At 32.6% G+C, this 57671-nt stretch carries 55 protein-coding genes and 1 riboswitch (2 of these 56 cut by a window edge); of the genes, 36 read left to right on the top strand and 19 right to left on the bottom strand.

Annotated features, from left to right (window positions below; all coding sequences use genetic code 11):
- Nucleotides 1–229, top strand: the final stretch of a protein-coding gene (locus SBL15_RS02455) for a DASS family sodium-coupled anion symporter (RefSeq protein WP_317955052.1). The gene continues 1337 nt to the left of window position 1, outside the view; only the last 229 of its 1566 coding nucleotides appear in the window; its start codon lies off the left edge, out of view; the stop codon is at nucleotides 227–229.
- 98 nt (nucleotides 230–327) lie between these two features.
- A complete protein-coding gene (locus tag SBL15_RS02450; protein WP_037536456.1) occupies nucleotides 328–1701 on the top strand; it encodes a cryptochrome/photolyase family protein in 1374 nt (457 codons plus the stop codon).
- A 479-nt stretch (nucleotides 1702–2180) separates the two neighbouring features.
- Here the strand turns inward: SBL15_RS02450 and SBL15_RS02445 are convergent, their stop codons facing one another.
- From SBL15_RS02445 to SBL15_RS02435, 3 genes are all read right to left on the bottom strand, one after another.
- Nucleotides 2181–2459 carry a hypothetical protein gene (locus SBL15_RS02445; RefSeq protein ID WP_011276462.1) on the bottom strand — a complete coding sequence of 93 codons (279 nt, stop codon included), beginning with the start codon at nucleotides 2457–2459 and terminating at the stop codon, nucleotides 2181–2183.
- Complete coding sequence (locus tag SBL15_RS02440) at nucleotides 2456–3073, bottom strand: DUF1361 domain-containing protein (protein ID WP_107613692.1); 618 nt, start codon at nucleotides 3071–3073, stop codon at nucleotides 2456–2458. Before SBL15_RS02440 ends, SBL15_RS02445 begins: the two co-directional genes overlap by 4 nt.
- Nucleotides 3074–3304: 231 nt before the next feature.
- Nucleotides 3305–3724, bottom strand: a complete 420-nt coding sequence (locus tag SBL15_RS02435) for a PPC domain-containing DNA-binding protein (RefSeq protein ID WP_317955050.1) — start codon at nucleotides 3722–3724, stop codon at nucleotides 3305–3307.
- A gap of 239 nt (nucleotides 3725–3963) precedes the next feature.
- Here SBL15_RS02435 and norA point away from each other — a divergent pair, with 239 nt between their 5' ends.
- The 9 genes from norA (at nucleotide 3964) to SBL15_RS02390 (ending at nucleotide 14436) form a co-directional block, all read left to right on the top strand.
- Nucleotides 3964–5136 (top strand): multidrug efflux MFS transporter NorA, encoded by a 1173-nt coding sequence (gene norA / locus SBL15_RS02430; RefSeq protein ID WP_037536448.1) that lies wholly within the window; start codon nucleotides 3964–3966, stop codon nucleotides 5134–5136.
- 260 nt (nucleotides 5137–5396) lie between these two features.
- A complete protein-coding gene (locus SBL15_RS02425) occupies nucleotides 5397–5882 on the top strand; it encodes a hypothetical protein (RefSeq protein WP_107612029.1) in 486 nt (161 codons plus the stop codon).
- 96 nt (nucleotides 5883–5978) lie between these two features.
- A complete protein-coding gene (gene ybaK, locus SBL15_RS02420) occupies nucleotides 5979–6458 on the top strand; it encodes a Cys-tRNA(Pro) deacylase (protein ID WP_053041153.1) in 480 nt (159 codons plus the stop codon).
- 153 nt (nucleotides 6459–6611) lie between these two features.
- A complete protein-coding gene (locus SBL15_RS02415) occupies nucleotides 6612–7367 on the top strand; it encodes a DeoR/GlpR family DNA-binding transcription regulator (protein WP_233663966.1) in 756 nt (251 codons plus the stop codon).
- A gap of 2 nt (nucleotides 7368–7369) precedes the next feature.
- Complete coding sequence (gene pfkB, locus SBL15_RS02410; protein WP_317955047.1) at nucleotides 7370–8290, top strand: 1-phosphofructokinase; 921 nt, start codon at nucleotides 7370–7372, stop codon at nucleotides 8288–8290.
- Nucleotides 8291–8295: 5 nt separating this feature from the next.
- Nucleotides 8296–10269: a fructose-specific PTS transporter subunit EIIC gene (locus tag SBL15_RS02405; RefSeq protein WP_037536438.1), complete on the top strand. Its 1974-nt coding sequence runs from the start codon at nucleotides 8296–8298 to the stop codon at nucleotides 10267–10269.
- 555 nt (nucleotides 10270–10824) lie between these two features.
- Entirely contained in the window at nucleotides 10825–12201 is a 1377-nt protein-coding gene (locus SBL15_RS02400) for a hemolysin family protein (protein ID WP_037536437.1), read from the top strand.
- A gap of 239 nt (nucleotides 12202–12440) precedes the next feature.
- Nucleotides 12441–13280, top strand: coding sequence for an aldo/keto reductase (locus SBL15_RS02395; RefSeq protein ID WP_011276452.1), 840 nt, complete (start codon nucleotides 12441–12443; stop codon nucleotides 13278–13280).
- Between the two features lie 163 nt (nucleotides 13281–13443).
- The gene (locus tag SBL15_RS02390) at nucleotides 13444–14436 is read left to right on the top strand and encodes a glycosyltransferase family 2 protein (RefSeq protein WP_107612031.1); all 993 of its coding nucleotides are present in this window, start codon (nucleotides 13444–13446) and stop codon (nucleotides 14434–14436) included.
- Nucleotides 14437–14483: 47 nt separating this feature from the next.
- Here SBL15_RS02390 and SBL15_RS02385 read toward each other — a convergent pair whose 3' ends face one another.
- The 4 genes from SBL15_RS02385 to queC all read right to left on the bottom strand — a co-directional run bounded on the left by SBL15_RS02385 (nucleotide 14484) and on the right by queC (nucleotide 17008).
- Nucleotides 14484–15095, bottom strand: a complete 612-nt coding sequence (locus SBL15_RS02385) for a DUF2273 domain-containing protein (protein ID WP_107612032.1) — start codon at nucleotides 15093–15095, stop codon at nucleotides 14484–14486.
- A 104-nt stretch (nucleotides 15096–15199) separates the two neighbouring features.
- Nucleotides 15200–15916 carry a 7-carboxy-7-deazaguanine synthase QueE gene (queE, locus tag SBL15_RS02380; RefSeq protein ID WP_317955044.1) on the bottom strand — a complete coding sequence of 239 codons (717 nt, stop codon included), beginning with the start codon at nucleotides 15914–15916 and terminating at the stop codon, nucleotides 15200–15202.
- Nucleotides 15916–16335 carry a 6-carboxytetrahydropterin synthase QueD gene (gene queD / locus SBL15_RS02375; protein ID WP_053017232.1) on the bottom strand — a complete coding sequence of 140 codons (420 nt, stop codon included), beginning with the start codon at nucleotides 16333–16335 and terminating at the stop codon, nucleotides 15916–15918. The genes queE and queD overlap by 1 nt, the downstream gene beginning before the upstream one ends.
- Nucleotide 16336: 1 nt before the next feature.
- Nucleotides 16337–17008, bottom strand: a complete 672-nt coding sequence (gene queC, locus SBL15_RS02370) for a 7-cyano-7-deazaguanine synthase QueC (protein WP_107612034.1) — start codon at nucleotides 17006–17008, stop codon at nucleotides 16337–16339.
- 160 nt (nucleotides 17009–17168) lie between these two features.
- A riboswitch (PreQ1 riboswitch) is annotated at nucleotides 17169–17215 on the bottom strand.
- Nucleotides 17216–17370: 155 nt separating this feature from the next.
- On the opposite strand from queC, the gene SBL15_RS02365 reads away from it, so the two are divergent.
- The 7 genes from SBL15_RS02365 (at nucleotide 17371) to ltaS (ending at nucleotide 24173) form a co-directional block, all read left to right on the top strand.
- Nucleotides 17371–17943 carry an anthranilate synthase component II gene (locus SBL15_RS02365; protein WP_107612035.1) on the top strand — a complete coding sequence of 191 codons (573 nt, stop codon included), beginning with the start codon at nucleotides 17371–17373 and terminating at the stop codon, nucleotides 17941–17943.
- Between the two features lie 3 nt (nucleotides 17944–17946).
- A complete protein-coding gene (locus tag SBL15_RS02360; protein WP_107612036.1) occupies nucleotides 17947–19092 on the top strand; it encodes a chorismate-binding protein in 1146 nt (381 codons plus the stop codon).
- Nucleotides 19093–19701 carry an aminotransferase class IV gene (locus SBL15_RS02355; RefSeq protein WP_107612037.1) on the top strand — a complete coding sequence of 203 codons (609 nt, stop codon included), beginning with the start codon at nucleotides 19093–19095 and terminating at the stop codon, nucleotides 19699–19701.
- Nucleotides 19702–19758: 57 nt separating this feature from the next.
- Complete coding sequence (locus SBL15_RS02350; RefSeq protein ID WP_107612038.1) at nucleotides 19759–19965, top strand: hypothetical protein; 207 nt, start codon at nucleotides 19759–19761, stop codon at nucleotides 19963–19965.
- A 24-nt stretch (nucleotides 19966–19989) separates the two neighbouring features.
- Nucleotides 19990–20706 carry an allophanate hydrolase subunit 1 gene (locus SBL15_RS02345; protein WP_053018718.1) on the top strand — a complete coding sequence of 239 codons (717 nt, stop codon included), beginning with the start codon at nucleotides 19990–19992 and terminating at the stop codon, nucleotides 20704–20706.
- Entirely contained in the window at nucleotides 20694–21698 is a 1005-nt protein-coding gene (locus SBL15_RS02340) for a biotin-dependent carboxyltransferase family protein (RefSeq protein ID WP_107612039.1), read from the top strand. The genes SBL15_RS02345 and SBL15_RS02340 overlap by 13 nt, the downstream gene beginning before the upstream one ends.
- A gap of 537 nt (nucleotides 21699–22235) precedes the next feature.
- A complete protein-coding gene (gene ltaS / locus SBL15_RS02335; RefSeq protein ID WP_107611493.1) occupies nucleotides 22236–24173 on the top strand; it encodes a polyglycerol-phosphate lipoteichoic acid synthase LtaS in 1938 nt (645 codons plus the stop codon).
- A gap of 218 nt (nucleotides 24174–24391) precedes the next feature.
- On the opposite strand, the gene SBL15_RS02330 is transcribed toward ltaS, so the two are convergent.
- Nucleotides 24392–25210: a ZIP family metal transporter gene (locus SBL15_RS02330; protein ID WP_317955042.1), complete on the bottom strand. Its 819-nt coding sequence runs from the start codon at nucleotides 25208–25210 to the stop codon at nucleotides 24392–24394.
- A gap of 119 nt (nucleotides 25211–25329) precedes the next feature.
- Here SBL15_RS02330 and SBL15_RS02325 point away from each other — a divergent pair, with 119 nt between their 5' ends.
- The 7 genes from SBL15_RS02325 (at nucleotide 25330) to SBL15_RS02295 (ending at nucleotide 35223) form a co-directional block, all read left to right on the top strand.
- Nucleotides 25330–27210: an ABC-F family ATP-binding cassette domain-containing protein gene (locus SBL15_RS02325; RefSeq protein ID WP_107611491.1), complete on the top strand. Its 1881-nt coding sequence runs from the start codon at nucleotides 25330–25332 to the stop codon at nucleotides 27208–27210.
- Nucleotides 27211–27224: 14 nt separating this feature from the next.
- Nucleotides 27225–29003 (top strand): DNA helicase RecQ, encoded by a 1779-nt coding sequence (recQ, locus tag SBL15_RS02320; protein WP_107611490.1) that lies wholly within the window; start codon nucleotides 27225–27227, stop codon nucleotides 29001–29003.
- Between the two features lie 184 nt (nucleotides 29004–29187).
- Nucleotides 29188–30156: an ABC transporter ATP-binding protein gene (locus SBL15_RS02315; protein ID WP_107613362.1), complete on the top strand. Its 969-nt coding sequence runs from the start codon at nucleotides 29188–29190 to the stop codon at nucleotides 30154–30156.
- On the top strand, nucleotides 30153–31667 hold the full coding sequence (locus SBL15_RS02310; protein ID WP_317955040.1) for an ABC transporter permease/substrate-binding protein: 1515 nt from the start codon (nucleotides 30153–30155) through the stop codon (nucleotides 31665–31667). Before SBL15_RS02315 ends, SBL15_RS02310 begins: the two co-directional genes overlap by 4 nt.
- A 169-nt stretch (nucleotides 31668–31836) precedes the next feature.
- Nucleotides 31837–33351, top strand: coding sequence for a peptide MFS transporter (locus tag SBL15_RS02305; RefSeq protein WP_107611488.1), 1515 nt, complete (start codon nucleotides 31837–31839; stop codon nucleotides 33349–33351).
- Between the two features lie 108 nt (nucleotides 33352–33459).
- The gene (gene hisC / locus SBL15_RS02300) at nucleotides 33460–34515 is read left to right on the top strand and encodes a histidinol-phosphate transaminase (RefSeq protein WP_107611487.1); all 1056 of its coding nucleotides are present in this window, start codon (nucleotides 33460–33462) and stop codon (nucleotides 34513–34515) included.
- A gap of 174 nt (nucleotides 34516–34689) precedes the next feature.
- A complete protein-coding gene (locus SBL15_RS02295; RefSeq protein WP_107611486.1) occupies nucleotides 34690–35223 on the top strand; it encodes a 5' nucleotidase, NT5C type in 534 nt (177 codons plus the stop codon).
- A 72-nt stretch (nucleotides 35224–35295) separates the two neighbouring features.
- Here SBL15_RS02295 and SBL15_RS02290 read toward each other — a convergent pair whose 3' ends face one another.
- The 4 genes from SBL15_RS02290 to SBL15_RS02275 all read right to left on the bottom strand — a co-directional run bounded on the left by SBL15_RS02290 (nucleotide 35296) and on the right by SBL15_RS02275 (nucleotide 39862).
- A complete protein-coding gene (locus tag SBL15_RS02290; RefSeq protein WP_107611495.1) occupies nucleotides 35296–36222 on the bottom strand; it encodes a diacylglycerol/lipid kinase family protein in 927 nt (308 codons plus the stop codon).
- A 443-nt stretch (nucleotides 36223–36665) separates the two neighbouring features.
- Nucleotides 36666–38171 carry an S-Cys-Gly-3M3SH uptake peptide MFS transporter gene (locus tag SBL15_RS02285; RefSeq protein WP_053017742.1) on the bottom strand — a complete coding sequence of 502 codons (1506 nt, stop codon included), beginning with the start codon at nucleotides 38169–38171 and terminating at the stop codon, nucleotides 36666–36668.
- Nucleotides 38172–38471: 300 nt separating this feature from the next.
- On the bottom strand, nucleotides 38472–38972 hold the full coding sequence (gene queF / locus SBL15_RS02280) for a preQ(1) synthase (protein ID WP_011276427.1): 501 nt from the start codon (nucleotides 38970–38972) through the stop codon (nucleotides 38472–38474).
- Between the two features lie 5 nt (nucleotides 38973–38977).
- Nucleotides 38978–39862, bottom strand: coding sequence for a DMT family transporter (locus tag SBL15_RS02275; RefSeq protein WP_160380477.1), 885 nt, complete (start codon nucleotides 39860–39862; stop codon nucleotides 38978–38980).
- A gap of 788 nt (nucleotides 39863–40650) precedes the next feature.
- Between SBL15_RS02275 and nrdI the strand changes: the two genes are divergently transcribed.
- The 8 genes from nrdI (at nucleotide 40651) to SBL15_RS02235 (ending at nucleotide 49504) form a co-directional block, all read left to right on the top strand.
- Entirely contained in the window at nucleotides 40651–41049 is a 399-nt protein-coding gene (gene nrdI / locus SBL15_RS02270) for a class Ib ribonucleoside-diphosphate reductase assembly flavoprotein NrdI (protein WP_037536384.1), read from the top strand.
- On the top strand, nucleotides 41012–43117 hold the full coding sequence (gene nrdE, locus SBL15_RS02265) for a class 1b ribonucleoside-diphosphate reductase subunit alpha (RefSeq protein WP_011276424.1): 2106 nt from the start codon (nucleotides 41012–41014) through the stop codon (nucleotides 43115–43117). Before nrdI ends, nrdE begins: the two co-directional genes overlap by 38 nt.
- A 127-nt stretch (nucleotides 43118–43244) precedes the next feature.
- The gene (nrdF, locus tag SBL15_RS02260) at nucleotides 43245–44213 is read left to right on the top strand and encodes a class 1b ribonucleoside-diphosphate reductase subunit beta (RefSeq protein WP_011276423.1); all 969 of its coding nucleotides are present in this window, start codon (nucleotides 43245–43247) and stop codon (nucleotides 44211–44213) included.
- A gap of 249 nt (nucleotides 44214–44462) precedes the next feature.
- A complete protein-coding gene (locus SBL15_RS02255; RefSeq protein ID WP_011276422.1) occupies nucleotides 44463–45431 on the top strand; it encodes an ABC transporter permease in 969 nt (322 codons plus the stop codon).
- On the top strand, nucleotides 45421–46380 hold the full coding sequence (locus tag SBL15_RS02250) for an iron chelate uptake ABC transporter family permease subunit (RefSeq protein ID WP_317955037.1): 960 nt from the start codon (nucleotides 45421–45423) through the stop codon (nucleotides 46378–46380). Before SBL15_RS02255 ends, SBL15_RS02250 begins: the two co-directional genes overlap by 11 nt.
- The gene (locus SBL15_RS02245; RefSeq protein WP_011276420.1) at nucleotides 46377–47159 is read left to right on the top strand and encodes an ABC transporter ATP-binding protein; all 783 of its coding nucleotides are present in this window, start codon (nucleotides 46377–46379) and stop codon (nucleotides 47157–47159) included. Before SBL15_RS02250 ends, SBL15_RS02245 begins: the two co-directional genes overlap by 4 nt.
- 115 nt (nucleotides 47160–47274) lie before the next feature.
- Nucleotides 47275–48312 (top strand): ferrated catecholamine ABC transporter substrate-binding lipoprotein SstD, encoded by a 1038-nt coding sequence (locus SBL15_RS02240; RefSeq protein ID WP_016930968.1) that lies wholly within the window; start codon nucleotides 47275–47277, stop codon nucleotides 48310–48312.
- Between the two features lie 154 nt (nucleotides 48313–48466).
- Nucleotides 48467–49504 (top strand): ferrated catecholamine ABC transporter substrate-binding lipoprotein SstD, encoded by a 1038-nt coding sequence (locus SBL15_RS02235; protein ID WP_107613353.1) that lies wholly within the window; start codon nucleotides 48467–48469, stop codon nucleotides 49502–49504.
- A 57-nt stretch (nucleotides 49505–49561) separates the two neighbouring features.
- On the opposite strand, the gene SBL15_RS02230 is transcribed toward SBL15_RS02235, so the two are convergent.
- From SBL15_RS02230 to SBL15_RS02220, 3 genes are all read right to left on the bottom strand, one after another.
- Nucleotides 49562–49876: a CHY zinc finger protein gene (locus tag SBL15_RS02230; protein ID WP_029376644.1), complete on the bottom strand. Its 315-nt coding sequence runs from the start codon at nucleotides 49874–49876 to the stop codon at nucleotides 49562–49564.
- A 32-nt stretch (nucleotides 49877–49908) separates the two neighbouring features.
- A complete protein-coding gene (murB, locus tag SBL15_RS02225; protein ID WP_107611479.1) occupies nucleotides 49909–50832 on the bottom strand; it encodes a UDP-N-acetylmuramate dehydrogenase in 924 nt (307 codons plus the stop codon).
- An 89-nt stretch (nucleotides 50833–50921) separates the two neighbouring features.
- Nucleotides 50922–51437: a GrpB family protein gene (locus SBL15_RS02220; protein ID WP_107611494.1), complete on the bottom strand. Its 516-nt coding sequence runs from the start codon at nucleotides 51435–51437 to the stop codon at nucleotides 50922–50924.
- Nucleotides 51438–51546: 109 nt separating this feature from the next.
- Between SBL15_RS02220 and SBL15_RS02215 the strand changes: the two genes are divergently transcribed.
- The 3 genes from SBL15_RS02215 (at nucleotide 51547) to SBL15_RS02205 (ending at nucleotide 54307) form a co-directional block, all read left to right on the top strand.
- Entirely contained in the window at nucleotides 51547–52422 is an 876-nt protein-coding gene (locus tag SBL15_RS02215; protein ID WP_107611478.1) for an EMYY motif lipoprotein, read from the top strand.
- Nucleotides 52423–52554: 132 nt separating this feature from the next.
- The gene (gene ytxJ / locus SBL15_RS02210; RefSeq protein ID WP_011276412.1) at nucleotides 52555–52875 is read left to right on the top strand and encodes a bacillithiol system redox-active protein YtxJ; all 321 of its coding nucleotides are present in this window, start codon (nucleotides 52555–52557) and stop codon (nucleotides 52873–52875) included.
- A 310-nt stretch (nucleotides 52876–53185) separates the two neighbouring features.
- The gene (locus tag SBL15_RS02205; protein ID WP_053017754.1) at nucleotides 53186–54307 is read left to right on the top strand and encodes a glycerate kinase; all 1122 of its coding nucleotides are present in this window, start codon (nucleotides 53186–53188) and stop codon (nucleotides 54305–54307) included.
- A gap of 75 nt (nucleotides 54308–54382) precedes the next feature.
- Here the strand turns inward: SBL15_RS02205 and pepT are convergent, their stop codons facing one another.
- From pepT to gdpS, 4 genes are all read right to left on the bottom strand, one after another.
- On the bottom strand, nucleotides 54383–55612 hold the full coding sequence (pepT, locus tag SBL15_RS02200) for a peptidase T (protein WP_107611477.1): 1230 nt from the start codon (nucleotides 55610–55612) through the stop codon (nucleotides 54383–54385).
- Between the two features lie 14 nt (nucleotides 55613–55626).
- On the bottom strand, nucleotides 55627–56121 hold the full coding sequence (locus SBL15_RS02195; RefSeq protein WP_011276409.1) for a threonine/serine exporter family protein: 495 nt from the start codon (nucleotides 56119–56121) through the stop codon (nucleotides 55627–55629).
- 16 nt (nucleotides 56122–56137) lie between these two features.
- Nucleotides 56138–56899 carry a threonine/serine exporter family protein gene (locus SBL15_RS02190; protein WP_037536365.1) on the bottom strand — a complete coding sequence of 254 codons (762 nt, stop codon included), beginning with the start codon at nucleotides 56897–56899 and terminating at the stop codon, nucleotides 56138–56140.
- 224 nt (nucleotides 56900–57123) lie between these two features.
- Nucleotides 57124–57671 carry the 3' portion of a GGDEF domain-containing protein GdpS gene (gdpS, locus tag SBL15_RS02185; RefSeq protein WP_037536363.1) on the bottom strand. 523 nt of this gene lie beyond the right edge of the window, so only the last 548 of its 1071 coding nucleotides appear in the window; the start codon falls outside the window, past its right edge — the gene reads right to left on this strand; its stop codon occupies nucleotides 57124–57126.

Here is a 57671-nt window from a genome sequence, read left to right as displayed (position 1 = left end):
TACATTACATTTAGGTGATCAATCGATTGGATTTGTGCTAATTCAACAATTTGTAATTAGCTTTGGTTTCTTATTACCCGTTAGCGCACCACAAAATATGCTTGCTTATGGTACGGGTACATTCACAGTTAAAGACTTCCTAAAGACAGGAGTACCACTAACTATTATTGCCTATATCTTAGTAATTATATTTAGTTTGACATATTGGAAATGGTTAGGATTGGTTTAAAGGCTTTGGTATTCCATTAAGTCGAAACATAAAGTTTCTGATTTTAATTATTGGAAAAAGGGTAAAGTTAATGAACCTTTAATAACAGGAGTGAAATGATGACTATAGGTGTAATACTAAATCGCGTTTTCCGAATTAATAATAATCCATTATTTGAATATATTCATCAGAATAAAGAGGATATTGAGAAATGCTATCTCATTATTCCACAGGAAATATTTGAAGAAGATGGCACAGACATGAAAGCAAATTATTATTATGGTGTAATGCAATCATTTCTAAATGACTTAAGACAGTATGATATTGAACCCTACTTGTTAGACTATAGTGATTTAGGAGATTTTTGTGAGGATAAATCTATCAGTGAAGTTATTGTTGCTGGCGATATTATGAGTTATCACCAAGAAAGTTATGATATTCGTCATTTAAAGAAGGCTTTCAACAAGCACAATATTACAGTTACCACAGTGCGTGCCAATCACTATTTCAAACCAAGCGCTACGATGAACAAACAAGGGGAACCATACAAAGTGTTTACCAGCTTTTATAAGGCACATCGTTCTAAACTAAGAAAGCATGACTCTTATGCCTATAAATTAAAGGACTTGTCCGATTTATTCGTGAAATCTCAGCAAAAGTTAATCCAAGATTATTCGAAGTTTGGCCTTTCAGAAACAAAAGCAATTAAAAAATGGAATGATTACATAGATCAAGACATACAAAATTATGAAACCAATCGTGAATATTTGCCTGAAGTCTTAACGAGTCAGTTAAGTATCATTTTAGCTTATGGCATAATAGACATTAAACAAATTGTTACTCAATTGTTAGAGCGTTATGAAGAGGACGAACATAATATTGAACAGTTTATACGAGAATTGATGTTCAGAGAGTTCTATTATGTGTTAATGACACAATATCCAAACACAGCTCATGAGGCATTTAATGAAAAATATCGTGACATTAAATGGGAGTATAATAAGGATGAATTTAAAAGTTGGTGTGAAGGGCGTACTGGTTTTCCAATAGTTGACGCAGCAATGACTGAACTAAATCAAACTGGATTTATGCATAATCGTATGAGAATGGTTGTTTCACAGTTTTTAACGAAAGATTTGTTCATTGATTGGACATGGGGTGAGGATTATTTTAGAAGAAAATTAATCGATTTTGATTCCGCATCTAATGTACATGGTTGGCAATGGTCTGCATCTACAGGAACAGATGCTGTTCCTTACTTTAGAATGTTTAATCCAAGTCGTCAGAGTGAACGATTTGATAAAGATGCTTTGTACATTAAAACGTTTATACCACAGTTAAATGATGTTACTCCTAAATTATTACATGAACCTTTTAAACATGAAGCGGAGTTAGAACAAGAAGGTATTAAACTAGGTCAGGATTATCCAAAACCACTAGTCGATCATAAAGAAGCAAGAGACCATGTTATGTCAGTATTTAAACAAATATAAAAAATAATTGGAGTGAGATAGCAATCAAATTAAATGCTGTCTCACTCCAAATTACTTTTGTTAGAAGGGGGTGGGGCAGAAATAATATTTTACAAAAATTATTTTACCCCAGCCTGCTTTGCTTGTAGATTTTCTTGTTGAAAATTTCTTTGCTGGGGCCCCGCACCCCAGCTTGCTTAGCGTGTAGAATTTCTTGTTAAAAATCTCTTTGCTGGGGCCCCGTACCCCAGCTTGCTTAGCATGTAGAATTTCTTGTTAAAAATCTCTTTGCTGGGGCCCCGTACCCCAGCTTGCATTGCTTGTAGATTTTCTTGTTGAAAATCTCTTTGCTGGGGCCCCGCACCCCAGCTTGCTTAGCATGTAGATTTTCTTGTTGAAAATCTCTTTGCTGGGGCCTCGCACTCAACTACGTTTCATTATCTATATTCGAACTACTTACGTAAGTGTGTGAACACTTATCTTCACCAAGGTTTTAAGTGTTATTTTAAGGCAAATAAGCATATATAAACGGCTACGTATTCTAAGAAAGTAACCAAATACATATATTTTAATCGTAGTTTGACATTTAATGGCACTTCCCATTTAGGATAACGGCGTTCATAATAAAAAATTTGAACGAGATACAAACCAATGCCAAGTGGTAATAACATAAGGATAATACTATGTGTCATACTAAAACCATTTTTATGAAAGAAATGTCCAATAATGAGTTGTAAAGCAATAATAATAATTAGAAGAATCATAATGTGCCAAATCATTTTGCCACTCTCACTCCTTTCACGAATATAACGATTACGGTTTGTAGTAATGCCATAAGTAAAATAAATGTTATGGATTGTGTATTTAAAGATGCAATCACCTGACGAATAATAGTGAAAGGTTCAGTAATCAAATGAACAGTATGGAATCTTAAAAAACGTCCCATATAAATACCTAAACCATTTAAGAACATAAGTACTACAATTAGAGTACGATTTAGCCATAATTTTGAAGTAAAATGCATCAAATTTATAAATATAAGAATCATACAATACATTGCTAAAAAGACACCTAATAATAGGTAAGTAAAATATAGCCATTCCATAATATTTAATTGAACATAAAAATCAAATGTAAATTGATTTAAATGAATTAAATCCGTTAGCATATAAAAAGTATTAGGCACTAGCAATACAAAAATTAAACCAAATATTATAAATAGTGGCCATTCATATTTTTTTCTTGGCTTAAATAATCTTAATAGTAAACATAACTCAAATGGTATATAAGCTAAAAAGAGGTTTAAACTCATAAAATTAAATACACGTGTTTCAAATAGTGAGAATGTGAAAAGTATTATGAAATATATTCTGGCAATATAACGCGAAGTCATGTTATACACTACTTTCTTTAAAAAAATAAGAGTTTATTTTAGTTAGTCAATGATTAATAATAAAGGTTACCTAAATGGTAATCAAATATTTAAGCATTATGTTTATCTAGTCAAAAGAAATTTAAAGATATAAAACGCTATTTTAATGTAATAAATGAGGAATACATATAATAACCCATAGATGCATATCTAAATATGTCATCTATGGGCTAATTTAATTTATACATTGCATTAAGGTCTTAATAAGTTCAATTTAGTTTCTTCATCATGTGTACGATTAACATCTAAGTTAGTCATTTGAATTACTATTTCAGCCGTAGCTGATACAACAGCTTTCGTTAAATGACCACTCAATGTTTGGAAATCACGTGTTCCGAATGTTCCATGTAAATGCGCAAATGGTTTATCATCAATATGTGAAATATTGCCAAGTAAACTTGTTAGTTCTAAAGCTTCATTAACTTCACGTGCTTCATATTTTTGAGTGTCTAAATTATAAAAATTCAACGTTACATTGTCACATGCGCCTATACCACTAACTGAACCGAATTTCATTTCTTGTTCCACAGCAAATTGTGTTAGGACTTCTACAATATCTTCGCCTTTGTCTAGCACTAAAAGAAACGTTTGAACATCTTTATTATATTTCATCATCGTCACCTCAATTTGATAAGTTACCTACATTATACTAGCCAGTAAGTTTTATTGCTTAGAATTTAAATCTTACTATTGTAATATAGAAGTTAAATAGTATACAATGTCCTAATATTATGTAATTTTCAACTATGTTATTAGATGTAGCTCATTTATATTTAATCAGAAGCGTGATTAAAATTGATCTTCAATGAAATGATGAAATTTACCAAATAAAAATGAAATGAGGTGTCATCATGAAAAAACAATTATTTACATTGTACTTCAATATTTTCTTAATCTTTGTAGGTATCGGATTGGTAATACCTGTACTCCCCGTTTACTTGAAAGATTTAGGTCTAAAAGGTAGCGACTTAGGCATATTGGTAGCAGTGTTTGCCTTATCTCAAATGATTATTTCACCATTCGGTGGTACGATGGCTGATAAACTTGGAAAAAAATTAATTATCTGCATTGGTCTAGTTCTATTTGCCATATCGGAGTTTCTATTCGCTATCGGTCATCATTTTCCTGTATTAATCGCTTCGCGAATATTAGGTGGTTTTAGTGCAGGGATGGTAATGCCTGGTGTAACTGGTATGATTGCAGATATTTCACCAGCTAAAGATAAAGCCAAGAACTTTGGGTACATGTCAGCTATTATCAATTCAGGCTTTATTTTAGGTCCAGGGATTGGCGGATTTTTAGCGGAATTCTCTCATCGAGCTCCATTTTACTTTGCGGGAACTTTAGGTGTATTAGCATTTATCATGTCTTTATTATTAATTCATAACCCACGCAAAGAAACAACTGAAGGATTCCATTCAATTGAACCGGAAGTATTTACAAAAATTAACTGGAAAGTCTTTATTACGCCAATTATTTTGACATTAGTACTGGCATTTGGTCTATCAGCATTTGAAACATTATTCTCGCTTTATACAGCTGAGAAAGCCAATTATACACCACGTGATATTTCAATCGCAATTGTTGGTGGTGGCGTAGCAGGAGCGGTATTCCAAGTCTTCTTCTTCGACAAATTTATGAAATACATGACTGAATTAACCTTTATTATCTGGTCATTACTCTATTCAGCGATTGTACTTGGTTTATTAATCTTGTCACATAGCTATTGGACGATCATGTTTATTAGTTTTATCGTGTTCATTGGATTCGATTTGATTCGTCCAGCACTTACGAACTACTACTCTAACATTGCAGGTAATCGTCAAGGTTTTGCGGGTGGATTAAACTCCACATTTACTAGTATGGGGAACTTTGTAGGTCCATTAGTAGCAGGCGCTTTATTTGATGTTAACGTGGAATTTCCTTTATATATGGCAATCATAGTTATGTTGTTCGGTATCGTGATTATTTTTGTTGAAAAAGCACTGCAAGCAACGAGACGTCGAAAACACACAACGAAGTAAAGATCATAGAATGGATAAGTAAGAGACAATATGAATATTAAATGAAATAGGCAATGATATCATTCGTTTTTAATTGAAAAATTGACGATGTCATTGCTTGTTTTTACATTTATGTTGTTAAATTGTAACAATATAGCGTCGATTATTAATAGAAGTATTACAAAGATTACAGTTATTTTAAATTGCAGTCTACATAATTATTTTTACTCTCTATATATGTTAAGATAAATAAAAATTTAGAGAGAAATGTGGGTAAGGAGATGAATTTAAAAAACATACTTTTAGGTATGGTGGCTGTAATTTTATCGTTATGTCTAGCTTTCTTATTATTTATAGCTACAAACCAAAATGCCTTAGCTAAAGTGCATCAGACTATTTCTACATTTTCAAAGATGAGTAGTGTCTCTGCAACTGAGAAAATGTTAGATATTACTACAAGTCACACAGCTAAAGCATCAGAAAAAAATGCTGATGAACGCAAAATGGAAACACACTATAATAAAATAGATTCCACTTCCCATGACAACGCAAATAGTAATAAGCATGAATATTCTTCTGAAGAATATAGAATAATTGCTCAAAATTATACGAATCATCAATATGGTAAAGTGGTCAATTTAGAACGTAGTGGTGAAACGAATCAAGATATTACGTATCAATTGAATCCAAACCATCAATCACAAAGTAGTAATATTGCAGTAAATAAAACTGGTAAAATAGAAGCCTTATCTAATAACGCACAATGAGCGCGCCATTTCTTATAATAGAGAAGAGCGCTCTTTTTATTTTTCATAGAAAGCGTAGTAAGATTATAGATAAAGATGAAATTGAGGTGAACGTGTATGAAACATAAGAAAACAAATGCGATGCGTATGTTAGACAGAGCTAAAATAGATTATGAAGTCAAAACATTTGAGGTGGAAGATGGGCATATGGATGGTGAACGCGTTGCAGAATTAGTCGGTGAAAATGTCCATGATGTTTTTAAAACACTTGTATTAGAAAATGCTGAACATGATCATTTCGTATTTGTAGTTCCAGTCAGTGAGTCATTAGATATGAAAGCAGCGGCCAGTGTCGTTAATGAAAAGAAATTACAGCTAATGCCATTAGATAATTTGAAACAAGTAACAGGTTATATACGAGGTGGTTGTTCTCCAGTAGGCATGAAACATTTATTTCCAACTACGATTGATCAATCTGCTTCTTTACGTGAAAAAATTATCGTGAGCGGTGGACAACGAGGAATTCAAATTGTGTTACAACTTGAGGATCTTGTTTCAATGACAAATGCACAAGTAGAAGACATTACTCAAAAATAGCAATATAGTGACAGATATTACAAATGGGATGACAAATTGTGTAATATCTGTTAATTTTTAAACCGAAATGAATGTTTTTGATTGTTTTTGACAATTTGTGATTGAAAAATGTAAGCGTACACATTATAATGTGAGTTGAAGCGGGGTGGTTAAATGATTTCTGAAAAAAGACATGACTTAATACTTCAGGAATTAAGGAAAAAAGATTTTCTCACACTCCAAGAATTAATAGAGCAAACAGGTTGCAGCGCTTCAACTGTTAGAAGAGATTTATCGAAATTGCAACAACAAGGTCGACTTCAAAGAGTTCATGGAGGAGCAACATTAAATAGTAATAGAAATAATGAACCAATTCTGTCGGATAAATTGTCGCAAAATTTAAAAGAAAAAAGAGTGATTGGTCAATTTGCTGCAAAACTCATCGAAGATAATGACTGCATTTTTATGGATGCTGGTTCATCAACGATTGAAATGATTCCATTCATTAAAGCACAAAATATTGTAGTGGTTACAAATGGATTAACGCATGTTGAAAAGTTACTTAACCAAGGCATCAAAACTTTGATGATAGGTGGACAGGTTAAAGAAACAACATTTGCCACAGTAGGTGCTAGTGCACTTGATACATTGAGTCGTTATTGTTTTGATAAGGCTTTTTTAGGAATGAATGGTTTAGATTTAAAATATGGTCTTACGACGCCAGATGAAAAAGAGGCACTAATAAAAGAGAAGGCCATGGAACAAGCAAATCAATCATATGTTTTACTTGATCATTCAAAAATAGATGAAGTTTATTTTGCACATGTACCAATTAGTCAAAACCATGTTGAAATGGTGGTTTCAAAGCAAACAATAGCACTTTCACATTTTGAACAATATAAAGAAAAGTACGTGTTTATAGGAGGGTAACCATGATTTATACAGTAACATTCAATCCATCTATTGACTACATTATGTTTACTAATGGATTTGAAATAAAAGGGTTAAATAGAGCGACATCTACTTATAAATTTGCAGGTGGGAAAGGTATCAATGTATCTCGTGTTTTAAAAACACTAGGTGTACCATCTACAGCATTAGGGTTTGCTGGAGGTTTTCCTGGAGAATTTATAGCTCAAACATTAGAAGAAAGTCAAATTAAAACGGACTTTATTGAAGTTGATGAAGATACACGTATTAATGTAAAACTGAAATCTGGTGACGAAACTGAAATTAATGCACCAGGACCGTCTATTACTGATGACCAATTCCTAGCATTATTAAATCAAATTAAACAGACAACAAAGGAAGATACAGTTATTGTTGCTGGTAGTGTACCTAAGAGTATTCCAAGTGATGCGTATGCTCAAATTGCAGAAATAACTCAAAGCACAGGTGCAAAATTGGTGGTTGATGCTGAAAAAGATTTAGTTAACACAGTGCTAAAATATCAACCATTATTTATTAAACCTAATAAAGATGAATTAGAAGAAATGTTTGATATGACTGTTGAGAGCGACCAAGATGTTGTTAAGTATGGTCGTGAAATCTTAAAAGAAGGTGCACAATCAGTCATTATATCTCTAGGTGGAGATGGTGCAATTTATATAGATAAAACGCGTAGTATAAAAGCCCAAAATCCTAAAGGACAAGTCGTTAATACGGTTGGTTCAGGAGATAGCACTGTTGCTGGTATGGTGGCAGGTCTTGAATCTGTATTATCACTTGAAGATGCATTTCAACAAGCTGTTGCTTCTGGGACAGCAACGGCATTTACTGAAGATTTAGCAACAATAGAAGATATAGAAAAAATTAAATCACAGGTTACTATTACAGTACTTGATGGGGAGTGAAATTAATGAGAATCACAGAATTACTAACAAAAGATACAATTGCTATGGATTTATCAGCTTCTGACAAAAATGGTGTGATTGATGAATTAGTGAATCAATTAGACAAAGCGGGTAAATTAAGTGACATAGCACAATTTAAAGAAGCGATTCATAATCGTGAATCACAAAGTACAACAGGTATTGGAGAAGGAATTGCAATTCCACACGCAAAAGTAGCAGCAGTAAAATCTCCAGCCATTGCCTTCGGTAAATCTAAAGAAGGTGTTGATTACCAAAGTTTAGATGGTCAGCCTGCACATTTATTCTTCATGATTGCTGCTCCAGAAGGTGGCGCACAAACACACTTAGATGCGCTAGCTAAATTATCTGGTATCTTAATGGATGATAAAGTGAGAGAAAGCTTATTACATGCAAACTCTCCTGAAGAAGTACTTCAAATTATTGATAATGCAGATGATGAAGCAACTAAAGAAGAAGAAAAAGAAGCACAAGAACAAGAAGCAGCTGCCGCTGGTGCAACAAGTGGTTCTACAAGCACAACAGACGCTAATGAACCTTATGTATTAGCTGTTACAGCATGTCCTACAGGTATCGCACATACTTATATGGCTCGCGATGCATTGAAAAAACAAGCTGACAAAATGGGCGTTAAAATGAAAGTAGAAACAAATGGTTCAGGCGGTATTAAAAACCATTTAACTCAACAAGACATCGAACGTGCGACAGGTGTTATCGTAGCTGCAGATGTTCATGTTGAAACAGATCGTTTCGACGGTAAAAACGTAGTTGAAGTACCAGTTGCTGATGGTATCAAACGACCAGAAGAACTTATTAATACAGCACTTGATACAAGTCGTAAACCATTTGTAGCACGTGGTGGTAACTCTAAATCTACAGATAGTGAAAGTAATGAGAAACAAAGCTTTGGTAAAGCGTTCTATAAACACTTAATGAACGGTGTATCAAATATGCTACCTTTAGTAATCGCTGGTGGTATCTTGATGGCTATCGTATTCTTATTCGGTGCTAACTCATTTGACCCTAAAAGCTCTGAGCACAACGCTTTTGCAGAACAATTATGGAATATAGGTAATAAGAGTGCTTTTGCCTTAATCATTCCAATCTTATCAGGTTTCATCGCTCGTAGTATTGCAGATAAACCAGGTTTCGCAGCTGGTTTAGTTGGCGGTATGTTAGCAATTTCTGGTGGTTCTGGATTTATCGGTGGTATTATTGCAGGTTTCTTAGCAGGTTACTTAACACAAGGTATTAAATATATTACACGTGGCTTACCACAAGCAGTTGAAGGTTTAAAACCAACGTTAATTTATCCATTATTAAGTGTAACTATCACTGGTTTATTAATGATTTATGCATTTAACCCGCCAGCAGCATGGTTAAATAACTTATTATTAAATGGATTAAATAGCTTATCAGGTTCAAATATTGTATTACTTGGTTTAGTTATCGGTGCAATGATGGCTATCGATATGGGTGGACCATTTAACAAAGCAGCTTATGTATTCGCTACTGCAGCCTTAACAGAAGGTAACGCGGCACCAATAACTGCAGCAATGGTCGGTGGTATGATTCCACCATTAGCAATTGCGACAGCAATGATATTCTTTAAACGTAAATTTACTAAAGAACAACGTGGTTCTATCGTGCCAAACTATGTGATGGGCTTATCATTCATCACTGAGGGTGCAATTCCATTTGCTGCAGCTGACCCACTTCGTGTGATTCCATCAATGATGGTAGGTTCAGGTGTCGGTGGTGCAATTGCATTAGCATTAGGTTCAAGAATCAATGCACCACACGGTGGTATCATTGTTATTGCAGCGACTGACTTTAGTCATATCTTACAAACATTAATTGCTTTAATTGTAGGTACACTTGTTTCAGCGATTATGTATGGTTTATTGAAACCAAAAGTAACTAAAAACGAAATTGAAGCTTCAAAAGCTATGGATGAATAGAAATAAAAATCTCTTGCCCTAATAATTGGGCGAGAGATTTTTTAATACTTTAATTTATTCTTCATAACTAGACGAGGAGTCTATATTATCAAGATTGGGACAAGATAATGAATTCATTATGAATTATGTCTTGCTCCATTTTTGTCTTAGTCATAAATTACAGTGATAATAAAACATTATCATTTCAAATTGGTATAGAGTTATTAAAATATGTAAAAATGGGTAGACATATGAGAGTATGTCATAGGAAGTAAAGCGTTTTAGTGATAAAGAATATATGCTTTGTGACTCCCAAACGCTTTAGTTTAGTCCTCTCTTGACTATTACGCAATATTAGTTTTAAATGATAAGTTGTAACTTTTTAATCAAAAGCGTTACAATCAACTATTTGTAATTAATATATGATAAAATAAAAGTAATACATTTTTTCGGGGGTGTCGCAATGGGAAGGTCTTAACATGTGTTTATATCGTCAAAGCACATTACGAATTAAATTCGTGTTACCCATATGGGACACATTTATTTGGAGGTGAATCCCTAGGAATAGGGAATTAATTGGATACAGTGACCATAATAAATTTAGTAATATTTTTTCTATTAATAGCATTAACAACAGTATTCGTAGGTTCAGAATTTGCATTAGTTAAAGTACGCTCAACGCGTATTGAACAGTTAGCTGAAGAAGGTAATCGTAGCGCTAAAATTGTCAAAAAGATGATTGCAAATCTTGACTATTATTTATCAGCCTGTCAATTAGGTATTACAGTTACTTCATTAGGATTAGGTTGGTTAGGGGAACCAACATTTGAAAAATTGTTGCATCCACTATTTAACTTATTACAGTTACCTGATGCATTAACTACAACAATCTCATTTGTAATTTCATTCATCGTAGTGACTTATTTACACGTAGTATTAGGTGAATTAGCACCGAAATCTATAGCAATTCAACATACAGAAAAATTAGCCCTAACTTACGCTAGACCATTGTACTATTTCGGTAATATAATGAAACCTTTGATTTGGTTAATGAATGGTTCAGCACGTGTGATAATTAGAATGTTGGGTGTTGATCCAGACGCTCAAACTGATGCTATGTCAGAAGAGGAAATTAAGATCATTATTAACAACAGTTATAATGGTGGAGAAATCAACCAAACAGAATTAAACTATATGCAAAATATCTTTTCATTTGATGAGAGACATGCAAAAGATATCATGGTACCACGTACTCAGATGGTGACTTTAAATGAACCATTCAATGTTGACGAATTATTAGAGACGATTAAAGAACATCAGTTTACACGTTACCCAATTACTGAGGATGGAGACAAAGACCATATTAAAGGTTTCATCAACGTTAAAGAATTCTTAACAGAGTATGCTTCTGGGAAACCTATCAAAATCAATAATTATATCCATGAATTACCAATGATTTCAGAGACAACTCGCATTAGTGATGCGTTAGTTAGAATGCAACGTGAACACGTACATATCAGTTTAATTATTGATGAGTACGGTGGCACAGCTGGTATTTTAACAATGGAAGATATTCTTGAAGAAATTGTCGGTGAAATACGTGATGAGTTTGATGATGATGAAGTAAATGACATCGTTAAACTTGGTGAAGATACGTATCAGATTAATGGACGTGTCCTTCTTGATGACCTCAATGAAAAATTCAACATTGAATTTAAAGATTCAGAAGACATTGATACAATAGGTGGTTGGCTCCAAGCCCACAACACTAACTTACAAGTTGAAGATCATATCGATACACAATATGATCGTTGGATTGTGTCTGAAATGGATAATCATCAACTAGTTTGGGTTGTACTTAAATATGAGTTCATCGATAATAGACCAACATTCGGTGAAGACGAAGATGAAAGTGAAGATAAAAAAGATAATAGCGATGAAAGTCGTGAATAATTTAAAGAGTATTGGATGAATTAATACTATACAAAGCTATATCGCAAATTTGCATAAACTGACTGAGCTGAGAAGGCGCTCTAAATGAAGCGTTTCTCAGTTCTTTTTAACTTTGAGGGCTGGGACAACGAATTCAAAAGAATTCTGTCCCAGTCCTTTTAATTGTTCAATACACTCTATTAGAGTTATCCTAATTATTAATAGATTGAAAATTATCAAGAACGTTAGGAGAAGATATTATGGTAAATGACACACAAATTTTAAACAATGGTTATCCGATGCCGAGACTTGGCTTAGGTGTCTATAAGGTTACAGATGAAGAAATGGAAACAGCGATTCAAGCTGCATTAGATGATGGTTATCGTGCATTTGATACAGCATATTTTTATAATAATGAAGAAGCACTCGGTAAAGCACTAAAAAATAGTGGAGTGCCTCGAGAAGACTTGTTTATTACAACTAAACTATGGAACGACCATCAAGGTTATGATAGTACACTTGAGTATTTTAATCGCTCATTAAATAATTTAGGTTTAGAATATATCGATTTATATTTAATTCACTGGCCTTGCGAAAAAAATGAACTTTATATTGAAACATATAAGGCATTAGAAAAATTATATGAAGAAGGTAAAATAAAAGCAATTGGAGTATGTAACTTCAAAGTGCATCACTTAGAAAAATTAATGCGTGAAACTAATATTGTACCTCAAGTTAATCAAATTGAAGTACACCCTTACTTTAATCAACAAGAAGTCCAAGATTTCTGTGATAAGCATGATATAGTAGTTACTGCATGGATGCCATTAATGAGAAACAGAGGATTGTTAGACGATCCTACTATAACAAAACTAGCAAAAGCGTATGATAAAACACCAGCGCAAATCGTATTACGTTGGCACGTGGCACATAATCGTGTTGTCATTCCAAAATCTAAAACACCATCACGTATAAGAGAAAATCATGATATATTTGATTTCAACCTTGAACTAACAGAAATAGCTGAAATAGATAGTTTAAATCGCAATGCGCGTCAAGGTAAAGATCCTGATGAAGTGAGTATAGGTGATTTGAAATAAATTGGTTTCTATTAAATGGAATCAGACATTGAAAATTATAGAATGATTGTATATTTTTTATTTAATTTTTATTAATTGTTTGTTAATTGCATAGTTTTTAGTAGAATAGTTATTTATTTTATTGATAAAATAGTACTAAGAATGATGAAAAGGATGTAATTTAATGAAAATCAGAGTCATTGTGCCTTGTTTTAACGAAGGTGAAGTCGTAACAAAAACTTACGACAAATTGACTGAAATTTTGATGAAAGATAGCTTGGATAAAGGGTATGATTATGACCTTTTATTTGTCGACGATGGTAGTAAAGATAACACAATCGACCATGTTCAACATTTAGCAAGCTTAGATCAACATGTTAAATATATTTCTTTCAGCCGAAATTTTGGTAAAGAATCAGCAATGATAGCTGGTTTTCAACATAGTGTGAAATGTGATGCTGTGGTGATGGTAGATGGAGATTTACAACATCCACCAGAATTCATTCCACAAATGATAGAAGGATTCCAAGAGGGGTATGACCAAGTTATTGCTAAGCGAGATCGAACAGGAGAGAACATAGCCCGTAAGTCAATGACTAAGTTATATTATAAATTGATAAATAGCTTTGTCGAAGACATTGAATTCATAGATGGTGTCGGTGACTTTAGATTATTGAGTCAACGCGCAGTTAAAGCAATGGCTTCTCTTAAAGAATATAATCGCTTTTCAAAAGGTTTATTTGAATGGATTGGTTATAATACTAAAATCTTTACATATCAAAATGTAGAACGAGAAGCGGGTCATTCTAAATGGACATTCACTAAATTATTAAATTATGGTATTGATGGGCTAATTTCATTTAATAATAAACCTTTACGTGCGATGATTTATCTTGGAATGACGATATTCAGTTTAAGTATCGTTTATATCTTGTATCTGCTGATAGGTATAATGGTCAATGGCATTAATAATCCTGGTTATTTTACAACGATAGCTGCGGTATTACTTATTGGCGGAATTCAATTGATTTCTATTGGTGTAGTAGGTGAATATATTGGACGAATTTACTATGAAGTTAAGCAACGACCTAAATATATTGTGCAAGCATCAAATTTAAAAGAACCAACGCACGATCTCAAAGTAGTAGAGCAAGAGAAAGAAAAAGTACATTTATAAAAATCAAAATAAACGCTTGAAGTTTTAAATGATGAAACTTCAAGCGTTTAATTATTTTCTATATGATGTTTTAAATTAGTATTTTTAAGTTGCCATGCTAGATAGATACCTAAAAGAATATAAATGATTAAGAAGATATACCAGAATGGCGTCAAAAAAGTTAATAATACAATCGAAATTATAATAAGCATATAGCCTATAGTAATTGGAAATTTAAGCTTTTTTATAAATTTAAAAATTCCAAGTTCTCCTCTAGAGAAAGTACCTAAAAATATCGCACTAGCACCTATTAAGAATATTGTTGGCGCTAAGTATGGAACAGACATGTAAATTGATTGATCACTTGATCCATAGGTAATAAATAATGAGCAACTTATTATGATAGAAAATATCAAGGCAATCGATTTATACTCGTAAATAACAAGTGTATAGTGTTGATAATTCAAGTAATATTGAAGTCCCAACCAACATATAAAAAAAGCGATTGAGCATAATGTTATAAAATTAAATTTGTCGATGACGATAGCATTAATTAAAGCGTTAATCGTTATTGCTATTAATACGGAGCTAAATTTAAGCTGTTTGAATTGGTGCTTATATAAGTCAAAGCCGAGTACACCAAGCACTACGGCGATATTAATTAATACATATATAATCATGCTGTACTCCTATCTAACATAGTTCATTAGAACATTATACCAATTAAAACAAACTTAATCATTTCAAAACACTTAAAAAATATTTTTCATTTATAAAGTAATTATTAAACACCCTTTTTGTTACTCCACAGTAACGTATGCAACTGTGGTAAAACATAAACTTGGTTCATATCATTACTAACCATCACTCTATCAACTAATGCTTCATATCGACTTAAAAGTTTTTCTGTATGGTTGTCAACTTCATCATCTAGGTAGGGATTACCGACTTGTAAGTAAAAAGGAATGTTTGGATAGCGATGATGTATCATTTTAGCGAATTCGTAATCATCATCATCAAAAATAACAACCTTTAAATTAAGTGTTGATTCAATGCATTGTTCGATTACACTATCTAATATGTCAATGTTAGGTTTCATGTTAGAGCTTGGTGGTTTAGGACTTATAGTTAAATCGTTAATTTGTCTCATCCATGGTTGGAATTTACTTCCTTGAGTCTCTAAAGCAGAGTATATCTGTTTTTCTTCAAATAAATCCACTAAATCTTGTATACCTTTAATTAGTGCTGGGTTACCTCCAGATATCGTAACGTGATCAAAATGGTCACCGCCGATTTTTTTCAGTTGATTATATATTTCTTCAGCTGTCATTAACTGAATGTCTTCTTTAGCGCTTCCATCCCAAGTGAAAGCAGAGTCACACCAACTACAACGATAATCACAACCTGCAGTTCTAACAAACATCGTTTTGCGACCTATAACACGTCCTTCACCTTGAATCGTAGGTCCAAAAATTTCGAGTACTGGAATTTTAGCAGCCATTATTTATACTCCTTTGGGCGATATACGACATAACTAGTCGGCGTTTCACGTAGATAAACTTGGACACATTGAGGTTGATTATCACAGTTTTGTAGATGAGTTTGGACCATTTTATATATTGTTTGAGCTACAACTTCAGTTGAAGGACTCTTATCTTTAAATTGAGGTAAATCATTTAATAAGTAGTGATCGAATTGGTCGTGGATTAGTTTTTTTAAATCACTAAAATTGATTAAGAAACCATTATGATCGAGTTTATCCCCTGCAATTGTTAAATTAACAAAGTAAGTATGCCCGTGTGTTCTCATACATTTACCGGCATCTTCACTTGGAATGTAATGCGCGGCTGAAAAATTAAAATCTTTATTAAGTTCAAAACTATAGGGGTGGGCAACTGACGGATAGAGTTGTTGAATCATTTTAATTCGCTCCTTTTGCTTCTAAATAATATTGTAGACCACGTTGTCTTAATTGACATGCTGGACATTCTCCACAACCATCACCAATAACACCGTTATAGCATGTAAGTGTATTGTGTCGAATATAATCTAGAACACCTAATTCGTCACTAAGTTCCCATGTCTGTGCTTTGTCTAACCACATTAAAGGAGTATGAATAACAAAGTCTTTATCCATAGATAAACTAAGCGTTACATTCATTGATTTAATAAAGCTATCACGACAGTCTGGATAACCTGAAAAGTCCGTTTCACAAACCCCGGTAATAATATGTTTAGCATTGCGTTGATAAGCTAATGCACCAGCAAATGATAAGAATAATAAATTACGTGCTGGTACAAACGTGTTTGGAATACCGTCTTCACCAGTTTCAATGTCCATATCATGTTGTGTTAAGGCGTTTGGAGTTAATTGTGATAATAGTGACATATCTAAAATATGATGTTTTAAATTTTGCTCTTTTGCGATGCGTGTAGCAACTTCAATTTCTGCATCATGTCGTTGACCGTAATTAAATGTTACCAATTCAACATCTTTAAAATGTTTTTTAGCGTAAAATAAACACGTTGTGCTATCTTGCCCCCCGCTAAATACTACAATGGCTTTGTCCTTGTTTAAATTTTGATTTGTCATGAATATTCTCCTTTTTTGAAAAGATTAGATCATACTTTATGCCGTCTCTAACCTAGCCATGAGAACATAAAAAAAGTCTATCTCTATAAAAAAGATAGACTTAGAAACATTTCAACTAGTTATACAAAAGTAATGTTACTTTCAAACTAAATATTTCGATTATTGTCTAGTTTTTTATAGAGGGTTTCAGCTAGGAACCTCTTTTGAGTTTTTAGTACGCTAGTTAGCGTAATATATTCACTTCTTAAAATCAAGCTATATTTTAAAGCAATATAAATAGTAAACCCTTACATTTTCAAAAAATTATTAATTATAATAAAGTTATAGATGAAGTTATTTAACATAGAGTTGGAGCGACATAAATGATTATAGTTATAGATAATAAAGATTCATTTACATATAATTTAATAGAATATTTTAAGACAGAAACTGATAAAGAGATAGTTGTATACGAGGTAGATGACGTTTCCGTTGATCTATTAAGGTCATCTAACGTAGAGGCAATTGTCATCTCGCCAGGTCCAGGTAAACCTAGTGACTATCCAATTTTAACTGAAATTATGAATCAATTTGAGGGTGAAATTCCTATATTAGGTGTCTGTTTAGGTTTCCAATTTATTTATGAATATTATGGAGGTACGATTATTCATGGATTAAAGCCGGTTCACGGTCATACCACAACGTTAACTCATAGAGGAACTGGACTATTTAAAGGACTACCTCAAGCGTTTGAAGTAATGAGATATCATTCACTCATTGCAGATAAAAATCATATTCCTACCATTTTAGATATGACAGCTTATAACGAAGAAGGGATTATAATGGCTTTTGAACATAATAAATATCCTATTTATGGCGTTCAGTATCATCCTGAATCTATTTTAAGTGAATATGGGCATGAACAGATACGACTATTTTTAGAAAAGTGGGGATAGACTATGAACATCGCGTTTAATTATAGATACTATACGACACCTGACCATTTTGAAACAGTAGCATTAAATTTTGACACGTATGCCTCTAAAAAGGTGGCTTACACTTTGAATGACATCGGTGCAGTAGTTCGCTTTGCTCAAGATGAACAATCAAACGGGCGTTACGTAGCGCTATATCTTACATATGAAGCGGCAAAATTTTTTAATCAAGAAATGGCTACGCACGAATTGAATAATAATCAAGTCATAGCTCTTGCATATAGTTTCAATCCTAATATGGCTAAACATCCGTCTAACAATCTTTCGCAAAGCTACAAACCTAAACATCAGTTTCGCTTTTTGGAAAGTGATGCAGAAATGCAAGATAAGATCAAACAAGTTCAAGACGCAATCACTGATGGAGAAACGTATCAAGTGAACTATACAACACGTTTAGTTAGTGATATCCATTACCCTATCTCTGATTTATATTATTATTTAACTCAGACAAATAATGGTGATTATACTGCATTATTAGATGTAGAAGAGATTAAAGTTGCCTCAATTTCTCCTGAATTATTCTTTCAAAAAGGAGCATTCAATAACCAAGAAAATGTAGTTGTAAGTAAACCGATGAAAGGGACAATGCCACGTAGTATTAATAAAGATGAAGATTTGATGAATTATGACATATTGAAGAACTCTCTTAAAGATCGTGCTGAAAATGTAATGATTGTTGATTTATTGCGTAATGATATTTCTAGAATTTCTAAGCCAGGAACTATACACGTTAATAAGCCATTCTTTATAGAAAGTTATAAGACTGTTTATCAAATGACGAGTATGGTCTCGGGTCGATTAGAAGCCGAAACGAGTTTGACCGATATTTTAAAAGCGCTGTTTCCATGTGGTTCCATTACGGGCGCACCGAAACTTAATACGATGTCATACATTAAAGCGCTTGAGCCTAATCCTAGATATATTTATTGTGGAACAATTGGATTATTATCTCCGGATAATAAAATGATATTTAATATTCCAATTCGAACGCTTGAGTATCGAAATGAGAAAGTTCATTACGGTGTGGGTGCAGGTATTACAATTGATTCTATACCTGAAAAAGAAGTACAAGAGTTTCGAGATAAAACAAAGATATTGGAGATGTTATAAATGAACTTGTTTGAAACGATGCGTCTGGAAAATGGTGAAATTCCAAGACTTCAATATCATATTAATCGAATACAACAATCATGTGGACGTTTGGGTTATGCCTTTTCAAAGGAAAACTGGTTACATCTTGTAAAAGAGATTATAAAAAATCATCAACAGGGCACGTTCCGACTTAAAATAGAAATAGATAAAACTGGCGATATGAATTATGTAATTAAACCTTTATCTCAAAAGTCGCTGTTTACGGCTAAATTTCAGCAAGTTCAAACGCATTATAACGAACGATATATCATTAACAAAACCACAGAACGCCAGCATTTAGCACACAATCATGAAACAGATTTAATATTATTATATGATGAAAAAGGTAAAATTCTGGAATTTGATATTGGTAATATCATGATAGAGGAAGAAGGTACATACTATACGCCGAGTTATGACAACGACTTTTTATTGGGATGCATGCGTCAATCTCTTATAGATGAAGGAAAACTTTCAATCAAAAATTATACTAAAACAGAACTCAGCGAGAAATTAAATAATCAGCAGGTACGTATCTTTTTACTAAATAGTTTACGAGAGGTTGCCGATGTGTCTATTTATCTATAAAATAATATTGGAAGTATATGCGTATTTATTGATAAAAACGAACTAACGGAGTGAAATATGGCAATATTATGGGTTGTAATTATTGTGATTTTAAATGTGATAAGTAAATATTTAGCAGATCGATATTTAAATAATAATGCACTCATTAATGCACGTATTGTGGCAACCGTTACCGTTTTAATTCAATGTGTATTCATTTATTTTTTAATTAAATCAATCATTCCTTATGCGGTTGATTTTCTAAATATATTTTATCATCATTAAATATAATTATTTTGAGGTGGAGTTATGAAGATTTATAGTCAGGGAGATCAAGCAATTGTAATTGCGGTTGAAAAAGATGTATCTAAAAATGTAACAACTGAGTTAATCGCAGTGCGTAATCATTTATTAAAGAAAGATTTACCATTTATAACTGAAATTGTTCCTACTGAATCAGATATGATGATTTGCTATGATGCTCGAGATATGATTAAACATCATAATATTACTTCACCTTTTCAATATATGAAGGCATTAGTAACATCTATACAAGAAGAAATAAAACAATTAGAAATGAACAAAGATGAGAGCACGACCTATGAAATTCCTATTATTTATGGTGATGAATTTGGCCCCGATTTACAGGACTTGCTAGAGTATTACAAATTAACAAAAGATGAATTTATTCAATTACATTCTGATAAGGCTTACTTTGTCTCTATGATGGGCTATGCTCCTGGCTTTCCATATTTAACTGGAATGAATGAAGCATTGTATGTTAATCATACAAGTAATAAGAAGAAACTTGTTACTGCAGGTTCAGTTATTATTGAAGGAAAAAAATGCGGGATTGTAACAACTGATACATATAATGATTGGTTAGTGATAGGGTACACGCCTATGACGTTGTTTACTCCTGAAAAAGAAGATTTTACACTGCTAAAATTAGGAGATAATGTCACTTTCAAACCAGAAAAACGCAAAGATATTGAATTAGGAGAATTTAAACCATGTCAATCATAATAGAAAAAGCCGGATTGTTTAGTAGCTTTCAAGATTTCGGGCGTCATGGATATGAATATGCAGGTGTTATTCCGTGTGGAGCTTTAGACACACTAGGTCATGAAATTGCAAATCGTCTTGTCGCTAATGACAAGAATGAAGCAACACTTGAAATGACACATATTATGGCTAAAATTCGATTCACTGAACCTACTTTAATTGCATTAACAGGTCAAAATTTTGAAGCTTATACACAAAACATGCGAGTAAAACCTTATAAACTATACCTTTTAGGTAAAGATGATGTGTTATCTTTTAAAGAAACAAATAAAACGTCACGTGTATATCTTGCTATAGGTGGAGGATTTAAATTAGACAATTGGCTGGGTTCGAATTCTACAGATTTAAATGTTCACATTGGTGGCTATCACGGGCGTAAACTTGAAAATGGCGATGAAGTTGAAATGAAAAGAGAATATACTGAACGTCATCATAAGTTGTTTGAAAATCTAAAAGAAAAGCGTACTACTGATTGGGGTATTGATGGTTATGCATTGTCGTTCAACTATATCTCTGACGTGTTTCATGTTATCGCTAATAAAGGTACTGAAGACTTTGATAAGGAAACGCAATCCCATTTTATTAAAGGCGAATATAAAGTAACTAATAAATCGAATCGTGTTGGTATGTTATTAGATGGTGAGAAGATAAAAGCATATTACGATGATATGCCTGCACATCAATCTGTTAAAAGAGGAACGATTCAAGTTAAACGAGATGGTACACCGATTATCTTATTAAACGATCATTATACAATAGGAAGTTACCCTCAAATTGGAACGATTGCGAGTTATCATTTGACTAAACTTGCACAGAAACCACAAGGTTCACGTTTGAAATTCCAATTTATTGATATTGAAACTGCTGAAAAAAATGTTGTGAACTTTAGCAATTGGATGAATCAACTGTTTCACGGCATTGAATTCAGAATGCAATTAGAAATGATGAAATAACTGTTAATAATTAATTGAATGGACGATTTATTTATACGGATTTTTAATAGATTGAGTAGGTCTATAGTCTGATTAAAAATATCATATAAGAAGCTATAATAAATAAATCAGTGCGTCATCATTATACTTGTATATATTTGTGACAAACTATTGAGATGTCGATATATAAAGATGTTTTTTCTTGATAAATGAGTAAAAATACTATATATTTATATATTAAACTACGGGCAATATTACAATAATATTACAAAGCTCATAATTTGTTAATACTTTATTAATAATTAAATAGAATAGCATCCAACATTGTATACATAAGGCATTACTAACGTATAGTTCGTCATTGGGATAAAAATGTAAGAGTGAATTATCGTTTGTATTTAATGTATGTGTATGACATATTCTTAATAAATTAAAATAGCGAAATTTAAAAATTAGTAAGTAATTGCATAACGGTCATATTTGAGTAAGTGTTTAAGTCTTCGGTTAAGTCTTTAACATTTCTTCAAAGTTGAATAACTATAAACGGAGGAAACATACATGAGTTTACACAAAAAGAAAATAAGTCTTTTTGCGTTTTTCTTACTGACTGTTTTTACAGTGACATTGAAGACGTATTTTTCATATTATGTTGATTTTTCTTTGGGTGTTAAAGGACTAGTTCAAAACTTAATACTATTGATGAATCCATATAGTTTAATCGCGCTTATTTTAAGTGTGTTCTTATTCTTTAAAGGAAAAAAAGCACATTGGTTCATCTTTATTGGAGGATTTTTACTATCATTCTTGCTATATGCAAATGTAGTTTATTTTAGATTCTTCTCGGACTTTTTAACATTTAGTACACTTAATCAAGCGGGGAATGTTGAGTCTATGGGTGGTGCTGTTGGGGCATCATTTAAATGGTATGACTTTGTTTACTTTATAGATACTATTATTTATCTATTCATCCTTATTTTCAGAGGAAGTTGGTTAGATAAGCGTGTCTTCAGTAAAAAGTTTGTACCGGTTGTAATGGCTGCTTCAGTAGCATTATTCTTCTTGAACTTAGCTTTTGCTGAAACAGATCGTCCTGAGTTATTAACACGTACGTTTGACCATAAATATTTAGTGAAGTATTTAGGTCCCTATAACTTTACAGTTTATGATGGCGTTAAAACGATCCAGAATAACCAACAAAAAGCATTGGCTTCTGAAGATGACCTAACTAAAGTATTGAATTACACGAAACAAAAAAATACAACGCCAAATTCAGAGTATTTTGGTGTTGCTAAGAAGAAAAATATTATTAAAATACATCTAGAAAGTTTCCAAACATTTTTAATCAATAAAAAGGTTAATGGTAAAGAAGTAACACCGTTCTTAAATAAATTATCTACAGGTAATGAAGATTTTAGATACTATCCAAACTTCTTCCATCAAACTGGTCAAGGTAAAACATCAGACGCTGAGTTCACAATGGATAACAGCCTTTATGGTTTACCACAAGGTTCTGCATATTCATTAAAAGGTGATAATACTTACCAATCATTACCTGCCATTTTAGATCAAAAGCAAGGTTATACTTCTGATGTTATGCACGGTGACTACAAAACATTCTGGAACCGTGACCAAGTTTATAAACATTTTGGTATTGATAAGTTCTACGATGCAACATATTATGATATGTCTGACGATAATATCGTTAACTTAGGTTTAAAAGATAAACCGTTCTTTAAAGAGTCAGCAGAATATCAATCTAAAATGAAAGGACCATTCTATTCACACTTAATTACATTAACAAACCACTATCCATTCACATTGAGTGAGGAAGATGCAGATATTGATAAACCTAATACAGGTGATTCAACTGTTGATGGTTACATTCAAACAGCGCATTATTTAGACCAAGCACTTGAAGAGTACGTAACAGATCTTAAGAAGAAAGGTTTATACGACGATTCAGTTATTATGATTTATGGTGACCACTATGGTATTTCAGAGAACCATAATAATGCGATGGAAAAATTATTAGGTGAAAAGATTACGCCAGCGAAATTTATGGACTTAAACCGTACAGGTTTCTGGCTAAAAATTCCTGGTAAAGAAGGTACAGTAGATAAGACATATGCTGGTCAAATGGATGTTATGCCTACTATATTACATTTAGTAGGAATTGACTCTAAAAACTTCTTAATGTTTGGTACTGACATGTTATCTAAAGATCATAATGATGTAATTCCATTCCGTAATGGTGATTTCATTACGAAAGATTACAAATATGTAAACGGTAAAGCTTATTCTAATAAAACTAATGAACTATTAGAAACGGAACCTAAAGATTTAGATAAGAATAAGAAACAGGTTGAGAAAGATTTAGAAATGAGTGACAATGTCTTAAATGGTGACTTGTTCAGATTCTATAAAAATCCTGATTTCAAAAAAATTGACCCGTCTAAATATGAATACAAAACTGGTCCTAAAGGGAATCAAAAATAATCAAGTAAAGTCTATAATATAAAATTTCTAGACTAATGAAAAAAGACAATTTCTATTGAAATAAATAGAAATTGTCTTTTTTATTATGATTTTGATTATGTGTAACATGTTGAGTTGCAATATATAGTTGATGCTATAGATACATGTCTTAAATGATGTTGTCATTTAAATAATTGCTGATTAATAGTTAATTTAAATATCTGTGATAATTGCAAGTTTTATCCAAGCGCTACATCTAAAATCATCATAATTGTAAAGCCTAACATTAGACTTAGTGTTGCTAGATCCGTGTTGTTACCAGATTGCGAGTCAGGTATTAGTTCTTCAACAACAACAAATATCATAGCGCCAGCTGCAAAAGCTAATGCATAAGGTAAAACAGGTGTAATAACTAAAATCAATGCAGCGCCAATAGTAGCAAAGATAGGTTCTACAATCGCAGAAGCTTGCCCGTAATTAAACGCTTTCCAACGAGATGCGCCTGCCGCTATAATAGGCATAGATAATGCTGCACCTTCCGGAATGTTTTGTATTCCTATACCAATTGCTAACCCTAAAGCACCTAGAAATGTAGCTTGACTATTTCCAGTTGCTATACCACCAAAAGCAACACCAATCGATAGTCCTTCTGGAATATTATGTAACGTAATAGCTAGTACTAATAGTGTATTCTTACTTAAAGAAGTCTTAACACCTTCGCGGTACTGACTCTTATCGCCAATTCTTTGATGTAAATGAGGAATAACTGAATCGAGGACACGTATGAAGATACCACCAAATAAAAAGCCAATTGCAGCAGGTAACCAAGCAGGTAAACTACCATCTTTACCATATTCAATAGAGGGTTGTAATAAAGACCAAAAGCTGGCAGCTATCATAATGCCCGCAGCAAATCCTTGCATAGATATTAGAATTCGTTCATTTACGGATTTAAATATAAATACAGAAGCAGCACCTAATGCTGTGAGTAGCCAAGTAATAATACCTGCTACAAGCGCCTGTAAATAAGGCGGTAAATTTTCGAAAAAGTCAATCATAACTCTTGTCTCCTTGTATCATTTAAGCCTAAAAAGGTGTATAATATATAGAACTGATTTAAGCTTATCAAAAATATTTAAAAAATTCGATATTTCGATTTTGAAAAGGAAGTAGATGCATGGAAGCGTATAAAATAGAGCACTTAAATAAATCATATGCGGATAAAATCATTTTCGATGATTTAAACCTATCTATTTCTGAACATGAGAGAATAGGATTGGTTGGAATAAATGGTACTGGTAAAAGTACTCTACTTAAAGTTATCGGAAATATAGATGATGATTATACAGCTGATATTACGCATCCTAATCAATATCGTATACGGTATTCTTCTCAAAAGCAGGATCTAGATGGAGATATGACTGTTTTTCAAGCTGTACTTAGCTCAGACACAACGACTCTTCAAATTATAAAAGCTTACGAAGAAGCAGTTAATGCTTATACACAACAACAAGATGACGCGCATTTTCAAAAGATGATGGAAGCACAAGAGGCTATGGACCAAAATAGTGCATGGGATTATAATGCAGAAATTAAAACCATATTATCTAAACTAGGTATTAATGACACGACCAAAAAGGTGAACGAACTGTCAGGTGGTCAGCAAAAACGCGTAGTGCTTGCTAAAACGCTTATTGAACAACCTGATCTATTATTATTAGACGAACCTACAAACCACCTAGACTTTGAATCTATAACATGGCTAATCAATTATGTGAAGCAGTATCCTCATACCGTATTGTTTGTAACCCATGATCGTTACTTTTTAAATGAAATTGCGAGTAGAATCATTGAATTAGATAGAGGTAAATTAAAATCTTATCCAGGTAATTATGAAGATTACATAGCAATGCGAGCAGAAAATGAAATTATTGAACAAAAACAACAAGAAAAGCAAAAGGCTTTATATAAACAAGAATTAGCTTGGATGAGAGCTGGCGCTAAGGCAAGAACGACAAAGCAACAAGCGCGTATCAATCGTTTTAATGATTTAGAATCGGAAGTACAAGCTCAACACGTTCAAGATAAAGGGCAACTGAATCTAGCGTATTCAAGATTAGGCAAACAAGTGTATGAGTTAGAACAACTTTCAAAACAAATTAACGGCAGAACATTATTTGAAGATATTACTGAAATTATTCAAAGTGGGCAACGTATTGGTATTGTTGGGCCAAATGGAGCTGGAAAGACCACGTTATTAAATATTTTAAGCGGAGAAGACAACAATTATACAGGCACACTTAAAATTGGCCAAACTGTAAAAGTAGCATACTTTAAACAAACAGAAGAAACGTTAGATAGAGATATACGTATGATTGATTACCTACGAGAAGAGAGTGAAGTGGCTAAAGAGAAGGATGGAACTTCAATTTCTGTAACTCAATTACTAGAACGTTTCTTGTTCCCAAGCTCAACACATGGTAAGAAGATATACAAATTATCAGGCGGAGAGCAAAAACGCTTATATTTATTAAGATTACTCGTGCATCAACCTAATGTACTGTTGCTAGATGAACCAACAAATGACTTAGATACAGAAACATTAACTATTTTAGAAGACTATATTAGTGGTTTTGGTGGTTCAGTTATAACTGTTAGTCACGATCGCTATTTTTTAAATAAAGTCGCTCAAGAGTACTGGTATATTCATGACGGAAAGATGGAACGTATTGTAGGGTCCTTTGAAGATTATGAGTCTTATAAGAAAGAGCAGGATAAATTAGCCGCCCTAGAGAAACAAGCACAACAACCAAAACAAAAAACAACGGTGCGAAAAAAATCAGGGTTGTCTTATAAGGAAAAACGAGAATATGAAACTTTGATGGAACGCATTGAACAAACTGAAACACGCTTAGAAGAAATAGATGAAGAGATGATTGAGGCCAGTGCTGATTATGCCAAAATCAAAGAATTAAATGAAGAGAAAGAACATTTAGAGCTAACATATGAAGCAGACATCACGAGATGGAGTGAATTAGAAGAACTAAAAGAGCAATAAGGGGAATGTAAAGTATGGAAGCAACATTATCGCATTATTTTGGGTATGACAATTTCAGACCTGGTCAAAAAGAAATCATAACTAAAATAATGGATCATCATAATGTTTTAGGTGTATTACCTACAGGTGGTGGTAAATCAATTTGCTACCAAGTGCCTGGATTAATGTTAGGTGGAACTACAATTGTAATTAGTCCACTAATATCTTTAATGAAAGACCAAGTTGATCAACTTAAAGCAATGGGGATTAAAGCAGCATTCTTAAATAGTAGTTTAACTAAGAAGCAACAAAAAGAAATCGAAGATGATTTAATGAAAGGTCATATTCAGTTTTTATATGTTGCGCCAGAACGTTTCGATAATCAATATTTTTTAAGTTTATTAAGTCGAATTGATATTCATCTTATCGCGTTTGATGAGGCACATTGTATTTCTAAGTGGGGGCATGACTTTAGACCTAGCTATCAAAGTGTAATTAAGAAAGTATTCACATTACCTCAAAACTTTACAATCGTTGCACTAACAGCAACAGCTACTGCAGAAGTACAGCAAGATATTATGGGAAAGTTAAACATCGATAGACGAGATGAAGTAAAAACAAGTACGAAACGTCGGAATCTTATTTTTAAAGTGAATCCTACCTATCAACGTCAGAAATTTGTTGTAGATTATGTGCAGAAACATAAAGAACAAGCAGGAATTATCTATTGCTCTACACGTAAACAAGTTGAGGAGTTACAAGAAGCATTAGATGTTATCAATGTTTCTTCGGCAATTTATCATGCTGGTTTAACAAATAAAGAACGTGAGACTGCTCAAAACGAATTTGTATATGATAAAGTGAAGGTTGTTATAGCGACAAATGCTTTTGGTATGGGGATAGATAAATCAAATGTTAGATACGTTATACACTATAATATGCCAGGTGATTTAGAATCATATTATCAAGAGGCAGGACGTGCAGGTCGTGATGGATTAGAAAGTGAATGCATTCTTTTATTTAGTGAACGTGATAAAGGATTGCATGAATATTTTATTACTGTTTCACAGGCTGATGAAGATTATAAAGATAAAATGGGTGAGAAACTCACTAAAATGATTCAATACACGAAAACGAAAAAATGCCTTGAAGCGACTGTAGTACATTATTTTGAACCTAACGAAAAATTAGAAGAGTGCGGGCAATGTAGTAGCTGCATTCAACAAAATAAAACATATGATATGACGCAAGAAGCTAAAATGATCATTAGTTGTATCGCACGCATGCGTCAAAAAGAAAGCTATAGCGTAATCATTCAAGTCTTGCGTGGAGAAACAAGTGATTATATTAAATATAATAATTATGATAAGTTGACGACACATGGTTTGATGAAAGATTATACCACTTCAGAATTAAGTCATTTAATTGATGAATTGCGCTTCAAAGGGTTTTTAAACGAAAATGATGAAATCTTAATATGTGATGAAAGTGTTAAAAAGTTACTTAACAATAAAGAGAAAGTATTTACGACACCATTTAAACAAAAATCCAAAGAAAAAGTCTATATCAATACAGTTGAAGGTGTAGATCGAGCATTATACAGTGAATTAGTTGAAGTTCGACGAAAATTAAGTGAGAAATTGGATATTGCACCGGTTAGTATTTTTTCGGATTACACATTAGAAGAGTTTGCTAAACGCAAGCCAGAATCCAAACAAGAAATGATATCAATAGATGGTGTTGGTAGCTATAAATTGAAACATTATTGTCCGAAATTCTTAGAAATTATACATTCATATAAAGCGAGTATATAAAGTGAAAGGTAAGGTTGTTACTATTTCTGTAGCGAACCTTACCTTTATTTTATTGTCACATTATTAATTTTAAATGTAATTTCTATATTTCGATTAATTTAATATGAATTCATAATTAAACATGTTTAAATAGGGAATAAGAATGCAAACTATTTGAATAAGTAGAGCAAATGAAGGTGACTAAATGATTGAATTTAAAAACGTAACAAAACGTTATGGGAATAATGTGGCAGTTGATGATGTAAGTTTCAAAATAAATGAGGGTGAGTTTTTTGTAATCATAGGTCCATCAGGGTGTGGTAAAACAACCACTTTGAAAATGATTAATAGACTTATTCCGTTAAGTGAAGGTTATATTTATTTTAAAGATAAACCAATAAGTGATTATCCTGTTTATGAAATGAGATGGGATATTGGATATGTGTTGCAACAAATCGCACTTTTCCCACATATGACCATTAAAGAGAATATTGCACAGGTTCCGCAGATGAAAAAATGGAAAGATAAAGATATAGATCAACGTGTTGACGAATTACTTGAAATGGTTGGTTTAGAACCTGAAAAATATCGAGATCGTAAACCAGATGAATTATCAGGTGGTCAAAGACAGAGGGTTGGTGTAGTAAGAGCATTAGCTGTAGATCCACCAGTTATATTGATGGATGAACCTTTTAGTGCACTGGATCCAATCAGTCGCGAAAAACTACAAGATGATTTAATAGAATTACAAACTAAAATCAAAAAGACAATTGTATTTGTAACGCATGATATTCAAGAAGCAATGAAGCTAGGTGATCGAATATGTTTACTAAACAATGGACATGTTGAACAAATAGATACACCACAAGCATTCCGTAATCAACCTAAAAATAAATTTGTAGAAGAGTTTATGGGCAGCCATTTAGAACAAGATAAAGAAAGCTTACAGTTGAAAGATCTTAATATTACTTCGCCACTCACAGAAAAAGAAACACAACATGATTATCCTGTAATCAATAGTGATGTGCAATTACGTTCAGTTTATTCTACATTAGCCCAACATGAAGCAGTTATTGTTAATGATGTATCAACCTCTACGCAATCACTCTTAAAACGTGAAGATATCTTTAAGTATTTATCTGAGATAGACCATGATAAGGAGGTTAAAGCATGAGCGAACTGTTTAGCACACTCAATGATCGTAAAGGCGAAGTACTTACGACCATCTTGGAACATATCCAAATTTCATTTATTGCACTGCTAATCGCAATTTTAATCGCCGTGCCATTAGGGATTGCTTTAACAAAGACGAAGCGGTTATCTGAAGTCGTTATGAATATAGCTGCTATATTACAAACCATTCCGTCATTGGCATTATTAGGGTTAATGATTCCAATATTTGGTATTGGTCGCGTGCCAGCAATTATTGCATTAGTTGTGTATGCACTGTTGCCAATTTTGAGAAATACATATACAGGCATTAAAGAAGTTGATCCGTCTCTTATTGAAGCAGCTAAAGGTATTGGTATGAAGCCGATGCGTCGTTTGACTAAAGTAGAATTGCCAATAGCGATGCCAGTGATGATGGCCGGTATTCGTACTGCTATGGTTCTAATTATCGGTACAGCAACTTTAGCCGCATTAATTGGTGGTGGTGGACTAGGGGATTTAATTTTACTAGGTATTGACCGTAACAATACGTCTCTAATCCTTATCGGAGCGATTCCTGCTGCACTACTCGCAATTATGTTTGATTTAATACTACGTTATATGGAGAAATTATCTTATAAGAAACTACTAATCACTGTAGGTGCAATGATTCTTATTATACTATTAGTCATTGTTGTACCACTTTTCGGTAAAAAAGGTGACACAATTACGCTTGCAGGTAAATTAGGTTCAGAACCTTCAATTATTACGAATATGTACAAAATTTTAATTGAGGATGAAACGGATGATACAGTTGATGTTAAAGATGGTATGGGTAAAACATCATTCCTATTTAATGCATTAAAATCAGACGACATCGATGGATATTTAGAATTTACAGGGACAGTTTTAGGTGAATTAACTAAAGAAGATTTAAAATCTAAAAAAGAAGATGCAGTATATCAACAAGCTAAACAAAGTCTAGAGAAAAAATATGACATGACGATGTTAAAACCAATGAAATATAATAATACGTATGCTTTAGCGGTGAAGAAAGACTTTGCTAAAGAAAATAATATTAAAACAATCGGTGATTTACAAAAGGTTGAAGATAAAATTAAACCAGGGTTCACTATGGAATTTAATGATCGACCTGATGGTTATAAAGCTGTGTCGAAAGCTTATGGTCTCAACTTATCTAATGTTAAAAAAATGGAGCCTAAATTACGCTATACTGCAGTGGAAAAAGGTGATATTAATTTAATTGACGCTTATTCAACAGATGCAGAATTAAAACAATATGATATGGTAGTCTTAAAAGATGATAAACACGTATTCCCACCATATCAAGGTGCACCAATGTTTAAAGAAAAATTCTTAAAACAACATCCAGAAATTAAAAAACCGCTCAACAAATTAGAGGGTAAAATTTCAGATGAAGAGATGCAAGAAATGAATTACAAAGTGACCGTGAAAAATGAAGATCCGTATAATGTTGCGAAACATTATCTTGAAAAAGAAGGTTTAGTAAAATAAATAGACACGTGAAAATGTTGGAACAAGACAACGAATTAATTATGAGTTCGTTGTTTTGTTCTTTTTTTAAAGCGCAAAATTTGTAAATACAATTGTAATCTGAATTATTTTTAATTACACTATTCTATAAATACACAAAAAGCGTGTATGGTTTTTTAGGGGGGAGAATATGAATACTAGAAATTATTCGAGACAAGAAATTGTTGAGAGTGTACCTCAAAAGGGATTCTTTGGACATCCCAAAGGTTTAAGTACACTATTCTTTACTGAATTTTGGGAGCGATTCAGTTACTATGGTATGAAAGCGATTCTAGCTTATTATCTGTACTATTCAGTTAGTAAAGGTGGCTTCGGCTTACCACAGGGAACAGCGTTACAAATCGTATCATTATATGGTGCACTCATCTATATGTCTGGAACCATCGGGGGTTGGATAGCAGACAGAATCATTGGTACAAGACATGCATTATTTTATGGTGGCATATTAATTATGTTTGGTCACATCATGTTAACGATACCAGGTAGTTTAACAGTAGTAATGATAGCACTATTACTTCTTATTATTGGTACAGGTTTATTGAAACCTAATATTTCAACTACAGTTGGTGAATTATATGACCATAATGATAGACGTTTAGATGCTGCTTTTACTATTTTCTATATGGGTATCAATTTAGGGAGTTTTCTATCACCATTTGCAACAGGTTACTTACAAACAAGATTAGGGTTCCACTTTGGTTTTGCGGTAGCAGCAATAGGGATGTTCATCGGATTAGTCACTTATTTTATTACAAATAAAAAGAATCTAGGATTGGCTGGTTTAAGCGTTCCTAACCCACTTAGAAAAGAAGAAATCAAAAGATTATCAATTATTACCGGCATTGTCGTAATAATATTCGCAATTATCCTACTTATCTTGCAATTTATTGGAAAATTGAGTTTATCTAGTTTCAGTGTCATTGTAACGATTGTAGGTATCGTATTACCAATTTGTATTTTTGTTTATATGTTATCAAGTAATAAGACGCACAAAGAAGAGCGTTCTAGAATTTATAGTTACATACCGTTGTTTATTACGTCTGTTGCATTTTGGATGATTCAAGAACAAGGTTCGACCGTTTTGGCTAACTTTGCAGACCAGAAGACAGAACTTAGCTTAGCTAAATTGACTAATGGTGCGTTAGATTTCCACATACCAGCAGCTTGGTTCCAGTCTGTCAATCCAGTATTTATTATTATGTTAGCACCTGTCTTTGCTAGTTTATGGACTAAATTAGGCAGACATAATCCAAGTACAGTATATAAATTTGCATTGGGTGCCATCTTTGCAGGTTTATCATATCTAGTCATGATTATACCTTTAAATAGTGATGCGCTTTTGATTCACCCTATATGGTTAGTGTTAAGTTTCTTCTTAATTACATTAGGTGAATTATGTATCTCACCAGTAGGGTTATCTGTAACATCTAAACTAGCACCTGCAAAGTTCTCTGCACAAATGATGGCATTGTGGATGCTCAGTAACGCCACTGCACAAAGCCTCAATAGCCAAATCGTTGTATTATTTAAGATTATTAGTGAGAAAGAGTTCTTCTTATACTCAGGATTGTTTACACTGCTTATTGGTGTTATCTTAGTAGCTATTTCTCCAATAGTTAAGAGAGCGATGAATGGTGTACATTAAGTTAATATAAATTTTTACTAGTCAATGACTTGTAATTTAACAATGTTAGAGGAACAGGTTTATAATTGAATAAACATTTTTAATTTTTTGAAAAAGGAGTGGTTGGCAATGAAACAACAATTAAATCAATTAGCAGCGTATCAACCAGGATTATCACCACAAGCACTTAAAGAAAAGCACGGTATAGAAGGCGAATTATATAAACTTGCTTCAAATGAAAATTTATATGGTCCTTCTCCAAAAGCAAAGCAAGCAGTTCAAGCACATTTGGATGAGTTATTTTATTATCCTGAGACTGGCTCACCTTCATTACGTAAGGCAATTAGTGAACATTTGAACGTGGATTCTTCTCGAATTCTATTTGGTGCGGGGTTAGACGAAGTTATCTTGATGATTTCAAGAGCAGTGTTAACGCCAGGAGATAAAATAGTTACAAGTGAAGGCACATTTGGACAATATTATCATAATGCGATTGTAGAGTCAGCTGAAGTTGTTCAAGTACCTTTACTAAATGGTGGGTTTGATTTAGAGAATATTATTAAAGAGGTCGATGAAGAGACTGCTTTAGTGTGGCTATGTAATCCGAATAATCCGACTGGAACCTATTTTAATCATGATGAATTGGAACACTTTTTAGAACGCGTACCTAGTCATGTGCCTGTATTGATTGATGAAGCTTACTTTGAATTTGTGACAGCAGAAGATTACCCAGATACATTGAAATTGCAAGAACGCTTTGATAATGCATTCTTGTTAAGAACATTTTCTAAGGCATATGGATTAGCTGGGTTGCGTGTAGGGTATGTCGTAGCTACAAATGAAGCTATTGAAAAGTGGAATATCATTCGACCACCATTCAATGTCACTCGTATTTCAGAATACGCAGCGATTGCAGCATTAGAAGATCAAGTTTATTTGAAAGATATTACAGCTAAAAATGCTAAAGAACGTGAAAAATTCTTTGAGATACCACAAAGTGAACATTTCTTACCTAGTCAGACGAACTTTGTATTTGTAGCAACTGAAAAAGCACAAGAATTATATGAAGCGTTACTAAAAGTGGGTTGTATCACACGTCCGTTTCCAACGGGCGTTCGTATTACAATCGGGTTCCCAGAACAAAATGACAGAATGATTGAAGTATTAAAACATTTTGATTATTAAGTTGGTCAAATACGTAAGCTCTTTAACTTACAATGATTAGTTGAGTTTTAGAAGTACATCATAAGTTGATTATGCAAGGGGGGCTACAATAGATTCTAAATGTCTTGTAGCACTCCCTTTTAAATTTTTGCTATACTTTAAAAGTATATAGGTGATGATTAAGGGAGAGATAGTATGTCTAGAAAATCTATAGCAATAGATATGGATGAAGTATTAGCAGACACGTTAGGTGCAATTATTGAAGCGGTTAACGTAAAAACGGAATTAGGAATTACAGTTGAGTCTTTAAATGGACAAAAGCTTAAAAATGTAATACCAGAACATGATGGTTTAGTTCGTGATATTTTAAGAGCGCCAGGCTTCTTTAGAAATTTAACTGTTATGCCTCATGCACAAGAAGTCGTTAAGAAATTGACTGAGCAATATGATGTTTACATTGCTACTGCAGCTATGGATGTTCCAACTTCATTTCATGATAAATATGAGTGGTTACTTGAATTCTTTCCATTTTTAGATCCGCAGCAATTTGTCTTCTGTGGTCGTAAAAATGTAGTGAAAACAGATTATTTAATAGATGATAATCCTCGTCAATTACAAATATTTGAAGGTGAACCAATCATTTTTACTGCGTCTCACAATATAAGTGAAGAACGTTTTAAACGTGTTAACGGTTGGAAAGATGTAGAAGCATTCTTTCTAGGGGAGTAGTTAAAATAAGCGATTAAGGTATGATAATCCAATCATTAACCTTAATCGCTTTTATATTAGTATAATAAATTCTTATTGTTCAGCATTCTCTGGAAAAGTTAGAATCTGAAGTGCTTTTGGTAGAACTTCAATTGTAATTGGCGTTTCAAGACTAATTTCACCGTCAATATCTACTTTCATAACTGGATCCGTCGATAATGTAATATGTTTGCCGGCTATGTGATCAATTCCGTTTGTAATTTCATTCCAATCCATACTATCGCGTTTTTTGAACACATCATTGAGAATAGTAAAACTTTGTTTATCAAAAATAAAACTATTCACTTTACCATCTTGAGGTGATAAATCCATAAGTGGTATTCTACTGCCACCGATATTAGGACCGTTAGCAACGACTAGCATAGAGGTATTACCATTAAGTTCTTTATCATCTACAGTTAATGTATAATCAAAATCTTCTGGATTCATTAATGTTTTAACAGTTGAACCAACATAGCTTAATTTACCGAAGATATCTTTACGACCTTCTTGCACGTTTTCCGCGTTTTGAACTATAAGTCCTAATCCCACAAAGTTAAGCACATAAGTGCCATTCACTTTCATAACATCATATGATTCCAAGTGAGACGTTTTAAGTTGTTCACTAGCTTTACTAAAGTTAGGGTTCAAGTTTAATGTTTTAGTGAAATCATTAAATGTACCTCCAGGAATAATTCCAATAGGTACATTTAGGTCATTTGCCAAAACACCATTAATTAATTCATTAACTGTACCATCGCCACCTAGTATAAAAACGATATCAACATCACTACTATATTCTTGATTTTTAATTCTTTCACAATACTTAATAATGTCGCCTTCATTTTCACTTAGTTGAATTGATAGGTGTTTGCACATAGTAGTAAGTGATTTAGTTACTTCTCCTAAACCTTCATATATATCTTTGAGACCACTATGTTCATGGTAAAAAAGAACACCATGATTAAATTTTTGACCCATACGTATGCCTACTTTCATTTATTTACTCTGATTTAACATTTATTTACCCGAAATGTTATTTGCTTAATTATAATTTGAGTAAAACAAGTGCTTAAGTATTTATCATTACATTTTTTTAGTTGATATACAAAGAAAATGACAAGATAGAGGGAGCAAGGCAGAAATAATATTTTCTCAAAATTTATTTCGTTGCCCCGCCCCGGCAAGGTTGACTAGAATTAAAAAAAGCAAGTTACAAGTGCATTTTTAATTCAGTCAACTACTGCCAATATATATTTGTAGCCTGAGACATTGAATTATGTCCCAGGCTCAGGCTCTTGTCAATGTCTCAATAAAGATAAGAATTATAAAAAACCCCTTCATAGTTTATAAAAATACTATGAAGGGGCTCAAGGTAACTACATGTCTTGATTAAATTATATCTTTTAACAACACAAAGGCGATTAATGAATACCTTTCATTGCTTTTGAAATTTTAGGAGTGAAAGCTAAGATGATTACTGTAATTACGATAGCAACGCTTCCTAAGAAGATGAAATAATTCGTTTGCCCTAAAGGCTTGATTAATTTAACTAATGTACCATTAAGTGCTTGTGCAGATGCGTTTGTTAATAACCAAACACTCATCATTTGAGCATTAAATGCTTTCGGTGCTAATTTAACAGCCGCACTATTACCAGTAGGTGATAAACATAATTCACCAACTACACATACAACGTATGATAGGATAACCCAGTTTACTGAGAAGTGTGTATCACCATAACTCATACCGATAAGTCCCATTAAAATGTATGAAGCACCAGCTAATAGCGTACCTATTCCAAATTTTACTGGGAGGCTTGGTTGTTTTTTACCCATTTTCAACCAAATCGCAGATACGATTGGTGCAAATAAAAGAATAAATAATGGGTTAATTGATTGGAACCATGCTTCACCGAAATCTGTTGTCCAACCGAATAAATTCATTTTCATATCAGAACGTTCTAAACCATAAATGTTTAATACGTTTGATCCTTGTTCTTGTATTGCCCAGAATAACATTCCTAAAATAAATAACGGAATGAATGCTTTAACACGAGAACGTTCTACATCCGTTACATCTTTACTGCGAATCATAGTAGTGAAGTAAATGATTGGTAAAGCTATACCAAGTACTAGAACCGTATTACTAATAAGATTGAATGATAAAGTGTTTGTGAAATATGTAACTAATAGTACAATCGCAATGACTGCTACAATGATACCTACGATTAATCCATATTTTTTCTTTTCTTCAGAAGATAGTGGGTTGGTTGGATTCATACCAACAGAACCTAAATTCTTTTTATTGAAAATCATATACCATACTAAACCTAATGCCATACCAATCGCTGCAATTAAGAAACCACCGTGATAGTTTTTCACGTCTAGGAAATGTTGCAGAATGATAGGTGAGATAAGCGCACCTAGGTTAACTGACATATAGAATATAACGAAACCGGCATCCATACGAGTATCATTCTCAGGATATAATCGTCCAACGATGTTTGAAATATTTGGTTTCATTAAGCCTGAACCAATAATGATAAAGAACATTGATGCAAATAAACCGAACATTGCGAATGGTAAACTTAGACAAATATGTCCGATGATAATGAGTACTGCACCAATCAAGGTTGCCCCTCTAGTACCGAATAGTCTATCTGCGACCCATGCACCAGGAATTGAAGACATGTAAATTAATGCGCCATAAACTGACATGATAGACATGGCAGTCGTTTGATCAATTCCTAAACCACCATTTTTAATTTGATCATACATGTAGAAAATAAGCATGGCACGCATGCCGTAATAACTAAATCTTTCCCAAAATTCTACAAAGAATAGTACTCCTAAACCACTTGGGTGTCCGAAGAACCCTCGCTGAGGTATTGTTTGAACAGCTTGTTCATGGGAATTGTTTGTTGCCATATGTATCCCAATCCTTTCTTTCTTTAAAGACTGAAATTTAAAATCAAAAATATGATAAGTAAAATTGATTAATTTCTTAAAAATAGAAATTTTTAGAAATTTCAGTCAATGAGTTGATGATTTAAAATCGAATGAGAATAAGTTGCTTTATTTAGATCATCTTACTCTTTTGGAATTTTAAATGATAATAATAAAATACGCTTTAATTCACTAATAGGCAATAGTAAATTTAAATAAAATCTCACAAATAATGAAAAAATCCACTAAATTGTTTGACAATTTAGTGTTTAAGTTAATCTTTTATCTGTTATCTATTTTTTCTGGATATAAATCATGATTCATTAATCGGTGTTCAGCCATCTTCTCATATTTAGAATTTGGGCGTCCATAATTAGTGTATGGATCTATTGAAATACCGCCTCGTGGAGTGAATTTGCCCCAAACTTCAATATAATGTGGGTCCATTAAGTCAATTAAGTCATTCATAATGATATTCATACAATCCTCATGGAAATCCCCATGATTTCTAAAGCTAAATAAGTACAATTTCAATGACTTAGATTCTACCATTTTAATATTTGGAATGTACGAAATATAAATCGTTGCGAAATCTGGTTGACCTGTAATTGGGCAAAGAGATGTAAATTCAGGACAATTGAATTTTACGAAGTAATCGCGTCCTTGGTGTTTATTATCAAATGTTTCCAAAACTTCTGGTGTATAGTCAAATTCATATTTATTATTTTGATTACCTAATAAGGTAATATCTTGTAGTTCTTCTTTTTGACGTCCTTGAGTCAATTGAATCACTCCTTAGTGTTAGATTGTTGTTTAGTTATAGCGGTTTGTCGTCGTGCCTTTTCGAACATATAATAGCTTGCACCAATAATAATGACATAACCGATTAAAGCATAGAAATCAGGTGTTTCACCGAATAAAATAAATCCGAATATAGCCGTGAAAATGATTGAAGCATACGTAAAGATAGAAATATCTTTTGCAGGTGCAAAACTATAGGCTAGTGTAATACCGATTTGGCCAACTGCAGCAGAAAGACCTGCCCCTAAAAGATAAACCATTTGTATTGTCGTCATTGGCTCATAAGTTGCGATTGAAAACGGTATTAAAACGACAACTGAAAATAATGAAAAATAAAAAACTATAGTATATGGAGCTTCTCTAATACTTAATGCACGAACACATGTGTATGCAGAGGCAGCAAAGATACCTGAAAATAATCCAGCTAAAGAAGTAATCATTGTTGAAGAAAACTCTGGTTTAACGATAAATAACATACCTAAGATTGCTACAATCATAGCAATGATTTGATATTTTCGAACTTTCTCATTAAGAAAAATTAAACTGAGTAAAATAGTCCAAAAAGGGTTGAGTTTCATCAGTGTATCCGCATCGCTTAATACCATATGATCTATAGCATATATATTTAATAAGACACCTATAAGGCCTAGTGTAGATCGAGAAATTAAAAGAGGTTGGCTACTTAATTTCCCAAACATAGGTTGTTTATATTTAAATATGAAGAATAATGGTATGAACATTGCAACAAAATTTCGAGCTAGGGATTTTTGAAATACAGGTAAATCTCCGGCGAGTCTAAAAAAGACTGACATAAAACTAAAACCGACAGCTGAAATTAAAATTGCAATAATACCTTTAACTTTTGGATTCAAGGTTAATCGCCTCATTTGTAAAAAATTACCGTATATATAGTAGCATAATTCAAATGCTAATGCATGAATACTTGAAAATAATACCAAGATGTATTATTATTTATATACGAACAAACGTTCTGTTAATATTAAAAACACGTTAAATACTATTTTTTTACAAATGTTATATTCGTGTTTTTGAAGCAAATTATAATTAACATTTGAATAATTGCGCAAAATATATTGATAATTTAAATGATTGGACTTCAAGAATGCCGACAATTCAATAGTTTATTTAGCTGCTAAAAATGCAACTAAAACACATCAAATATTCAAAAATAAATATTTGCGTCAATTTAAGTTTGGTCTGATGCACATTCAGACGTTTTCCCGAACTTTTGTCACGAAATAGTTACTTTTAATTAAGAGAGCAATTCTGTATAATGAAACACAGAATATAGTATTGAATTTTAAAATGAACCACAACATGTTGTGGTTGTATAAAAAGTTTGTGTTATACAAATTATTCATTTTAAAGGCAATTTCACACTGATTTTAAGTTGGAATTCCCAATTTAATACTATTAATACGAACGAGCATATAGATGAAATAGTCTCGAAATTTTAGTCTGAACACTACATGTAGTGGCTAGAAATGAAAGTCACTTCTTTTAGTATATTAATCATCAGCTAGTTGACATCCAATTAAATGTCTAAAATATGTCGTATTTATTGTCTAGCAAGTTTTCTTATCTATTAAGAGAACTTCTTTTTAATTAATATTATGGACTGACGAAAGAAGGCGTTCCAATGAAAGTAGTTTATTTTTCTTTTTCAGGTAATGTAAGAAGATTTATTAAACGAAGTGAAATTTCAGATGTAATGGAAATTACTAAGGATAATTGTACAGATCCATTTGAAGAACCTTATATTTTAGTTACGGGAACAATTGGATTTGGTGAAGTGCCTAAAGAAGTACAATCGTTTTTAGAAGTTAATCATCATAATTTACACGCTGTTGCGGCAAGTGGTAACCGTAACTGGGGACAAAACTTTGCGAAAGCGGGTAGAACAATTTCCGAAAAATACCATGTACCTTTATTAATGAAATTTGAAGTACAAGGTTCTAATAAAGATGTTATTGAATTTAAAAATAAGGTGGGGCATTTCAATGAAAATTATGAACGAGAAAAAGTACAATCATATTGAACTAAATAATGAAGTTACGAAACGTAAAGACAATGGTTTCTTTAACTTGGAGAAAGATCAAGAAGCATTAGCGGTTTATCTAGAAGAAATCCATGACAAAACAATTTATTTTGACAGTGAGATTGAACGTTTACACTATCTAGTAGATAATAATTTTTATTTTAATGTCTTTGACAAATATAGCGAAGAAGATTTAGTTGAAATCACTGAATTCGCCAAATCTATCAACTTTGAATTTGCAAGCTATATGTCTGCTAGTAAGTTTTATAAAGATTATGCGCTAAAAACTAATGATAAATCACAATATCTAGAGGATTATAATCAACATGTCGCAATCGTTGCACTATATTTAGCGGATGGTAATAAGCAGCAAGCGAAACAATTTATCTTAGCAATGGTTGAACAACGTTATCAACCTGCAACTCCAACTTTCTTGAATGCTGGTCGCGCACGTCGCGGTGAATTAGTATCATGTTTCCTACTAGAGGTAGATGATAGCTTGAACTCTATCAATTTCATTGATTCTACTGCCAAGCAATTAAGTAAAATTGGTGGTGGTGTAGCAATAAATCTTTCTAAATTACGTGCTCGTGGTGAAGCCATCAAAGGTATTAAAGGTGTAGCCAAAGGCGTGCTACCAGTTGCCAAAGCATTAGAAGGCGGATTTAGCTATGCTGATCAACTAGGCCAACGTCCAGGTGCGGGTGCAGTATATTTGAATATCTTCCATTATGATGTAGAAGAGTTCTTAGACACTAAAAAGGTAAATGCTGATGAAGACTTACGTTTATCAACAATTTCAACTGGTCTTATAGTGCCATCTAAATTCTTTGATTTAGCAAAAGAAGGCAAAGATTTCTATATGTTTGCACCACATACGGTTAAACAAGAATATGGTGTAACATTAGATGATATTGATTTAGAAAAATACTATGACGACATGGTTGCAAACCCTAATATCGTTAAGAAGAAAAAAGACGCAAGAGAAATGTTGAATATGATTGCGCAAACACAATTACAATCAGGTTACCCATACTTAATGTTTAAAGATAATGCTAACAAAGTACATGCCAATTCAAATATTGGTCAAATTAAAATGAGTAATTTATGTACAGAAATCTTCCAATTACAAGAGACATCAGTGATTAATGATTATGGTATCGAAGACGAAATTAAACGCGACATATCATGTAACTTAGGTTCATTAAACATTGTAAATGTGATGGAAACAGGTAAAATTAAAGATTCTGTTCATACAGGTATGGATGCATTAACAGTAGTTAGTGATGAAGCAAATATTCAAAATGCACCAGGCGTGAGAAAAGCTAACAGTGAGTTACACTCTGTCGGTCTAGGCGTAATGAACTTACACGGCTATTTAGCTAAAAATAAAATAGGATATGAATCAGAGGAAGCTAAAGACTTTGCAAATACTTTCTTCATGATGATGAACTATTATTCAATAGAACGTTCAATGGAAATTGCGAAAGAACGTGGAGAAGTATACCAAGACTTTGAACAATCAGATTATGCTAGTGGTAAATACTTTGAGTTTTATACTTCTCAAGAATTTGAACCTAAATTTGAGAAAGTGAAACGACTATTTGATCATATTGATATTCCAACTGCTAAAGATTGGAAAGCATTACAAGAACAAGTTCAACAACATGGTTTATATCACGCATATAGACTTGCAATTGCACCTACACAAAGTATTTCTTATGTACAAAATGCAACAAGTTCAGTTATGCCAATTGTTGATCAAATTGAACGTCGTACTTATGGTAATGCTGAAACATTTTATCCAATGCCATTCTTGTCTCCTGAAACAATGTGGTATTATAAATCAGCATTCAATACTGACCAAATGAAATTAATAGATTTAATCGCTACGATTCAAACACACGTGGACCAAGGTATTTCAACAATTTTATATGTGAATTCTGAAATTTCAACACGTGAATTATCAAGATTATATGTTTATGCTCACCATAAAGGGCTTAAATCGCTATATTATACTCGTAACAAATTATTGAGTGTAGAAGAATGTACAAGCTGTGCTATCTAATTTAAGAAACTTAAGATAACAAATTTTGAAAAGGAGGAAGGTTGTAGAGTCAAAACTTAAAAATGACTCTCGACTTATCCTCTAAACGAATGAGATTTGCTTTTTAGTAATTAAGGAGGATTTATAAATGAAGGCCGTCAATTGGAATACCCAAGAAGATATGACGAATATGTTTTGGCGTCAAAATATTTCTCAAATGTGGGTAGAAACAGAATTTAAAGTATCAAAAGATATTGCAAGTTGGAAGACACTAACTGAAGACGAGAAGAATACATTCAAACGTGCGTTAGCAGGATTAACAGGATTGGATACACATCAAGCAGATGATGGTATGCCGTTAATTATGTTACACACAACAGACTTACGTAAAAAAGCAGTGTATTCATTTATGGCAATGATGGAACAAATTCATGCGAAAAGTTATTCACATATATTTACAACTTTACTTCCATCTAGTGAAACAAACTATTTACTAGATACTTGGGTAATAGAAGAGCCTCATTTAAAATATAAATCTGATAAAATTATTGAAAACTATCACAAATTGTGGGGCAAAGAAGCCTCTATATATGATCAATATATTGCAAGGGTATCAAGTGTATTTTTAGAAACCTTCTTATTCTACTCTGGTTTCTATTATCCTTTATATTTAGCTGGACAAGGTAAAATGACTACTTCTGGTGAAATCATTAGAAAGATTTTACTAGATGAATCAATCCATGGTGTGTTTACAGGATTAGATGCTCAAAGTTTACGTAACGAACTATCTGAAAATGAAAAACAAAAAGCAGATAAAGAGATGTATAAATTATTAGAAGATTTATACGCTAATGAAGTATCTTATACACATATGTTGTACGATGATATCGGCTTAAGTGAAGATGTATTGAACTATGTCCAATACAATGGAAACAAAGCATTGTCTAACTTAGGTTTTGAACCATACTTTGAAGAAAAAGAATTTAATCCTATCATTGAAAATGCATTAGATACTACAACTAAAAACCATGATTTCTTCTCAGTTAAAGGTGACGGATACACATTGGCATTAAATGTAGAAGCCTTACAAGACGAAGATTTCATTTTTGATAATTAATTATCAAAGACTAACATTAATAAGCCACTAGATTCAATGTTGTTGATAACAACTACGAATTTAGTGGCTTATTTTTGTATGAAAAAGAGTACATCGTATTTGAACAAAAATAAATATTTACTTATGTATAAAAATACTATTGAAATTCACGTCTGTAATCTTTAATATTAATATTGACGACAATGATAATCATTATCGATGATAACGATTATCATATCGATACATATAGCAAGATGAGGAGAATTATTAGTGAAGTTTTTATTTAAGGGTTATGTTTTACTTATTTTATTAGTTTGTTTAACTATAGTCTCCTTATTTGTTGGAGTGAGTCAGCTCTCTCTTTCAGATATTTTCCACTTAAGTGAAGAGCAACAAAATATTTTGTTCTCAAGTCGTATTCCACGGACGGTTAGTATCCTACTTTCAGGTAGTTCACTCGCGTTAGCAGGATTAATTATGCAACAGATGATGCAAAATAAATTTGTAAGTCCGACTACGGCAGGAACAATGGAGTGGGCCAAGTTAGGTATTTTGATTTCGCTTATCTTTTTTCCGAAAGGTCACATCCTAATCAAGTTGCTATTTTCAGTAGGTTTGAGTTTAGCAGGGACATATTTATTTGTGAAGTTAATTAATTTGATTCGTGTTAAAGAAGTTATCTTCGTACCATTATTAGGAATTATGATCGGTGGTATTGTATCTAGCTTTACTACTTTTATTGCGTTAAGAACCAATGCATTACAAAGTATTGGCAACTGGATGAATGGTAACTTTGCAATTATCACAAGCGGACGTTATGAAGTGCTTTATCTTGTAGTTCCATTACTCATTATCGCATTTATTTTTGCGAATCATTTTACGATTGCTGGTATGGGGAAAGACTTTAGTCATAATTTGGGTGTAAGTTATGAAAAAATTATAAACATTGCATTATTTATTACAGCAGCATTGACGGCTTTAGTTGTTGTTACTGTAGGTACTTTGCCATTTTTAGGTCTCATTGTACCTAATATTATTTCAATGTATAGAGGGGACCATCTGAAAAATGCACTTCCACATACGTTGATGTTAGGGTCAATATTTGTATTATTCGCTGATATCATCGGTAGATTAATCGTTTATCCTTATGAAATTAATATAGGATTAACGATAGGTGTATTTGGGACAGTGATATTCCTAATCTTACTAATGAAAGGTAGAAAGCATTATGCAAATTAATTCTAACAAGAAAATCATCATATTAATTATTGCGACAATTTGCATGGCAGCATTTTACTTATTAGTAGGTTTAGACTTTGAAATTTTTCAATATCAATTTCAGAGTCGATTAAGAAAATTAATACTTATACTCATTGTTGGTGGTGCTATAGGGGCATCAGTTGTTATATTTCAAGCAATTACAACGAATCGATTATTAACACCATCAATCATGGGTCTCGACTCCGTTTATCTATTTGTAAAAGTGTTGCCAGTTTTTTTAGTCGGTACACAAGCTGCAGTGGTTACAAATGTGTATTTAAACTTTTTTGTGACGTTAATTGCGATGGTCTTATTTTCATTATTGCTTTTTGAAGGCATGTTTAAATTAGGACATTTCTCAGTGTATTTCATTTTACTTGTAGGAGTCATCTTAGGAACATTCTTCCGAAGCATTACTAGCTTTATTCAATTAATCATGGATCCTGAGTCATTCTTAGCGGTTCAAAGTGCCATGTTTGCGAGTTTCGAAGCATCAAACTCACGATTGGTATTAGTATCTACATGTTTATTGCTTGTCTTAATTATTATTACCGTGATAATGCGTCCATATTTAGATGTACTACTACTTGGAAGAGCACAAGCAATAAATTTAGGTGTTTCTTACGAGACAATGACGCGCTTGCTACTCATATTAGTGGCACTATTAGTTTCTATTTCCACTGCTTTAGTTGGTCCTGTTACATTTTTAGGATTACTAACTGTAAATTTAGCCCATGAATTAATGAAGACATATGAACATAAATATATATTGCCAGCGACGATATTAATTAGTTGGATTAGTTTATTTATGGCGCAATGGGTCGTTGAGAATTTATTTGAAGCGACAACAGAGTTTAGCTTAATCATTGATTTAATCGGTGGAAGTTACTTCATTTACTTACTTTTCAAAAGGAGAAGTGCAAATTGATTGAAATAAAAAATTTAGACAAAGCTATACAGAATAAGCCAATTTTAAAAAATATTAACGTCGACATTCAAAAAGGTAGACTAACATCGCTTATAGGACCTAATGGCGCCGGTAAAAGTACTTTACTGTCTGCTGTTAGTCGTCTGTTTGAGTATGAAAAGGGAACAATTAAGATTGAAGGTAAAGCTGTCGTAGATTATAAAAATGATGATTTAGCTAAAAAATTAAGTATTTTAAAACAAACAAATCATACAGAAATGAATATAACAGTTGAGCAATTAGTTAATTTTGGTCGATTTCCATATTCAAAAGGTCGTATGAAGAAAGAAGATTATGAACAAGTTGAATATGCTCTAGACTTATTGCAACTCCAGAGTATTCGTCATCGAAATATAAAAACGTTATCTGGTGGTCAAAGACAACGTGCTTATATTGCAATGACAATTGCTCAAGATACAGATTATATATTATTAGATGAACCGTTAAACAACCTAGATATGAAACATTCTGTACAGATTATGCAGACGTTACGCCGCCTCTGCAAAGACTTAAATAAAACGATTGTCATTGTTCTACACGATATAAATTTTGCTTCATGTTATTCAGATGACATCATTGCACTAAAAAATGGTGAAATTGTCAAAGCAGATACAAAAGATAACGTTATACAAGCTGAGATTTTAAAACAATTATACGAGATGGATGTTCATATCGAAGAAATTAGAGGACAACGAATTTGTTTGTATTACGATGAAGACACTTTTGACTCACTTTTATAATTAAATAATTTAACCTCATATTTCAAAGGGGTGATGCTATTCGAAGACGTAGACAAGAGAGAAGTCCAATTGATGCGCAGCATAAAGGTTAAATATTTTTAGAGGAGTCGTACATATGAAAAAAACAGTCTTATTTTTAGTATTATCTTTAGTATTAGTTTTATCAGCTTGTAGTAATGGATCAAGTAGTAACGATTCGGGTTCTAAGAGTGACAGCAAAGATTCAAAAGAAACTGTGAAAATTAAAAATAATTTCGAAGCTTCAGGTAAAGAACGAGATGGTAGTGACGCTAAGAAAGTAAGCAACACTGTTGAAGTTCCTAAAAATCCTAAAAATGCAGTAGTCTTAGATTATGGTGCTTTAGATGTACTTAAAGAATTAGGTGTGGCTGATAAAGTAAAAGGCTTACCAAAAGGTGAAAACAACGAATCATTACCTGATTTCTTAAAAGAATTTAAAGATGATAAATATGTTAACACTGGAAATCTTAAAGAAGTTAATTTTGACAAAGTAGCTGCTGCTAAACCAGAAGTTATATTTATATCAGGTAGAACGGCAAATCAGAAGAATTTAGATGAATTCAAAAAAGCTGCACCAGACGCTAAAATCGTTTACGTAGGTGCGGATGAGAAAAACTTAGTTAAAGACATGAAGAAAAACACTGAAAACTTAGGTAAAATTTACGATAAAGAAGATAAAGCCAAAGACATTAACGAAGACTTAGATGAAAAAATATCTGAAATGAAAGATGAAACTAAGAAGTTCAATAAAACTGTAATGTATTTATTGGTAAATGAAGGTGAATTATCAACATTTGGTCCTAAAGGTCGATTTGGTGGTTTAGTATTTGATACTTTAGGCTTTAAACCAGCAGATGAGAATGTTAGCAATAGTCCACATGGTCAAAATGTAAATAATGAATATATTAGCAAGCATAATCCAGATGTTATTTTAGCAATGGACCGTGGTGAAGTTGTAGGCGGAGAATCAACTGCTAAAAAAGTGTTAAGTAATAATGTTATTAAAGACGTTAAAGCAGTTAAAAATGATAAAGTATATCAATTAGATCCTAAATTATGGTACTTTGCTTCTGGTTCAACTACAACAACTATGAAACAAATTGATGAATTAGAAGAAGTAGTCGATAAATAAATTGATGGTATAAGTTTTCAATATCGCCCAGAATAGGGCGATATTTTTTTGAATAAAATTAGTGTTGAAAATTATTTTATAATAAAGTAATATAATTTTAAGTGATATTGATAATCGTTATCACTTAATAATACAACTAGAGGATGTTGCAACGATGAAGAAAATAATTTTGTTTTTAATATTAAGTCTTGCTTTAGTCTTAACAGCGTGTGGTAAAAGCTCTGACGGTAACAATGATACTTCGAAGAAGAATGACAATAAAGACATTGTTCAAATTGAAAATAATTATAAGACAAGAGGCGAGAAAAAAGATAAAAGTGATGCCAAAGAAATTAAAGAAACTGTTGATGTGCCGAAGAATCCAAAACGTGCAATTGTCTTTGATTATGGTGCTGTTGATGTATTAAAAGCGTTTGGCGTTCAAGACCGCATTATTGGATTACCTAAAGGTGAGAAAAATGCTGCGTTACCTGAATTTCTTTCAGAATTCAAAGATGATAAATACATCAATACTGGTAATTTAATACAAATTAATTTTGATAAAATAGCTAAAGCTAAACCAGAGGTCATTTATATTTCTGGAAGAACAGCAACAGTGAAGAATATAGATGAACTTAAAAAAGCTGCACCAGACGCTAAAATCGTTTATGTTGGTGCCAGTGAGAAAAATTATATAAATGATATGAAATCTGTAACAACTAAATTAGGAAAAATTTATGGTAAAGAAGATAAAGCTAAATCATTAATTGAAGAGTTGAATAAAAAAATAGCGGATACAAAAGCGAAAGTTGAAAAATTAGATAAGAAAACAATATATCTTTTAGTTAATGAAGGTGAATTATCTACATTTGGACCAGGTGGTAGATTTGGAGATTTAATCTACGATACATTAGGATTTAAACCTACAGATGAGCATGTTAAAGCAAGTCCACATGGCCAAAATATTAATAATGAGTATATTACAAGTAAAAATCCAGATATTATTTTAGCAATGGATAGAGGACAAGTTGTAAGTGGCAAATCAAGTGCAAAACAAACGTTATCTAATGATGTAATTAAAGATGTAAATGCAGTTAAAAATGGTAATGTTTATGAATTAGATCCTAAACTATGGTACTTTAGCGCTGGTTCAACTTCAACAACAATCAAACAAATTGATGAATTAAATCAAATCTTGAAAAAATTAAAATAATAAAAACCTAAAGCATAAAGGCTTAGTAACAATCTTTCAATCGTTACTAAGCCTTTATTATAATTCAAAATATAAATGATAGTGGAATTTACAACGACTATTAAAATGTGCTTGGCATTTAGGACATAGCTCTGTCATCATATAATCTTGAATAGACATTTCATGTTTACATACACCACACATAATTGCCTTTTCATCAAATTCTTGTTCTGACCATCTTTTGATAGGATGTGTTTCGTGTTCTTCGTGACATTGATAACACGGATAATATTTATTGCAGCATTTGAATTTTATTGCTATAACATCTAAAAAAGTATGGTAATGTGTGCATCGTGTTTCATTGTCTACAAGTGAGCCATAAACCTTTGGCATCATTCATCGTCTCCCATCAACATATATAGTTGCTATTCTTCAGGATGCTCTCCAATAATACGAACTTCACGATGAAGTTCGACATCGAATTTTTCTTTCACTACTTTTTGTACGTGATGAATTAGATCTTCATAATCAGTAGCTGTTCCATTATCTACATTAACCATGAATCCTGCATGTTTTTTAGAAACTTCTACGCCACCAACACGATAACCTTGTAAATCTGAATCTTGTATTAATTTTCCTGCAAAATGACCGGGTGGTCTTTGGAACACACTACCACATGATGGGTATTCTAGTGGTTGTTTAGACTCACGGCGTTCAGTTAAGTCATCCATCTTCGCTTGAATTTCGTCTAATTTTCCTGGTTCAAGTGTAAAAGCAGCTTCAAGTACAACTAAATGTTGCTTTTGTACAATACTATTTCTGTAATCTAATTCTAATTCTTTATTAGTAAACTGAATTAAATCACCTTCTTCATTAACACAAAGCGCGTAGTCGATACAATCTTTGATTTCACCGCCATATGCGCCAGCATTCATGTAAACAGCTCCTCCAACAGAACCTGGAATGCCACAAGCAAATTCTAAACCTGTTAACACATGGTCTCTAGCAGCACGTGAAACATCTATAATTGCAGCACCGCTTCCAGCAATAATAGCATCATCAGAAACATTAATATGCTTTAATGATAATAAGCTAATAACAATACCACGAATGCCGCCTTCACGAATAATAATGTTTGACCCATTTCCGAGGTATGTGACCGGGATATCTTTTTCTTTAGCGTATCTTACAATAGCTTGTACATCCTCATTATTAGTGGGAGATAAATAAAAGTCTGCATTTCCACCTGTCTCGGTGTATGTATATCGTTTTAAAGGTTCATTTACTTTGATAATATCTTCAGGTATTAAGGATTTTAAATCTTGTAAGATGTCTTCTTGCTTTAACATAAGTACATCCTTTCTTCTCTTCTATAATCTAATTTTTATTATAGCAATTTTATAGATGATTTGCGAAAACGACAACAGAATTCAAAGTTTTACAACTTTTGAAATATATCTTCAAAGTATTTCTGTTTTTGATTTTCGTATGGTCTTATATAATTAATATGTTGGACAATAGAAGTCTTTTTTTCTGAAAAGTGACGTGCTATATCTGATTGTGTTGCAAGTGCTTTGTCTACTTCAACATACTGTTTAAATAAGGGTGTGTCCATTTGAATGATGTGTAAGCGAATGGTTTGTCTCAAATCAATCATATTATTAAACTTAGCCATCATAACTTTCTTCTTATAGGGATGATGGAGACGGTAAAAGCCTAAATAATTTAATCGTTTCTCATCTAGAGCTGTGATATCATGTAAATTATTTACACCAACTAAAACATCTAAAATGGGCTCTGTTGCATAATTAAAATGACTTGTACCTCCAATATGTTGCGTGAACTTTACAGGAGAATCTAGCAAGTTGAATAATGATGTTTTAGTTGTTTGATATAATGTGTCATATTCAGATTGAGTGTCGTCATGAATAAAAGGTTGAACGGTTGAGTACATTCGTATCTCCTTTAAATTATAAGTTTTGACAAATTCTGAAATACTATAACACAAATCATTTTCAATATAAATAGCTTTAGGTATAATACGTGTTGATAGGAGTGCATTTATGAAGAAATTAGCAATACTTTCTATAATGTTGATATGTGGCATATTGCTCTCATCGTGTGGCAATCAAAGTAGCGCGGACTTAAAGGATTTTCAAACACAACTTAATAAGGTTGAAGATGAGAAGAAAGATCTTAAAACTGTAATGGACAAGATTCACTTGAAACAATTGGATCAATTGAGCAAGACGGACACCACTGATAAGAATAAAAGAGAGTTTGAAGCACTACAGAGAGATATTAACAAACACTTAATTCCTCAATTTAAAAAATATGAAAAGTCAGCTAAACAATTACCAGCTGAACATCAAGATGTTAAAGACTTAAAGAACAAGTACTTAGAAAATGTAAAACAGGAAAAACAATCTATATATGATATTAAAACCTTTGTAGATTTATGTAATAAGTCAATTAAGGCGAATGAAGATATCTTGGATTATACAAAGTTATTTGAAAGTAATCGCTCACAAGTAGAAACGCAAATTAAAAAGGCAAATAATCAAGAAGATGCCAATCAGTTAACATCTAAAATTGAAAGTAACAATCAAAATCTTAAAGAAGCTGCACAAAAATACTTAGAAAGTGATGATACTAATTCTAAGAAAGCAATTGACGAACATATTAAACCGTTAATTGAGAAGCAAATTACAGAATTAAACCAAACCAATATTACTGACCCAAAAGTCAACAGTGCTCGCAAAAATGCGATTGAAATGTATTATAATTTATTGAATTACTATGATACGCGAGAAACTACGATTGAAATAGAGAAAAAACTTTCTAAAATTGATGTAGAAAAGTTACCGAAAACGGGTAAAGAATTAAGTAAGGATAATAATGGTTTTTACGAAGATTTGAAAAAGTTAAAAAAGCAATAGATAGACATAGTTGATAAAATTAAAATTTTTGGTTAACAATGGACTTTGAAATGTGTATAATTGAACCCATTGAGTAGTTTATAAAGATTATAAAGAGCAACATGGGCATAAATAATTTTAGAGGTGAATAGAATGGCTATAAAGCTGAGTTCGATTGACCAGTTTGAGCAAGTACTTAAAGATAATAAATATGTATTTGTATTAAAACATAGTGATACTTGTCCAATCTCAGCAGATGCATACGATCAATTTAATAAATTTTTATATGAAAGAGATATGGATGGCTATTACTTAGTCGTCCAAGAAGAAAGAAAACTTTCTGACTATATCGCTGAAAAGACAAATGTGAAACATGAATCGCCACAAGCGTTCTATTTTATTGATGGTGAAGCAACTTGGAATGCTAGTCACAGTGATATTAATGTATCTTCATTAGCTCAAGCTGAAGAATAACAACTATCAACAATTAAAAATAGTAAACGCGTTTAGGTTAAAAATAATAGTTTAGACTGCATTATAAAGCGCAGTAACTGACAAATCTGAGAGACTGGCCACACGATGGCTTCTCAGCTTTAGTCATCCATGCAGGAGTGAGCAATGAATTCTAGATGAATTCCGTGTCACTCCTGTTTTTATTTATCTATTTGCAGCAGCTATTATTATGAAAAGTAGAGACAACCCATGTATAATGTGAAAGTGAAGTCGAATGTATAACATCTAAATCAATATATAAATAAAGAAAATGGCATGAGGTGAATAACAGATGAAAATATTAGTAGCAATGGATGAATTTAACGGTATAATCTCAAGTTATCAAGCGAATCGCTTCGTTGAAGAAGCGGTAGCCAGTCAAATTGAAGATGCTGATATTGTACAAGTGCCATTATTTAATGGGCGTCATGAACTAATGGATTCAGTGTTCTTATGGCAATCAGGTACGAAATATAGAGTAAATGTGCATGATGCGGATATGAAGGAAGTCGAAACAGTTTATGGTCAAACTGAACAAGGATTAACTATAATTGAGGGGAATTTATTTATAAAAGGACAAAAACCGGTTGAACAACGTTCAAGTTACGGTTTAGGAGAAGTAATTATAGATGCACTGAATAATGGAGCCGATAACATTGTTATTTCACTTGGTGGCATCGATAGTTTCGATGGTGGTATTGGGATGATGCAAGCTTTAGGTGCTCAATTCTATAATGATGAAGGAGAACTTCTAGATGCACGTGAAGGTGCTCAAGTGATTAAATTTATTCGTCGAATAGATTTTTCTGCAATACCTCAAAATTTCAAGGATGCACATATTAAATTGATGTCTGATTTTTCTAGTAAATTATATGGTAAGCATAGTGAAATTATGAAGACGTATGAAACACATCAAATGACACGAGAAAAAGCTGCAGAAATAGATAATTTAATTTGGTACTTCAGTGAGCTTGTTAAAAATGAAATGAAAATTGCTATGGGCCCTATCGATAGAGGTGGCGCTGGTGGTGGTATTGCAGCATTATTAAATGGATTGTACGATGCTGAAATATTAACAAGTCATGAATTGGTTAACCAAATAACACATTTAGATGATTTAGTTTCTCAGGCAGATTTAATCATCTTTGGTGAAGGTGTTAAAGAAGAGGATCATTTACTTGAAACAACGACTTTAACGATTGCAGAATTAGCGCAAAAACATAATAAACCTGCGATTGCTATTTGTGCGACTGATGACAAATTTGATGTCTTTGATCAGTACCATGTTACAGCAATGTTTAATACTTTCGTTGAGATGCCAGAAAGATACACAGACTTTAAAATGGGTATACAAATCCGACACTTTACTGTTCAAGCACTTAGATTATTAAAAACGACATTAAATAATGCATAAATGAATAACTAACAAAAGGCAAACCGCAATTACCTATATAATCATGGTAATTGTGGTTTGCCTTATTCGTTATGTTTATTTATGGTGATGTGTGACTTCTTGAGCAATACCAATGATGACTTGCACTGCTTTCTCCATTACATCGATTGACGCATATTCAAAAGGTCCATGGAAATTACCGCAACCTGTAAATATATTAGGAGTTGGTAAGCCTTTAAATGATAATTGTGAACCATCAGTTCCACCACGAATAGGTGCAGTGTTTGGTTCTATATTTAAATCTTTAAACACTTTTTTAGGAATATCAATAATATATGGATGTGGTTCAATCTTTTCAGCCATATTATAATATTGATCTTCTATATCTACTTTCACTGGGAAATCTTCATAATGGACATTAATATCGTCACGAATTTCTAATAATTTTTTCTTACGTAATTCGAATGATTCTTTATCATGATCACGAATGATATACTGTAATGTTGCTTTTTCAACATTACCTTCGAATTTCATCAAATGATAAAATCCCTCATAGTCTTCCGTACGTTCAGGAACTTCGCCAGCGGGTAGTAGACTATGAAATTGATGGCCTAATGAGATAGCATTGACCATGATGTTTTTAGCAGATCCTGGATGGACATTCACACCATGTGTAGTTATCTTAGCCTCAGCGGCATTAAAACTTTCAAATTGTAATTCTCCAAATTCACTGCCGTCCATTGTATAAGCGAAATCTGCATTGAAACGTTCCACATCGAATTTATGAGGACCTCGTCCAATTTCTTCGTCTGGCGTGAATGCGATACGGATTCGACCATGCTTGATTTCTGGGTGTTCTATTAAATATTTTACTGCTTCCATGATTTCGACAACTCCAGCTTTATCATCTGCACCTAACAGTGATGTGCCGTCAGTAATCATTAGCGTATGACCTATAAGTTTTTTTAATTCTGGAAAAGTTTCCTGACTCAATACTCGACCAGTATCACCTAATTTAATTGTTTTACCATCATATTGTTCTACAATTTGCGGATTCACATTGCTGGCATTAAAATCTGGTGATGTATCAACATGTGCCAGAAACCCAACGGTAGGGACGTCGAAAGATACATTGCTTTCTAACGTCGCAAATAAATATCCATTGTCGTCGAGATCCGTTTCTAAGCCAAAACCTTCAAGTTCTTGTTGTAATAAACGCAATAAATCCCATTGCTTCTCAGTAGAAGGTGTAGTTGAAGATTCCGGATTAGATTGTGTATCGATTTTTACGTAACGTGATAATCTATCTATAAGCTGTGCTTTCATAGCAAGACATCCCCTTAGACTCTATTATTCATATTATATGATTTTCTATATGTTTTACCTTTAATTTTATCATAATACTGCTTTATACGTGTGTAAATATAGTAGAGGATTTCTGCTACTAAAATGCCGAATGCGATTGAACCAGAAATAAGTGTAACTTCTAAGAAAGTATTCACTGCTTGCGTATAATCATTTGAGACTAGATAACGTGTTGCTTCATATGCAGTTCCACCTGGAACAAGTGGAATAATTCCGGGCACTATAAAAATGATAACAGGGCGCTTATAACGACGACTCATAACATGGCTAAGTAACCCGAGTATTAAACTTCCTAGAAATGAGGCACCTACTTTTCCTAAATCCATATCTACAGTGAATTGATAAATTGTCCATGCTACAGCACCTACAAAACCACATGCTGCGAGTAGTCGCTTCGGTGCATTGAAAATAATTGAGAAGAGTACTGTAGAAATGAAACTAATTGTAAAATGGAATAAATAAAATAACATTTATAAACAGCCTTTCTTAAATAATTAGTAAAACGATGGCTACACCAGCACCGATGGCGAATGAAGTTAATGCAGCTTCCACGCCTCTAGACATTCCAGCTAATAATTCACCAGCCATTAAATCTCGAATTGCATTACAGATTAATATACCAGGTACAAGTGGCATTACACTTGAAATGGTAATGATATTTTGATTCGTGGCAATACCAAGTTTGGTAAATGTGGCTGCAATCGTGATGACGACAGCGGAAGCAACGAATTCTGAGAAGAATTTAATTTGAATAAAACGCTGTACTAAACTAAAAGTAAGAAAAGCAGCTCCACCAGCTATAACAGCAATCCAGCAGTCAGATGCTACACCGCCAAACATGAATAAAAAGAATCCGCAGGCAATTGCAGCAGCAAAAAAGTTTAGTAAAAATGAATATTGCAATGATGCTCGGCGCAAATGAATTAATTCAGACTTTGCTTCATCAATGGTTAATTCATTTCTGGAAATTTTTCTAGATAAACTATTAGTGAGTGCGATTTTTTCTAAATCTGTAGTACGTTCACGGATTCTAATAAGTCGTGTATTTGTTCGATCATTGAGTGAAAAGATAATGGCTGTTGATGTTACAAAGCTATATGTATCATGTAAACCATAACTATGAGCTATACGATTCATCGTATCTTCAACACGATAAGTTTCCGCACCAGCTTCTAAAAGAATTCTACCAGCTATTAAAACTACATCAATCACTTTATTTTCATCGATAATAGTGATTGAATCTGACATAAACGGCACCTCCGTAACATTAGATAATTGAATTTATTTCAATAGACAATTTGAAGTGTACAACTTGCACACGCAACTTGCAATAGTACGCTTAGTATTCATACCACATCTAGGCCGTTGCTAACATGAAATTAAGTATAATTACATATAAAAAAGTCAACATATTTAGATAACCAGATATATTAATAATTTGGTTAATCAATATGTTGACTTCTTTTATGTTTCTATAATTTAATGATTGGATTAAACATCACTTGATTACGACCTTCATTCTTAGCAACGTGAACCATATCATCGGCATCTTTGAAGACTTTTCGTTGTGATTTATGGTCATCTTGCGAAAGGTAACCTACACCAATAGAGACAGATAATTTTATGACTTCCTTATTTGGTAAGTGGAATGAAGACTTTTCAACACCTGTTCGAATATTTTCAGCTAATTTAACGCTTTGATCCAATGAGTAATTACGAATCACGACTGAAAATTCTTCGCCGCCATTACGAAAAATTTGAAACTGCTTTGGTACATAATTCTTCAATAACTGTGACATTTGTTTGAGCACAGCATCACCAGATTTATGTGAATACGTATCATTTACATCTTTAAAACCATCTATATCAATTAATAATAAGGCAAGACTTTCATTTTTATCCTCAGCAATCTGAGATACATGATTTAAATGTCTATCAAATTCTTTTACATTACCTAGTCCAGTAAGATAGTCATACTTATCTTCATTTTCATAGCGTGTGACTAATGAAAAGAAGTGCC

Source organism: Staphylococcus sp. NWU MKU2, from assembly GCF_033283605.1.
Classification (GTDB): domain Bacteria; phylum Bacillota; class Bacilli; order Staphylococcales; family Staphylococcaceae; genus Staphylococcus; species Staphylococcus haemolyticus.
The sequence above is the reverse complement of the archived record's forward strand: the minus strand, read 5'-3'. Positions and strand labels throughout refer to the sequence as shown.

What these genes read in the sequence shown, in the direction of transcription:
- SBL15_RS02325 (WP_107611491.1), top strand. Translation starts at nt 25,330, where the DNA reads ATGGAAGCGTATAAAATAGAGCACTTAAATAAATCATATGCGGATAAA.
- recQ (WP_107611490.1), top strand. Translation starts at nt 27,225, where the DNA reads ATGGAAGCAACATTATCGCATTATTTTGGGTATGACAATTTCAGACCT.
- SBL15_RS02215 (WP_107611478.1), top strand. Translation starts at nt 51,547, where the DNA reads ATGAAGAAATTAGCAATACTTTCTATAATGTTGATATGTGGCATATTG.
- SBL15_RS02195 (WP_011276409.1), bottom strand. Translation starts at nt 56,121, where the DNA reads ATGTTATTTTATTTATTCCATTTTACAATTAGTTTCATTTCTACAGTA.
- SBL15_RS02205 (WP_053017754.1), top strand. Translation starts at nt 53,186, where the DNA reads ATGAAAATATTAGTAGCAATGGATGAATTTAACGGTATAATCTCAAGT.
- murB (WP_107611479.1), bottom strand. Translation starts at nt 50,832, where the DNA reads ATGTTAAAGCAAGAAGACATCTTACAAGATTTAAAATCCTTAATACCT.
- SBL15_RS02440 (WP_107613692.1), bottom strand. Translation starts at nt 3,073, where the DNA reads ATGACTTCGCGTTATATTGCCAGAATATATTTCATAATACTTTTCACA.
- SBL15_RS02365 (WP_107612035.1), top strand. Translation starts at nt 17,371, where the DNA reads ATGATTATAGTTATAGATAATAAAGATTCATTTACATATAATTTAATA.
- ltaS (WP_107611493.1), top strand. Translation starts at nt 22,236, where the DNA reads ATGAGTTTACACAAAAAGAAAATAAGTCTTTTTGCGTTTTTCTTACTG.
- SBL15_RS02330 (WP_317955042.1), bottom strand. Translation starts at nt 25,210, where the DNA reads ATGATTGACTTTTTCGAAAATTTACCGCCTTATTTACAGGCGCTTGTA.
- queD (WP_053017232.1), bottom strand. Translation starts at nt 16,335, where the DNA reads ATGATTCAACAACTCTATCCGTCAGTTGCCCACCCCTATAGTTTTGAA.
- SBL15_RS02315 (WP_107613362.1), top strand. Translation starts at nt 29,188, where the DNA reads ATGATTGAATTTAAAAACGTAACAAAACGTTATGGGAATAATGTGGCA.
- ytxJ (WP_011276412.1), top strand. Translation starts at nt 52,555, where the DNA reads ATGGCTATAAAGCTGAGTTCGATTGACCAGTTTGAGCAAGTACTTAAA.
- ybaK (WP_053041153.1), top strand. Translation starts at nt 5,979, where the DNA reads ATGAAACATAAGAAAACAAATGCGATGCGTATGTTAGACAGAGCTAAA.
- queC (WP_107612034.1), bottom strand. Translation starts at nt 17,008, where the DNA reads ATGACAAATCAAAATTTAAACAAGGACAAAGCCATTGTAGTATTTAGC.
- SBL15_RS02450 (WP_037536456.1), top strand. Translation starts at nt 328, where the DNA reads ATGACTATAGGTGTAATACTAAATCGCGTTTTCCGAATTAATAATAAT.
- SBL15_RS02295 (WP_107611486.1), top strand. Translation starts at nt 34,690, where the DNA reads ATGTCTAGAAAATCTATAGCAATAGATATGGATGAAGTATTAGCAGAC.
- SBL15_RS02290 (WP_107611495.1), bottom strand. Translation starts at nt 36,222, where the DNA reads ATGGGTCAAAAATTTAATCATGGTGTTCTTTTTTACCATGAACATAGT.
- SBL15_RS02235 (WP_107613353.1), top strand. Translation starts at nt 48,467, where the DNA reads ATGAAGAAAATAATTTTGTTTTTAATATTAAGTCTTGCTTTAGTCTTA.
- norA (WP_037536448.1), top strand. Translation starts at nt 3,964, where the DNA reads ATGAAAAAACAATTATTTACATTGTACTTCAATATTTTCTTAATCTTT.
- pepT (WP_107611477.1), bottom strand. Translation starts at nt 55,612, where the DNA reads ATGAAAGCACAGCTTATAGATAGATTATCACGTTACGTAAAAATCGAT.
- SBL15_RS02425 (WP_107612029.1), top strand. Translation starts at nt 5,397, where the DNA reads ATGAATTTAAAAAACATACTTTTAGGTATGGTGGCTGTAATTTTATCG.
- SBL15_RS02390 (WP_107612031.1), top strand. Translation starts at nt 13,444, where the DNA reads ATGAAAATCAGAGTCATTGTGCCTTGTTTTAACGAAGGTGAAGTCGTA.
- nrdF (WP_011276423.1), top strand. Translation starts at nt 43,245, where the DNA reads ATGAAGGCCGTCAATTGGAATACCCAAGAAGATATGACGAATATGTTT.
- SBL15_RS02405 (WP_037536438.1), top strand. Translation starts at nt 8,296, where the DNA reads ATGAGAATCACAGAATTACTAACAAAAGATACAATTGCTATGGATTTA.
- hisC (WP_107611487.1), top strand. Translation starts at nt 33,460, where the DNA reads ATGAAACAACAATTAAATCAATTAGCAGCGTATCAACCAGGATTATCA.
- queE (WP_317955044.1), bottom strand. Translation starts at nt 15,916, where the DNA reads ATGGCTGCTAAAATTCCAGTACTCGAAATTTTTGGACCTACGATTCAA.
- SBL15_RS02360 (WP_107612036.1), top strand. Translation starts at nt 17,947, where the DNA reads ATGAACATCGCGTTTAATTATAGATACTATACGACACCTGACCATTTT.
- SBL15_RS02230 (WP_029376644.1), bottom strand. Translation starts at nt 49,876, where the DNA reads ATGCCAAAGGTTTATGGCTCACTTGTAGACAATGAAACACGATGCACA.
- SBL15_RS02415 (WP_233663966.1), top strand. Translation starts at nt 6,612, where the DNA reads ATGATTTCTGAAAAAAGACATGACTTAATACTTCAGGAATTAAGGAAA.
- SBL15_RS02190 (WP_037536365.1), bottom strand. Translation starts at nt 56,899, where the DNA reads ATGTCAGATTCAATCACTATTATCGATGAAAATAAAGTGATTGATGTA.
- SBL15_RS02445 (WP_011276462.1), bottom strand. Translation starts at nt 2,459, where the DNA reads ATGATTTGGCACATTATGATTCTTCTAATTATTATTATTGCTTTACAA.
- SBL15_RS02220 (WP_107611494.1), bottom strand. Translation starts at nt 51,437, where the DNA reads ATGTACTCAACCGTTCAACCTTTTATTCATGACGACACTCAATCTGAA.
- SBL15_RS02240 (WP_016930968.1), top strand. Translation starts at nt 47,275, where the DNA reads ATGAAAAAAACAGTCTTATTTTTAGTATTATCTTTAGTATTAGTTTTA.
- SBL15_RS02250 (WP_317955037.1), top strand. Translation starts at nt 45,421, where the DNA reads ATGCAAATTAATTCTAACAAGAAAATCATCATATTAATTATTGCGACA.
- SBL15_RS02345 (WP_053018718.1), top strand. Translation starts at nt 19,990, where the DNA reads ATGAAGATTTATAGTCAGGGAGATCAAGCAATTGTAATTGCGGTTGAA.
- SBL15_RS02355 (WP_107612037.1), top strand. Translation starts at nt 19,093, where the DNA reads ATGAACTTGTTTGAAACGATGCGTCTGGAAAATGGTGAAATTCCAAGA.
- SBL15_RS02305 (WP_107611488.1), top strand. Translation starts at nt 31,837, where the DNA reads ATGAATACTAGAAATTATTCGAGACAAGAAATTGTTGAGAGTGTACCT.
- SBL15_RS02395 (WP_011276452.1), top strand. Translation starts at nt 12,441, where the DNA reads ATGGTAAATGACACACAAATTTTAAACAATGGTTATCCGATGCCGAGA.
- SBL15_RS02340 (WP_107612039.1), top strand. Translation starts at nt 20,694, where the DNA reads ATGTCAATCATAATAGAAAAAGCCGGATTGTTTAGTAGCTTTCAAGAT.
- pfkB (WP_317955047.1), top strand. Translation starts at nt 7,370, where the DNA reads ATGATTTATACAGTAACATTCAATCCATCTATTGACTACATTATGTTT.
- nrdI (WP_037536384.1), top strand. Translation starts at nt 40,651, where the DNA reads ATGAAAGTAGTTTATTTTTCTTTTTCAGGTAATGTAAGAAGATTTATT.
- SBL15_RS02310 (WP_317955040.1), top strand. Translation starts at nt 30,153, where the DNA reads ATGAGCGAACTGTTTAGCACACTCAATGATCGTAAAGGCGAAGTACTT.
- SBL15_RS02435 (WP_317955050.1), bottom strand. Translation starts at nt 3,724, where the DNA reads ATGAAATATAATAAAGATGTTCAAACGTTTCTTTTAGTGCTAGACAAA.
- SBL15_RS02350 (WP_107612038.1), top strand. Translation starts at nt 19,759, where the DNA reads ATGGCAATATTATGGGTTGTAATTATTGTGATTTTAAATGTGATAAGT.
- SBL15_RS02285 (WP_053017742.1), bottom strand. Translation starts at nt 38,171, where the DNA reads ATGGCAACAAACAATTCCCATGAACAAGCTGTTCAAACAATACCTCAG.
- nrdE (WP_011276424.1), top strand. Translation starts at nt 41,012, where the DNA reads ATGAAAATTATGAACGAGAAAAAGTACAATCATATTGAACTAAATAAT.
- SBL15_RS02385 (WP_107612032.1), bottom strand. Translation starts at nt 15,095, where the DNA reads ATGATTATATATGTATTAATTAATATCGCCGTAGTGCTTGGTGTACTC.